45 protein-coding genes, 8 tRNA genes and 1 riboswitch (1 of these 54 running past the window's edge) are annotated in these 56,579 nt (G+C 72.5%); of the genes, 31 read left to right on the top strand and 22 right to left on the bottom strand.

Annotation, left to right across the window (positions count from 1 at the left end; genetic code table 11):
• The 4 genes from ACZ6RC_RS18860 to ACZ6RC_RS18845 form a co-directional block, all read right to left on the bottom strand.
• On the bottom strand, nt 1-75 hold the beginning of the coding sequence (locus ACZ6RC_RS18860; RefSeq protein WP_469584501.1) for an ABC transporter ATP-binding protein. 888 nt of this gene lie to the left of the window's left edge; the window shows 75 of its 963 coding nt (coding positions 1-75); the start codon lies at nt 73-75; its stop codon lies beyond the left edge, outside the window.
• 176 nt (nt 76-251) lie between these two features.
• A tRNA-Gly gene (locus ACZ6RC_RS18855) sits at nt 252-324 on the bottom strand.
• Nucleotides 325-403: 79 nt separating this feature from the next.
• A tRNA-Gly gene (locus ACZ6RC_RS18850) sits at nt 404-475 on the bottom strand.
• A 172-nt stretch (nt 476-647) separates the two neighbouring features.
• Nucleotides 648-1,001, bottom strand: coding sequence for a histone-like nucleoid-structuring protein Lsr2 (locus ACZ6RC_RS18845; protein ID WP_469584498.1), 354 nt, complete (start codon nt 999-1,001; stop codon nt 648-650).
• A 323-nt stretch (nt 1,002-1,324) separates the two neighbouring features.
• Here ACZ6RC_RS18845 and purS point away from each other — a divergent pair, with 323 nt between their 5' ends.
• The 5 genes from purS to ACZ6RC_RS18820 all read left to right on the top strand — a co-directional run bounded on the left by purS (nt 1,325) and on the right by ACZ6RC_RS18820 (nt 6,003).
• Nucleotides 1,325-1,594 carry a phosphoribosylformylglycinamidine synthase subunit PurS gene (gene purS / locus ACZ6RC_RS18840; protein ID WP_391139750.1) on the top strand — a complete coding sequence of 90 codons (270 nt, stop codon included), beginning with the start codon at nt 1,325-1,327 and terminating at the stop codon, nt 1,592-1,594.
• The gene (purQ, locus tag ACZ6RC_RS18835) at nt 1,591-2,271 is read left to right on the top strand and encodes a phosphoribosylformylglycinamidine synthase subunit PurQ (RefSeq protein WP_391139748.1); all 681 of its coding nucleotides are present in this window, start codon (nt 1,591-1,593) and stop codon (nt 2,269-2,271) included. Before purS ends, purQ begins: the two co-directional genes overlap by 4 nt.
• On the top strand, nt 2,271-4,520 hold the full coding sequence (purL, locus tag ACZ6RC_RS18830; RefSeq protein ID WP_469584493.1) for a phosphoribosylformylglycinamidine synthase subunit PurL: 2,250 nt from the start codon (nt 2,271-2,273) through the stop codon (nt 4,518-4,520). Before purQ ends, purL begins: the two co-directional genes overlap by 1 nt.
• Nucleotides 4,521-4,637: 117 nt before the next feature.
• Entirely contained in the window at nt 4,638-5,144 is a 507-nt protein-coding gene (locus ACZ6RC_RS18825) for an ArsR/SmtB family transcription factor (RefSeq protein ID WP_453616366.1), read from the top strand.
• A 25-nt stretch (nt 5,145-5,169) separates the two neighbouring features.
• On the top strand, nt 5,170-6,003 hold the full coding sequence (locus ACZ6RC_RS18820; RefSeq protein WP_469584489.1) for a M23 family metallopeptidase: 834 nt from the start codon (nt 5,170-5,172) through the stop codon (nt 6,001-6,003).
• On the opposite strand, the gene ACZ6RC_RS18815 is transcribed toward ACZ6RC_RS18820, so the two are convergent.
• A complete protein-coding gene (locus tag ACZ6RC_RS18815) occupies nt 5,991-6,395 on the bottom strand; it encodes a nuclear transport factor 2 family protein (protein WP_469584487.1) in 405 nt (134 codons plus the stop codon). The two genes, ACZ6RC_RS18820 and ACZ6RC_RS18815, sit on opposite strands and share 13 nt — an antisense overlap.
• Nucleotides 6,396-6,470: 75 nt before the next feature.
• On the opposite strand from ACZ6RC_RS18815, the gene ACZ6RC_RS18810 reads away from it, so the two are divergent.
• The 4 genes from ACZ6RC_RS18810 (at nt 6,471) to purM (ending at nt 11,199) form a co-directional block, all read left to right on the top strand.
• Nucleotides 6,471-7,259 (top strand): maleylpyruvate isomerase family mycothiol-dependent enzyme, encoded by a 789-nt coding sequence (locus ACZ6RC_RS18810; RefSeq protein ID WP_469584484.1) that lies wholly within the window; start codon nt 6,471-6,473, stop codon nt 7,257-7,259.
• A gap of 125 nt (nt 7,260-7,384) precedes the next feature.
• The gene (locus ACZ6RC_RS18805) at nt 7,385-8,212 is read left to right on the top strand and encodes an META domain-containing protein (protein ID WP_469584482.1); all 828 of its coding nucleotides are present in this window, start codon (nt 7,385-7,387) and stop codon (nt 8,210-8,212) included.
• A 335-nt stretch (nt 8,213-8,547) separates the two neighbouring features.
• On the top strand, nt 8,548-10,074 hold the full coding sequence (gene purF, locus ACZ6RC_RS18800; protein WP_453616376.1) for an amidophosphoribosyltransferase: 1,527 nt from the start codon (nt 8,548-8,550) through the stop codon (nt 10,072-10,074).
• A 45-nt stretch (nt 10,075-10,119) separates the two neighbouring features.
• Complete coding sequence (gene purM / locus ACZ6RC_RS18795) at nt 10,120-11,199, top strand: phosphoribosylformylglycinamidine cyclo-ligase (protein ID WP_469584477.1); 1,080 nt, start codon at nt 10,120-10,122, stop codon at nt 11,197-11,199.
• Between the two features lie 160 nt (nt 11,200-11,359).
• Here the strand turns inward: purM and ACZ6RC_RS18790 are convergent, their stop codons facing one another.
• Together ACZ6RC_RS18790 and ACZ6RC_RS18785 are read right to left on the bottom strand one after the other, a co-directional pair.
• Entirely contained in the window at nt 11,360-11,617 is a 258-nt protein-coding gene (locus tag ACZ6RC_RS18790; RefSeq protein ID WP_391139734.1) for a DUF3073 domain-containing protein, read from the bottom strand.
• 300 nt (nt 11,618-11,917) lie between these two features.
• Entirely contained in the window at nt 11,918-13,018 is a 1,101-nt protein-coding gene (locus tag ACZ6RC_RS18785) for a Leu/Phe/Val dehydrogenase (protein WP_391139733.1), read from the bottom strand.
• 155 nt (nt 13,019-13,173) lie between these two features.
• On the opposite strand from ACZ6RC_RS18785, the gene ACZ6RC_RS18780 reads away from it, so the two are divergent.
• Together ACZ6RC_RS18780 and bldC are read left to right on the top strand one after the other, a co-directional pair.
• The gene (locus ACZ6RC_RS18780; RefSeq protein ID WP_391139732.1) at nt 13,174-14,040 is read left to right on the top strand and encodes a DUF8083 family protein; all 867 of its coding nucleotides are present in this window, start codon (nt 13,174-13,176) and stop codon (nt 14,038-14,040) included.
• 514 nt (nt 14,041-14,554) lie between these two features.
• On the top strand, nt 14,555-14,761 hold the full coding sequence (bldC, locus tag ACZ6RC_RS18775) for a developmental transcriptional regulator BldC (protein WP_003949541.1): 207 nt from the start codon (nt 14,555-14,557) through the stop codon (nt 14,759-14,761).
• Nucleotides 14,762-15,083: 322 nt separating this feature from the next.
• On the opposite strand, the gene ACZ6RC_RS18770 is transcribed toward bldC, so the two are convergent.
• The 3 genes from ACZ6RC_RS18770 to hrpA all read right to left on the bottom strand — a co-directional run bounded on the left by ACZ6RC_RS18770 (nt 15,084) and on the right by hrpA (nt 19,544).
• The gene (locus tag ACZ6RC_RS18770; protein WP_391139731.1) at nt 15,084-15,314 is read right to left on the bottom strand and encodes a DUF6274 family protein; all 231 of its coding nucleotides are present in this window, start codon (nt 15,312-15,314) and stop codon (nt 15,084-15,086) included.
• A gap of 126 nt (nt 15,315-15,440) precedes the next feature.
• Nucleotides 15,441-15,515: transfer RNA gene (locus ACZ6RC_RS18765), tRNA-Asp, on the bottom strand.
• Between the two features lie 90 nt (nt 15,516-15,605).
• The gene (gene hrpA, locus ACZ6RC_RS18760) at nt 15,606-19,544 is read right to left on the bottom strand and encodes an ATP-dependent RNA helicase HrpA (RefSeq protein ID WP_469584471.1); all 3,939 of its coding nucleotides are present in this window, start codon (nt 19,542-19,544) and stop codon (nt 15,606-15,608) included.
• A gap of 163 nt (nt 19,545-19,707) precedes the next feature.
• On the opposite strand from hrpA, the gene ACZ6RC_RS18755 reads away from it, so the two are divergent.
• From ACZ6RC_RS18755 to ACZ6RC_RS18745, 3 genes are read left to right on the top strand one after another with little or no spacing between them, the layout of a single operon-like run.
• Nucleotides 19,708-20,124, top strand: a complete 417-nt coding sequence (locus ACZ6RC_RS18755) for a hypothetical protein (protein WP_469584468.1) — start codon at nt 19,708-19,710, stop codon at nt 20,122-20,124.
• Nucleotides 20,125-20,177: 53 nt separating this feature from the next.
• Entirely contained in the window at nt 20,178-21,044 is an 867-nt protein-coding gene (locus ACZ6RC_RS18750; RefSeq protein ID WP_469584465.1) for a DsbA family protein, read from the top strand.
• Nucleotides 21,041-21,889, top strand: coding sequence for a cytochrome c biogenesis CcdA family protein (locus ACZ6RC_RS18745; RefSeq protein ID WP_469584462.1), 849 nt, complete (start codon nt 21,041-21,043; stop codon nt 21,887-21,889). The genes ACZ6RC_RS18750 and ACZ6RC_RS18745 overlap by 4 nt, the downstream gene beginning before the upstream one ends.
• Nucleotides 21,890-22,011: 122 nt before the next feature.
• On the opposite strand, the gene ACZ6RC_RS18740 is transcribed toward ACZ6RC_RS18745, so the two are convergent.
• The 4 genes from ACZ6RC_RS18740 to ACZ6RC_RS18725 all read right to left on the bottom strand — a co-directional run bounded on the left by ACZ6RC_RS18740 (nt 22,012) and on the right by ACZ6RC_RS18725 (nt 22,768).
• Nucleotides 22,012-22,088, bottom strand: a tRNA-Phe gene (locus tag ACZ6RC_RS18740).
• 22 nt (nt 22,089-22,110) lie between these two features.
• A tRNA-Asp gene (locus ACZ6RC_RS18735) sits at nt 22,111-22,184 on the bottom strand.
• A 39-nt stretch (nt 22,185-22,223) separates the two neighbouring features.
• Nucleotides 22,224-22,296, bottom strand: a tRNA-Glu gene (locus tag ACZ6RC_RS18730).
• Nucleotides 22,297-22,417: 121 nt separating this feature from the next.
• Nucleotides 22,418-22,768 (bottom strand): metallopeptidase family protein, encoded by a 351-nt coding sequence (locus tag ACZ6RC_RS18725; RefSeq protein ID WP_391139726.1) that lies wholly within the window; start codon nt 22,766-22,768, stop codon nt 22,418-22,420.
• A 324-nt stretch (nt 22,769-23,092) separates the two neighbouring features.
• On the opposite strand from ACZ6RC_RS18725, the gene ACZ6RC_RS18720 reads away from it, so the two are divergent.
• From ACZ6RC_RS18720 to ACZ6RC_RS18700, 5 genes are all read left to right on the top strand, one after another.
• Nucleotides 23,093-23,623 carry a hypothetical protein gene (locus ACZ6RC_RS18720; protein ID WP_469584458.1) on the top strand — a complete coding sequence of 177 codons (531 nt, stop codon included), beginning with the start codon at nt 23,093-23,095 and terminating at the stop codon, nt 23,621-23,623.
• Between the two features lie 198 nt (nt 23,624-23,821).
• A complete protein-coding gene (locus ACZ6RC_RS18715) occupies nt 23,822-26,113 on the top strand; it encodes a DEAD/DEAH box helicase (protein ID WP_469584454.1) in 2,292 nt (763 codons plus the stop codon).
• Nucleotides 26,114-26,305: 192 nt separating this feature from the next.
• On the top strand, nt 26,306-29,683 hold the full coding sequence (locus ACZ6RC_RS18710; protein WP_469584451.1) for a FlgD immunoglobulin-like domain containing protein: 3,378 nt from the start codon (nt 26,306-26,308) through the stop codon (nt 29,681-29,683).
• A 106-nt stretch (nt 29,684-29,789) separates the two neighbouring features.
• Nucleotides 29,790-29,862, top strand: a tRNA-Lys gene (locus tag ACZ6RC_RS18705).
• A gap of 236 nt (nt 29,863-30,098) precedes the next feature.
• Nucleotides 30,099-30,677, top strand: a complete 579-nt coding sequence (locus ACZ6RC_RS18700) for a dienelactone hydrolase family protein (protein ID WP_469584448.1) — start codon at nt 30,099-30,101, stop codon at nt 30,675-30,677.
• 50 nt (nt 30,678-30,727) lie between these two features.
• Here ACZ6RC_RS18700 and sigJ read toward each other — a convergent pair whose 3' ends face one another.
• A complete protein-coding gene (gene sigJ / locus ACZ6RC_RS18695; protein WP_469584445.1) occupies nt 30,728-31,618 on the bottom strand; it encodes an RNA polymerase sigma factor SigJ in 891 nt (296 codons plus the stop codon).
• 243 nt (nt 31,619-31,861) lie between these two features.
• On the opposite strand from sigJ, the gene ACZ6RC_RS18690 reads away from it, so the two are divergent.
• The 8 genes from ACZ6RC_RS18690 (at nt 31,862) to ACZ6RC_RS18655 (ending at nt 39,345) form a co-directional block, all read left to right on the top strand.
• Nucleotides 31,862-32,341: a rhodanese-like domain-containing protein gene (locus ACZ6RC_RS18690; RefSeq protein WP_391139719.1), complete on the top strand. Its 480-nt coding sequence runs from the start codon at nt 31,862-31,864 to the stop codon at nt 32,339-32,341.
• A gap of 51 nt (nt 32,342-32,392) precedes the next feature.
• Nucleotides 32,393-32,466 (top strand) — tRNA-Met (locus tag ACZ6RC_RS18685).
• 137 nt (nt 32,467-32,603) lie between these two features.
• On the top strand, nt 32,604-33,344 hold the full coding sequence (locus ACZ6RC_RS18680) for a MerR family transcriptional regulator (RefSeq protein WP_391139718.1): 741 nt from the start codon (nt 32,604-32,606) through the stop codon (nt 33,342-33,344).
• A 126-nt stretch (nt 33,345-33,470) separates the two neighbouring features.
• Complete coding sequence (locus ACZ6RC_RS18675) at nt 33,471-33,869, top strand: hypothetical protein (protein WP_469584440.1); 399 nt, start codon at nt 33,471-33,473, stop codon at nt 33,867-33,869.
• Between the two features lie 233 nt (nt 33,870-34,102).
• Nucleotides 34,103-35,077: a PLP-dependent cysteine synthase family protein gene (locus tag ACZ6RC_RS18670; RefSeq protein ID WP_469585697.1), complete on the top strand. Its 975-nt coding sequence runs from the start codon at nt 34,103-34,105 to the stop codon at nt 35,075-35,077.
• Nucleotides 35,074-36,294: an MFS transporter gene (locus ACZ6RC_RS18665; protein ID WP_469584437.1), complete on the top strand. Its 1,221-nt coding sequence runs from the start codon at nt 35,074-35,076 to the stop codon at nt 36,292-36,294. The genes ACZ6RC_RS18670 and ACZ6RC_RS18665 overlap by 4 nt, the downstream gene beginning before the upstream one ends.
• A gap of 374 nt (nt 36,295-36,668) precedes the next feature.
• Complete coding sequence (locus ACZ6RC_RS18660; protein ID WP_453616465.1) at nt 36,669-37,814, top strand: PP2C family protein-serine/threonine phosphatase; 1,146 nt, start codon at nt 36,669-36,671, stop codon at nt 37,812-37,814.
• A 256-nt stretch (nt 37,815-38,070) separates the two neighbouring features.
• A riboswitch (cyclic di-AMP (ydaO/yuaA leader) is annotated at nt 38,071-38,218 on the top strand.
• An 11-nt stretch (nt 38,219-38,229) separates the two neighbouring features.
• Nucleotides 38,230-39,345 carry a M23 family metallopeptidase gene (locus tag ACZ6RC_RS18655; protein ID WP_469584434.1) on the top strand — a complete coding sequence of 372 codons (1,116 nt, stop codon included), beginning with the start codon at nt 38,230-38,232 and terminating at the stop codon, nt 39,343-39,345.
• Between the two features lie 150 nt (nt 39,346-39,495).
• Here ACZ6RC_RS18655 and ACZ6RC_RS18650 read toward each other — a convergent pair whose 3' ends face one another.
• From ACZ6RC_RS18650 to ACZ6RC_RS18635, 4 genes are all read right to left on the bottom strand, one after another.
• Nucleotides 39,496-40,782 (bottom strand): PrsW family intramembrane metalloprotease, encoded by a 1,287-nt coding sequence (locus ACZ6RC_RS18650; RefSeq protein WP_469585694.1) that lies wholly within the window; start codon nt 40,780-40,782, stop codon nt 39,496-39,498.
• 145 nt (nt 40,783-40,927) lie between these two features.
• Nucleotides 40,928-41,647 (bottom strand): tRNA (guanosine(46)-N7)-methyltransferase TrmB, encoded by a 720-nt coding sequence (gene trmB / locus ACZ6RC_RS18645; protein ID WP_469585691.1) that lies wholly within the window; start codon nt 41,645-41,647, stop codon nt 40,928-40,930.
• A gap of 141 nt (nt 41,648-41,788) precedes the next feature.
• Nucleotides 41,789-43,009 (bottom strand): L-2-hydroxyglutarate oxidase, encoded by a 1,221-nt coding sequence (gene lhgO, locus ACZ6RC_RS18640; RefSeq protein ID WP_469584431.1) that lies wholly within the window; start codon nt 43,007-43,009, stop codon nt 41,789-41,791.
• Between the two features lie 60 nt (nt 43,010-43,069).
• Nucleotides 43,070-44,572: an MFS transporter gene (locus ACZ6RC_RS18635; protein WP_469584428.1), complete on the bottom strand. Its 1,503-nt coding sequence runs from the start codon at nt 44,570-44,572 to the stop codon at nt 43,070-43,072.
• Between the two features lie 542 nt (nt 44,573-45,114).
• Here ACZ6RC_RS18635 and ACZ6RC_RS18630 point away from each other — a divergent pair.
• Nucleotides 45,115-47,451, top strand: a complete 2,337-nt coding sequence (locus ACZ6RC_RS18630; RefSeq protein WP_469584425.1) for an asparagine synthase-related protein — start codon at nt 45,115-45,117, stop codon at nt 47,449-47,451.
• A gap of 133 nt (nt 47,452-47,584) precedes the next feature.
• On the opposite strand, the gene ACZ6RC_RS18625 is transcribed toward ACZ6RC_RS18630, so the two are convergent.
• Together ACZ6RC_RS18625 and ACZ6RC_RS18620 are read right to left on the bottom strand one after the other, a co-directional pair.
• Complete coding sequence (locus ACZ6RC_RS18625) at nt 47,585-49,564, bottom strand: sigma-70 family RNA polymerase sigma factor (RefSeq protein WP_469584422.1); 1,980 nt, start codon at nt 49,562-49,564, stop codon at nt 47,585-47,587.
• 274 nt (nt 49,565-49,838) lie between these two features.
• Nucleotides 49,839-50,663: a TetR/AcrR family transcriptional regulator gene (locus ACZ6RC_RS18620; protein WP_391139709.1), complete on the bottom strand. Its 825-nt coding sequence runs from the start codon at nt 50,661-50,663 to the stop codon at nt 49,839-49,841.
• 405 nt (nt 50,664-51,068) lie between these two features.
• On the opposite strand from ACZ6RC_RS18620, the gene ACZ6RC_RS18615 reads away from it, so the two are divergent.
• Both ACZ6RC_RS18615 and ACZ6RC_RS18610 read left to right on the top strand, forming a co-directional pair.
• Nucleotides 51,069-52,385: an NAD(P)/FAD-dependent oxidoreductase gene (locus ACZ6RC_RS18615; RefSeq protein WP_469585689.1), complete on the top strand. Its 1,317-nt coding sequence runs from the start codon at nt 51,069-51,071 to the stop codon at nt 52,383-52,385.
• A gap of 108 nt (nt 52,386-52,493) precedes the next feature.
• Entirely contained in the window at nt 52,494-54,128 is a 1,635-nt protein-coding gene (locus tag ACZ6RC_RS18610) for an ATP-binding SpoIIE family protein phosphatase (protein ID WP_391139707.1), read from the top strand.
• A gap of 40 nt (nt 54,129-54,168) precedes the next feature.
• Here ACZ6RC_RS18610 and ACZ6RC_RS18605 read toward each other — a convergent pair whose 3' ends face one another.
• On the bottom strand, nt 54,169-55,446 hold the full coding sequence (locus ACZ6RC_RS18605) for an MFS transporter (RefSeq protein WP_469585686.1): 1,278 nt from the start codon (nt 55,444-55,446) through the stop codon (nt 54,169-54,171).
• Between the two features lie 142 nt (nt 55,447-55,588).
• Here ACZ6RC_RS18605 and ACZ6RC_RS18600 point away from each other — a divergent pair, with 142 nt between their 5' ends.
• Entirely contained in the window at nt 55,589-56,155 is a 567-nt protein-coding gene (locus tag ACZ6RC_RS18600; RefSeq protein WP_391139706.1) for a MarR family winged helix-turn-helix transcriptional regulator, read from the top strand.
• Nucleotides 56,156-56,579 lie beyond the last annotated feature (424 nt).

Below are 56,579 nucleotides of genomic sequence, written 5' to 3'. Positions count from 1 at the left end.
GGTGATGCCGTTGACGGCGTCGTAGCCGCCGGAGTAGGTCCGGCGGAGGTCCTCGGCCTCGATCACGTGGGTCATGGCTCCAGCCTTCCGCCGGGCGGGGGCGGTCGGCAGTGCGCGCTGTCATCAGCGAGCATGACAAATGTCAGAAGGGAGGCCGGGGCGTGGGCGGGTGCCGGCGCCGGGTACGACGGGGCCGCGGTCCGGGTACGACAAAGGCCCCGGTTCCTGAGAACCGGGGCCTTCGCTTCCTGAGCGGACGACGAGATTCGAACTCGCGACCCTCACCTTGGCAAGGTGATGCTCTACCAACTGAGCCACGTCCGCATGCCTCCGACCAGCTTTCACTGGGCGGCGCGAGCACCACTCTACCTGATCCACAAGAGTGGTCGGTAATGCGATGCAGAGCGGGTGACAGGAATTGCACACTGCGCCTTCCCCCTGGAAGGGGGATGTTCTACTACTGAACTACACCCGCACGCTGCGTGAGGTTCGGCCCTGCGGCCTCGCCCCTCGGCGTGCTCCAGACTCTAGCCGATCACCGGGGGTGCCGTGCAACTCGGTTCCTGGCGGCGCGTCAGGGGTGTCGCGGTCCGGGGCGCGGGCGGAGTCGACGGAGGGGTCGCGGGCGGGGTGCCGCGCGTGGTCGCTCAACTGGCCTCGCGGAAGGCTTCGTAGACCCGCTTCGGGATCCGGCCGCGGGCCGGCACGTCCATCTTGTGGGACTGGGCCCAGGCGCGGACCGCCGCCGCGTCGGGCTCCAGCGCCGTGTGCTTGTAGGAAGCGACGGCCGGGGTGCCCGAGCCGCCGGCCCGTCCGCCGGCGCGGCCCGTCCGCTTCCGGCCGGCCGCGAGGTACGGAGCCAGCGCCTTGCGCAGTTTCTTTGCATTGGCGGGATTCAGGTCGATCTCGTACATCTTCCCGTCCAGGCCGAACGCAACCGTTTCCGCCGCTTCTCCGCCGTCGATGTCATCGGAGAGAGTGACCACTACTCGCTGAGCCACGGATATCGGTCCTTTCCTGCGGTCCGCCGTGTCATGGGGGTGTCGAGGACACCTTCTGACGTGCGGCGATACCGGCTTAACGGCTACCCCGGGGCAATGCTGCTTTCTTCTGTATTCCTTTGTACAGCGCGGGGGCTCGCATTGTGAAGCCCAGCCAATTGCATCAGCGTGTCCCGCCGCAATGGGTGGGGTGGTATTTCCCTTGAATTTTTGGTGTGGGTCTTCGGTGGCGTTTGTAGGGTCCTCCAGTCTTCTACCCGCGTAGAATTTGGAGGCAGGTACGCTGAGGGAACCGCCCACGCAACACACCACCGGGAGTGCCAGTGGCACGCGTCGTAGTCGACGTCATGCTCAAGCCGGAGATCCTCGACCCCCAGGGACAGGCGGTGCAGCGTGCGCTGCCCCGCCTCGGGTTCACCGGGATCGCCGACATCCGCCAGGGGAAGCGCTTCGAGCTGGAGGTGGAGGGGCCGGTCGATGACGCCGCCCTCGCCCGCATCCATGAGATGGCCGAAACCTTCCTTGCCAACACCGTGATCGAGGACTTCGTCGTCACGGTCGAGTCCGAAGCGTCCGCCGAGGTCCCGTCGTGACCACACGCATCGGCGTCGTCACGTTCCCCGGAACGCTCGACGACCAGGACGCGCTGCGGGCCGCCCGCCTGGCGGGCGCCGAGCCCGTCTCGCTCTGGCACCGCGACAAGGACCTCAAGCAGGTCGACGCCGTGGTCCTGGCCGGCGGCTTCTCCTACGGTGACTATCTGCGGGCCGGAGCCATCTCCCGCTTCTCGCCGGTCATGGAGACGATCATCGAGCAGGCGAAGGCGGGCATGCCCGTCCTCGGCATCTGCAACGGCTTCCAGATCCTCACCGAGGCCCATCTGCTGCCGGGCGCGATGCTGCGCAACAACCACCTGCACTTCATCTGCCGCGACCAGAAGCTGCGGGTGGAGAACGCGGACACCGCCTGGACCGCGGACTACGAACAGGGCCAGGAGATCCGGGTCCCGCTCAAGAACATGGACGGCCGGTACGTCGCCGACGAGCGGGTGCTCGACGAGCTGGAGGCCGAGGGACGGGTCGCCTTCCGCTACCTCGACGTCAACCCCAACGGCTCGCTCCGCGACATCGCCGGCATCACCAACGCCGCGGGCAATGTGGTCGGCCTCATGCCGCACCCCGAGCACGCCGTCGAGCCGCTGATCGGTACGGGCCGTACCGACGGCCTCGGTTTCTTCACCTCGATCCTCAAGAAGCTGGTCAACGCCTGATGAGCCTCGACACCGTCAAGCACGCGGGCGAGACGCCCGACAGCGAGCAGCCGTGGAAGGAGCTCGGCCTCAAGGAGGACGAGTACGCGCGCATCCGCGAGATCCTCGGCCGCCGTCCCACCGGTGCCGAGCTGGCCATGTACTCCGTCATGTGGTCCGAGCACTGCTCGTACAAGAGCAGCAAGGTCCACCTGAAGCAGTTCGGCGAGAAGATCCCCGAGAACGACGCCATGCTCGTCGGCATCGGCGAGAACGCGGGCGTCGTCGACGTCGGCCAGGGGTACGCGGTCACCTTCAAGGTCGAGTCGCACAACCACCCCTCGTACATCGAGCCCTACCAGGGCGCGGCCACCGGCGTGGGCGGCATCGTCCGCGACATCCTCGCCATGGGCGCCCGCCCGGTGGCGGTCGTGGACCCGCTGCGCTTCGGCGCGGCCGACCACCCCGACACCAAGCGCGTGCTGCCCGGTGTCGTCGCCGGCATCGGCGGCTACGGCAACTGCCTGGGCCTGCCGAACATCGGCGGCGAGGTCGTCTTCGACGCCTGCTACCAGGGCAACCCGCTGGTCAACGCCGGGTGCATCGGCGTCATGAAGCACGAGGACATCCACCTCGCCCAGGCGTCGGGCCCCGGCAACAAGGTGATCCTCTACGGCGCCCGTACCGGCGGCGACGGCATCGGCGGCGTCTCGGTCCTCGCGTCGGAGACCTTCGACGACACGAAGCCCACCAAGCGCCCCGCGGTCCAGGTCGGCGACCCGTTCCAGGAGAAGCTCCTCATCGAGTGCACCCTGGAGATCTTCAAGGAGAAGCTGGTCGCCGGCATCCAGGACCTGGGTGGCGCCGGTCTCTCCTGCGCGACCTCCGAGCTGGCCTCCGCCGGCTCCGGCGGCATGCGCGTCGAGCTCGACCGGGTCCACCTGCGCGACGCGACGCTCTCGCCCGAGGAGATCCTCATGAGCGAGTCGCAGGAGCGCATGTGCGCGATCGTCGAGCCCGAGCACGTCGACCGCTTCCTGGAGATCTGCGAGAAGTGGGACGTCATCGCCACCGTCATCGGTGAGGTGACCGAGGGCGAGCGCCTGGAGATCTTCTGGCACGGCGAGCAGATCATCGACGTGCCGCCGCGCACGGTCGCGCACGAGGGCCCGGTCTACCACCGGCCGTTCGCCCGCCCCGCGTGGCAGGACGCGCTGCAGGCCGACGGCGCGGGCACGCTGCCCCGGCCGCAGACCGGCGAGGAGCTGAAGGACCAGGTCCTGAAGCTGGTCTCGTCCCCGAACCAGGCGTCGAAGTCCTGGATCACCGACCAGTACGACCGGTTCGTGCAGGGCAACACCGTCCTCGCGCAGCCCGAGGACGCGGGCATGGTCCGCATCGACGCCGAGACCAACCTCGGTGTGGCCATGGCGACCGACGGCAACGGCCGGTACGCCAAGCTCGACCCGTACGCGGGTGCGCAGCTCGCGCTGGCGGAGTCGTACCGCAACGTCGCCGCCTCCGGTGCCAAGCCGCTGGCGATCTCGAACTGCCTGAACTTCGGTTCCCCCGAGGACCCGGACGTCATGTGGCAGTTCGCCGAGGCCACCCGCGGTCTCGCGGACGGCTGTCTGCGGCTCGGCACGCCGGTCACCGGCGGCAACGTCTCGCTGTACAACCAGACCGGCGAGACGGCGATCCACCCGACGCCGGTCGTGGCCGTGCTCGGCGTGATCGACGACGTCAACCGCCGCACGCCGATCGCCTTCGCGGAAGAGGGCCAGCTCCTCTACCTGCTGGGCGACACGCGTGAGGAGTTCGACGGCTCGGCCTGGTCCGAGGTCATCCACCGGCACCTCGGCGGCGTGCCGCCGGTCGTGGACCTCGACCGGGAGAAGCTGCTCGGCGAGATCCTGATCTCCGCCTCCCGCGACGGCATGATCGACGCGGCGCACGACCTGTCCGACGGCGGTCTGGTCCAGGCGGTCGTCGAGTCCTGCCTGCGCGGCGGCACCGGCGCGCGCCTGGTCGTCCCGGACGGCCTGGACGCCTTCACCTTCCTCTTCAGCGAGTCGGCCGGCCGCGCGGTCGTCGCCGTCCCGCGCAGCGAGGAGCTCCGCTTCACCGACATGTGCGGCGCGCGGGGTCTCCCCGCGACCCGGATCGGTGTCGTGGACGGCGAAGAGGTCGACGTGCAGGGCGCGTTCAGCATCTCCCTGGAGGAGCTGCGCACGGCCCACGAGGCGACCATCCCGGGCCTGCTGGCCTGATCCGGCACCACGGGAGCCCCCGTCCGGACCTTCGGGTCCGGGCGGGGGCTCTCTCGTTCCCCGGACCCGCCGCAACCCCCCTTGCGCGAGATTACGTAATTACGTAATCTCGAAGGCATGGAGCTGGAAGAGCGGGTCGCCGCGCTGGAACGGCGGATGGCGGCCCTGGAAGGCGGGGAACGCCCCGCACCCGAGGTCGTCGACAGCACGTTCTGGGCGCTGGAAGGACTGAAGGCCCAGCTCGCCGAGGCCGGCGCGCCCGGCGAGGACGGCGCGGTGCTCTTCACGGGCACGGTCCGGCTGCCGACCCGGGAGCGGTACGAGTGGCAGTTCGGCGCCTTCGCCGAGCGGCTGCTCGACCAGGACTGGGCCGAGACCGCCGAGTCGTTCGCCGCGCTCGGCCATCCCGTACGGCTCCGGCTGCTGCGGGAGATCCTCGGCGGCCGGCGCACGGCGGCCGAGCTGGCGGAGTCGGAGGAGGTCGGCACGACCGGCCAGATCTACCACCACCTGCGCCAGCTGACCGGCGCCGGCTGGCTCCACACCACGGGCCGCGGCCGCTACGAGGTGCCGGGAGCCCGGGTGGTCCCGCTCCTGGTGGCCCTCACCGCCGCCCGTCCCTGACCGCGATCGTTCCAGGGGGAACCCCATGTCCGCACGCAAGACCGCGGTGGTCGTCCACCGCACGCTCTGGCTGGTGTTCATCGTCCAGGCCGTCGCCTCGCCCTTCGTCGACCTGCCGTATCCGTACTGGGCGGGCTGGCTTCCGGCGATCGCCGCCGTGGCGCTCGGGCTCGCCCTCGCCAGGACCGCCCGCCGGGAGCGCGCGGAGGCGCACCGGGACCCGGTGGAAGTGGATCCGCCGGTGGCCGGCCGCTGGTCGGCGCTGAACAGCCCGGCGGACCGGACGCCCAGCCACGGCACGCACCAGTACGGCCAGACGTACGCCATCGACATCGTGGCGGAGGACGAGGCCCGCCCCCGGCCGCGCTTCGCCTGGCTGTGGCCGCTCGCCCGCCGCACCACGGACTTCCCCGCCTTCGGCGCCGCGCTGCTCGCGGTCGCCGACGCGACGGTCGTGCACGCCGAGGACGGCCAGCGCGACCACCTCAGCCGCAACTCGCTGCCGGCCGTGGTCTATCTGATGCTGGTCGAGTCGGTCGTCCGCGTGCTCGCCGGTGCCCGCCGCGTCACCGGCAACCACATTGTCCTGGACCTGGGCGACGGGACGTACGCGATGTACGCGCACCTGCGGCGCGGCTCGCTCACCGTCGCGGCGGGCGACCGGGTGACCGCGGGCCAGGAGCTGGCCCGGTGCGGCAACTCCGGCAACTCCACCGAGCCGCACGTCCACTTCCAGCTGATGGACGGCCCCGACCTGGACACGGCGCGCGGCGTGCCGTTCACCTGGCGCGGGGTGGGCGTACCGAGGAACAAGGAGACGTTCGAGGCGGCGGCGGGGCGGGGCGCCTACCCGGCCTGATCCCAGAAGGCGTCGGACTCGTCGATGTCCTCGACGCACTCGTCGATGTCGCTGATCTTCCCGCCGATGATGGTGAAGATCAGCGCGCCCTTGAGCTCGATGCCCCGGTTGCCGCGCTCGGCGTAGAAGGTGTTCGCCGCGACGGCGTGACCGCGGCCGTCGACGGAGATGGCGTGCATCTCCACCCGCATCTTCCCGCCGGTGAGCTCGAACATCTTCCGGTACATGTCGAGGACGTTGTCCCGGCCCTTGTGGTGCCCGGAGATCTGGCTCCCGCCGGGCGTGTGGTGCGTGCAGTCCGAGGTCATCAGGGAGCCGACGGTCTCCATGTCTCCTCGGGACCACGCCTCGAATCCCCGGCGGACCAGGGCGCTGTCAGGGTGCTCGGCCATGGCTGTTCGACCCCTCTCCCTACGCGAAGGTGTGCGGAAACCCTCCCTTCCAAGTCTCCGACTACGCTCCCTCCCATGCCACCGGCCAAGAAGCGCCCCCGTCGCTACGACTCCGCCAAGACCCGGGCCGCCGTGCTCGCGCAGTTCGGGCACGTGCGGGAGGCGGTGACGGCCCTCCCGCCCGAGCGGCTGGACGGGCCGACCCGGCTGGGGGAGTGGACCGTACGGGACCTGGCCGGACACCTGACGATGGTGCTCGGCTCGGTCTCCCGCTACCTCGGCGAACCCGAGCCGGCCGCGCAGGAGCTCGCCCTGGTCGACTGGCCGGCGGCCACGGCGTCGGCCGCCGCGCGGATCGACGAGGACACCCGGGCGATCGACACCGCCGACCTCCCGGGTCTGTACGCGCGGACGCAGGAGCTGTACGAGGAGCGGATCGCCGGGGCCGACGACGAGCGGCTCGTGCCGACGCGGTTCGGGGGGATGCGGCTGGCCGACTTCCTGGTCACCCGGGCCGTCGAACTCGTCGTCCACACCGACGACCTGAACGAGGCGACCGGGCTCTCCGTGCCGTACGACCGGCAGGCGCTCGCCGCCTGTGCGCGTCTGCTCGCCGACGCCCTCGCCGTGAAGGCGCCGGGCGGCGCGGTCGAGGTGCGCGTCCCGCCCCACGCCGTCGTCCAGTGCGGGACGGGTCCCCGGCACACCCGGGGCACCCCGCCCAACGTGGTGGAGACGGACGCCCTGACCTGGATCCGGCTCGCCACCGGCCGCACCACCTGGGCGCGGGCCCGGGACGAGGGGAAGGTCGCCGCGAGCGGCGAACGGGCGGACCTCTCCGGCCTGCTGCCGGTCCTGGGCTGAGCCGGCTCCTCCCGGGGCGGCCCGCCCGGGCCCGGCCGGGCGGGCGGACCGGCCCCGTGCACCCGAACGGCCGACGGGTGGGAGGCCGAGCGGAACCGTTCGTACCGCCCGTCCGTCACATCCCCATGCTGAAGACACGTACCACCGCAGCCACCGCCGTTCTGGCCTCGCTCGTCGTGCTCTCGGCGTGCGGCACCGAGAAGTCCGGATCGGACCCGGGCGCCGGCACGGTCGCCCCCGACGTCCCGGTCGCCGGCGTCCACTGGGCCTTCGACTCCATGACCGTGGAGGGCAAGGAGACCCGTGCCCCGGACGGCGCCCACGTCGAGATCGGCAAGGACGGCCAGGCCAAGGGGAACAGCGGGTGCAACGGGTTCGGCGCCACCGTGAAGGTCGAGGGCGACACGGTCACCGTGAAGCAGGGCGTCGGCACCGAGATGGCCTGTCCCGGTGAGCAGGGCGCCTTCGAGGCCGGACTCCAGAAGGCGTTCGCCGGCCCGCTGAAGGCGAAGCTCGACGGCGACCGGCTCACCCTCCGCTCCTCCGACGGCCGGACCGTCCTCGCGCTGACCTCCGAACCGCCCGCCCCGCTCAACGGCACCACCTGGACCGTCGACTCCCTCCTCACCGGCCAGACCGCCTCGTCGGTGCCGAAGGGCACCGAGGGCAAGGCGCACTTCGTGATCGACAAGGACGGCAAGGTCCGGGGCAGCCTGGGCTGCAACCGGTTCTCCACGACCGCGAAGGTCTCCGGGAAGACGGTCACCTTCGGGGACGTCACGACCACCCGCATGATGTGCGCCGGTCCGCAGATGAAGCTGGAGACCGAGCTGTACGAGGTGTTCGGCGGGACGGCGACGTACGAGCTGCGCCACCGGGGTCTGACCTTCACCACCGCCGACGGCACGGGCTTCGCGGCGACCGCGAAGCCGGCAGCCGACGCGACGTCCTGACCGCCGCACCCGCCGCCGGTGCGCGGACCGGACCTCGGCGCCCCCGGGGCCCGCGCGAATCCCTTCCCCGCGCGGTCCCCGGGGCGCCGGCTCCGGGGGCCGCATTGCGAACTGCGTCACATCCGGGGCGCCCCGGCAACCGTATTACCGGTGAGTAGCACCCTCCCGGACCGCCTCTGCGCAAGGGCGTCCCGCCCGTCTCCCCCTTGGCCCCCGACCCTGCCGGGGTGCGTCCCGCACGGGCCTGTGGATCAGCTCGTACGATCACACCAAAAACGGACCCTGCGGTTTTCGCCAATTCGGACCAGTGGTCGACCTCCCCTACACTCGGAGACGTGCCACGTGGTGACGGTCGACTCAATCACGATCTGCTTCCCGGCGAGAAGGGCCCCCAGGACGCTTGCGGCGTCTTCGGTGTCTGGGCTCCGGGTGAAGAGGTCGCAAAGCTCACGTACTTCGGGCTGTACGCCCTCCAGCATCGGGGCCAGGAATCCGCGGGAATCGCGGTCAGCAACGGCTCCCAGATCCTCGTCTTCAAGGACATGGGCCTCGTGTCCCAGGTCTTCGACGAGACCTCTCTCGGTTCCCTCCAAGGTCATATCGCGGTCGGTCACGCCCGCTACTCGACCACCGGTGCCTCCGTGTGGGAGAACGCGCAGCCGACCTTCCGGGCAACCGCCCACGGCTCGATCGCGCTCGGCCACAACGGCAACCTGGTCAACACGGCGCAGCTCGCCGAGATGGTCGCCGAGCTGCCCAAGCAGGAGGGCCGCACCACCCGGGTGGCGGCCACCAACGACACCGACCTGCTCACGGCGCTCCTCGCCGCCCAGGTCGACGAGGACGGCAAGCCGCTCACCATCGAGCAGGCCGCCGCGAAGGTCCTGCCCGACGTCCGGGGCGCCTTCTCCCTCGTCTTCATGGACGAGCACACCCTCTACGCCGCCCGTGACCCGCAGGGCATCCGCCCGCTGGTCCTCGGCCGCCTCGAGCGCGGCTGGGTCGTCGCCTCCGAATCCGCCGCCCTCGACATCTGCGGCGCCAGCTACGTCCGCGAGGTCGAGCCGGGCGAGATGATCGCGATCGACGAGAACGGCATCCGCACCTCACGATTCGCGGAAGCGAAGCCCAAGGGCTGTGTCTTCGAGTACGTGTACCTCGCCCGCCCGGACACCGACATCGCCGGACGGAACGTCTACCTCTCCCGCGTGGAGATGGGCCGGCGCCTCGCCAAGGAGGCCCCGGTCGAGGCGGATCTCGTCATAGCGACGCCGGAGTCCGGCACCCCGGCCGCGATCGGCTACGCCGAGGCGAGCGGCATCCCCTTCGGCGCGGGCCTGGTGAAGAACGCCTATGTCGGCCGCACCTTCATCCAGCCCTCCCAGACCATCCGCCAGCTGGGCATCCGGCTGAAGCTGAACCCCCTCAAGGAAGTCATCAAGGGGAAGAAGCTCGTGGTCGTCGACGACTCGATCGTCCGCGGCAACACCCAGCGCGCCCTCGTCCGGATGCTCCGCGAGGCGGGCGCCGCCGAGGTCCACATCCGGATCTCCTCCCCGCCCGTGAAGTGGCCGTGCTTCTTCGGCATCGACTTCGCGACCCGCGCGGAGCTGATCGCCAACGGCATGACGGTCGAGGAGATCGGCACGTCGCTCGGCGCGGACTCCCTCTCGTACATCTCCCTCGACGGGATGATCGAGGCGACCACCATCCAGAAGCCGAATCTCTGCCGTGCCTGCTTCGACGGCGAGTACCCGATGGAGCTTCCGGACCCGGAGCTGCTCGGAAAGCAGCTGCTGGAGACCGAACTGGCCGCGGGACCCGCCGCCACCGCGGCCGCCGACGCGCTGCGTCGCCCGTAGGACCCCGCCGCACACCCCGCAGTACGACACGAAAGCTCTGAACCCATGTCTCAGAACCCCAGTGCCGAAGGCGGCGCCAGCTACGCGAGCGCGGGCGTCGACATCGAAGCGGGCGACCGCGCCGTCGAGCTCATGAAGGAGTGGGTGAAGAAGACCCGGCGCCCCGAGGTCCTCGGTGGCCTGGGCGGCTTCGCCGGCCTCTTCGACGCCTCCGCCCTCAAGCGCTACGAGCGTCCGCTGCTCGCCTCCGCCACCGACGGCGTCGGCACGAAGGTCGACATCGCCCGCCAGATGGGCGTGTTCGACACGATCGGACACGACCTGGTCGCGATGGTCATGGACGACATCGTCGTCTGCGGCGCCGAACCGCTCTTCATGACCGACTACATCTGCGTCGGCAAGGTCCACCCCGAGCGGGTCGCCGCCATCGTCAAGGGCATCGCCGAGGGCTGTGTCCTGGCCGGCTGCGCCCTGGTCGGCGGGGAGACCGCCGAGCACCCCGGCCTGCTCGGCCCGGACGACTTCGACGTCGCCGGCGCCGGTACCGGCGTCGTCGAGGCGGACCGGCTGCTCGGTCCCGATCGCATCCGTACGGGTGACGCCGTGATCGCCATGGAGTCCTCCGGCCTTCACTCCAACGGGTACTCGCTCGTCCGCCACGTGGTCTTCGACCGCGCCGGCATGACCCTGGACCAGCGGGTCGACGAGCTCGGCCGGACCCTGGGCGAGGAACTGCTGGAGCCCACGAAGATCTACTCCCTGGACTGTCTGGCGCTCACCCGGACCGCCGAGGTGCACGCCTTCAGCCACATCACGGGCGGCGGCCTGGCCGCCAACCTGGCGCGGGTGATCCCGGACGGCCTGCACGCCACGGTGGACCGCTCGACCTGGGCCCCGGGCGCGATCTTCGACCTGGTCGGCACGGCCGGCCGGGTGGAGCGCCTGGAGCTGGAGAAGACGCTGAACATGGGCGTCGGCATGATGGCCGTCGTCCCGGCCGAGTCCGTGGACGTGGCCCTGGCCACGCTCGAGGACCGCGGGGTCGAGGCCTGGGTCGCGGGCGAGATCACCGAGCGCGGCGACCGCTCCACCGGCGCCGAGCTGGTCGGGGACTACACGAAGTAGAACGGCCGCGGGCGGTCCGGAGTCGTCTCCGGGCCGCCCGCTGCGCTGTCCGGCCCCGGACCGTTGCCCGTCCCGCGGCGACGGGTCCGAGCAGCACAGAAACCCGGTCCGTGTTCCCCGGACCGGGTTTCTGTCGAGAGCAGCGCTCTTTGTTAAGAGGTCAAGCGCGACGCCGGGACGACGCGCCGGGACCGGACTCGTCGTCCTCGTCCTCGTCGTCCGTGTTGTAGAGATCCGCGTACTGCGCGTACGGGTCGTCTTCCTCGTCGTCGTCCTCGAACGGCTCGCCATTAGGCGGCTGGCTCGAAGTCGAAGCGCCCAGCTCGCTGGCCAGACGCGACAGGTCAGTCCCGCCGCTGCTGTACTTCAGCTGGCGGGCGACCTTCGTCTGCTTGGCCTTTGCCCGGCCGCGCCCCATGGCTCGACCCCCTCGGTGACGGGGCTCGACGGCCCCAGAGTCTTGACACGCGTTCATGGTTCGGATCGGACTCTCCAGGGAGAGACCGGTCCGTAGGGGTTCAACGGTACCTGCTTCCGTGGCCATACGGTACGCCGCACGCATCACATGCCCCGGTACAGAACCATCAAGGTGCCCTGTCCTCGCTGGTCAGTCGCGATTTTAACCTCTTCTGCACGGCCGACCCGCCGACTGGGGTGAGTCATGTCTCGCTCTGGACGAACGTCCAAAGAGCGCTTGGCGGGCCGGCCCTGTCAAGATTCAGCCGCGGCGAGCCTCGGCCATGCGCTGCTCGGCGATGCGGTCGGCGGCCGCGGCCGGCGGAATGCCGTCCGCCTTCGCACGTGCGAATATGGCCAGCGTGGTGTCGAAGATCTTCGTCGCCTTGGCCTTGCACCGGTCGAAGTCGAAGCCGTGCAGCTCGTCGGCGACCTGGATGACGCCGCCGGCGTTGACGACGTAGTCGGGCGCGTAGAGGATCCCGCGGTCCGAGACGTCCTTCTCCACGCCGGGGTGCGCGAGCTGGTTGTTGGCCGCGCCGCAGACGATCTTCGCGGTCAGGACCGGCACGGTCTCGTCGTTCAGGGCGCCGCCCAGCGCGCACGGGGCGTAGACGTCCAGGCCCTCGACGCGGATCAGCGCGTCCGTGTCGGCGACGACGGTGACCTGCGGGAACTTGTCGGTGATCCGGCGCACGGACTCCTCGCGGACGTCCGTGACGACGACCTCGGCGCCGTCCTTCAGGAGGTGCTCGACGAGGTAGTGCCCGACCTTGCCGACGCCCGCGACGCCGACCTTGCGGCCGTGCAGGGTGGGGTCGCCCCAGAGGGTCTGCGCGGAGGCGCGCATGCCCTGGAAGACGCCGTAGGCCGTGAGGACCGAGGAGTCCCCGGCGCCGCCGTTCTCGGGCGAACGGCCGGTGGTCCACTCGTTGGCGCGCGCCACGACGTCCATGTCCGCGACGTAGGTGCCGACGTCGCAGGCGGTGACGTACCGGCCGCCGAGGGAGGCCACGAACCGCCCGTAGGCGAGCAGCAGCTCCTCCGTCTTGATCTTCTCCGGGTCGCCGATGATCACGGCCTTGCCGCCGCCGTGGTCGAGGCCGGCCATGGCGTTCTTGTACGACATGCCCCGGGAGAGGTTGAGCGCGTCGGCGATCGCCTCCGCCTCGGTGGCGTACGGGTAGAACCGGGTGCCGCCGAGGGCCGGGCCCAGGGCGGTGGAGTGGAGGGCGATGACGGCCTTGAGGCCGGAGGCGCGGTCCTGGCAGAGCACGACTTGCTCGTGGCCTCCCTGCTCCGACTGGAACAGGGTGTGCAGCACGTCAGCAGGAACGTCAGGAACGCCGGTCACATCGGTCACGGTGGTGACTCCCAAGTAAGAAGCGGCGAGGGGGTGGTCCTCCTGCGGGTGGGGAGGACCGGTTGGGCAAGAGAGTAAGTCCTCCGCGCGGGTGGATCGGCCGTCGTGCGCAGGATCACCCCCTCCCGGAGTACCTCCGTGGAAGGATTTGCGACATGTCGGTCGCTTCCTCGGTCCTCGTCCCCTACGCCTCCTATCTGCGGGTGTACGAGCCGCTGGCGGCCTTTCCCGAACCGGAGCGGGGGGAGTGGGCGCGGTACGCGCGCCGGGCGGACCTCCCCACGGCCCAGGACGAGCTGCGCCGGTCGCTGGCGGATCTGGTGCCGGTCCCGCCGGTGCCCGTGCCGGTCCACGAGAGCGGGGACGCGTTCGTGGCGCTGCTGGACGGGGTGGTCGTCGTCTGCCCCTGGCTGACCCGGCTGCGGGGCTGGCTGGCGCTGACGGAGCTGGCGGAGGGCTGGGAGGTCCCGGGGCCGGTGCTGGACGCGATGGTGCCGCCGGTGGTGCGCGAGCAGGTGGCGGCGGACCACGAGCGGTGGCGGGAGCTGAACCCGGACGCGCGGCCGTGGATCCGTACGGCGGTCTGGCAGGTGCCGGTGCGCTGGTTCACCCTCTTCGGTGACGAGGAGCGGGAGTACGTGCCGGGGAGGGCGGGGGTGGCCGGCGTGGGGGCCGCGCCGCCGGTCCTGCGCTACCGGACGCCGATGGTGCAGGCGCGGCGGCGTCTCGCGCGGGCGCTGCGGGCCCTGCGGGAGTCGGCCGAGGAGGGGCCGCTGGCCGAGGGCCTGGTCGAGGTGGGCCGGTGGCTGGAGGAGTTCCATCCGCGCTCGCTGGTGGAGCTGGACTACGGCGGCCTGGTGCACGCGGTGCCGGCGGAGCGGCTCGCGGGCGACCGGTCGGCGGCGGACGTGGCCGAGGGGATCGCGGCGCTGCGGAACGGCGACGGGGAGGCGGCGGGAGAGGCGTACGCGCGGCTTGCGGAGCGGTGGCGGGAGATCCGGAACCTGCGGTTCGCGAACTGATCATCGACAAGACGCCCCCGTCTGATGTAAATGATCTTCAGACGGTACGGAGGGCCGTCCGGCGCGCGACGGGACGTAGGTCCCGATCCGGGCCTTTGGCTCAAGCGTGACGGACAGCACTTACCGCGCCCTTGCGCCCATCGCCCACCCTCGTGCCAAAATAGGACAAGGAGTCCGGGGAGGGTTCCTTCCGTCCATCTTTGGGCGGAACGCTCAGCATTGCACTCTATGGGGGGTCTGAGGACTCCTGATCGCTCTGTGACTGATCGTCACAGTGGCGTGACTGTCCGTTATGGCATGGTCCATCGACTTCCGCCGCTGATGAACACCTGCGAGGGCAATTCCATCGGTTTGGCCGACGTGGCTGGACGGATGGTGTAGTTGTAGTGCCGAGGACAAGCCGTTCGTCCTATAACCGACTCGGCTCGCGTCCGCCATTTCGGGCAACGCGGGTCAAGGTGCAGAATTTAGAGGAAAGAACCGAGAAGGTTCGGTTCTCCCGAGGAGGCCGCTCATGACCGCTCGCACCCCTGATGCCGAGCCGCTGCTGACCCCCGCCGAGGTTGCCACGATGTTCCGTGTGGACCCGAAGACGGTTACCCGTTGGGCGAAGGCCGGCAAGCTCACGTCCATCCGCACGCTGGGTGGACACCGCCGGTACCGCGAGGCTGAGGTCCGCGCACTGCTGGCGGGTATTCCGCAGCAGCGCAGCGAGGCCTGAGGTACCTGCAACACCCCGCTTCACCGGGCATTTCCGGGTCCCCCAACCCGGTCCGCCCACCCCTAGCTCTGCCGACCGGCGCCTGCCCCAACAGGCTTTTGGTCATCGATCGCGCTGGACTCCGCCGGGTCCAGCGCGATCTTTTTTGTGCCCGCGCCGGACATGGGAGGGGTGGTGCAATTGCACATATTAAATCGGGTGCGTGTAGGGAGGGTGTAAGTGAAGGGGTTTCGAAAACTCATGCAGTGACACCCGTCACACAGGCGAAGTCTTGCCAAGGAACAGCCTGCCACTCCCTGAGGGAGGCTCAACCCGCCGTAGGTCACGGGGCGGTGGGACTTTCGTCCTCGACGGCCGGCTCGGGCTCCCGGGCCTCCAGGCCCTCCAGGGCCACCTCCACGGGCTCCTGGGCGTCCATGGCGAGCCTCAGGAGGCGATGGCAGACGGGGCAGTGGCGCGTGATGTGGCCGTAGCGCGACGCGGCCGCCAGATGGGCGCGCAGCAGCGCGCGTGTCTCGTGTCTCGACTGACGTGCTGCGGACGCCGCGGCCATGAGCGACCACCTCCGGTGTGGGCCCCCGATTCCCTGATGTCCGGGGTACCCGCGCGGACCCGGCGCCGTCAATACGCCGGACGCACGACTGAGGCCCGAGTCTGACGACTCGGGCCTCGAATACGGCGGTCCTGACGGGATTTGAACCCGCGGCCTCCACCTTGACAGGGTGGCGAGCACTCCAAACTGCTCCACAGGACCTTGCTCGCAGCTCCGTACTGCCTGGGCTGCGAGAGAGACTGTACAGCAGGTCAGAGGGTCAGGTCGAACTGGCGCCGGGCGAGGGTCCCGTCACGGCGCCGCCGCGTCGATCGCCTTCACGATCCGCTTGTCGGAGACGGGGTACGCCGTCCCCAGGGCGTGCGCGAAGTAGCTGACCCGGAGCTCCTCGATCATCCAGCGGATGTCGGTGACCTCCTTCGGCGCCGGCCGTCCCCGCGGGAGCTGTTCGAGCAGCCAGGCGTACTCGTCCTGCATCTCGTGGACCTTCTCCATGCGGGTGGTGTCCCGCTGGACGCCCGTGGGCATCTGCTGGAGCCGCCGGTCCACCGCCACCAGATAGCGCATCAGGTCCGGCAGCCGCCGCAGGCCCGTCTTGGTGACGAAGCCCGCCGGCACCAGCCACGCCAGTTGCTCGCGCACGTCGGCCAGGTTCTTCATCAGGGCGAGGCTGTTCGTCGCCTTCAGGCGCCGCTCGCAGGCCTGCCAGGCCGCCAGGATCTGCTGGACCTGGTCCACCGTCCGTACGGTCGTGTCGACGAGGTCCGCGCGGACCTTGTCGTACAGCTTCCGGAAGGACTCCTCGTCCCAGGCCGGACCGCCGTGGTCCGCGATCAGCTTGTCGGCCGCCGCGGTCGCGCAGTCCTCGAAGAGGGCCTGGATCGAGCCGTGCGGGTTCCGGGAGAGGGCCAGCTTCTGCTGGTTGGTCAGCTTGTCCGAGGCGAACTTCGCCGGGTTCACCGGGATGTTCAGCAGGATCAGCCGGCGCGTGCCCCGCCACATCGCGGGCGCCCGCTCGGCCTCGGTGTCGAAGAGGCGTACGGCGACGGTCGCGCCCTCGTCCACCAGCGCCGGGTACGCCTTGACGGGCTGGCCGGCCCGCCGGGTCTCGAAGACCTGGGTGAGCGTCCCGATCGTCCAGTCCGTGAGCCCCGTGCGCTCCAGGGACGGCCCGGAGCCGTCCGGGCCGCCGGTCGCCGCCGCGGCGGCCTTGGAGAGCGCCTGGCGGGCCTTCGGGCGCAGCTGGAGCTTGAGCGACTCCAGGTCCTTGCTCTCGGCCAGCTTGCGGCGCCGCTCGTCGACGATCCGGAAAGTGATCTTCAGATGGTCGGGGATCCGGGTGAGGTCGAAGTCCTCCGCCGTGACGGGGACGCCGACCATCCGCTGCAGCTCCCGCGCGAGGGTGACCTCCAGCGGCTCCTGGCGGGGGACGGCGGTGTCCAGGAAGCGGGTCGCGAAGTTCGGCGCCGGGACGTAGTTGCGGCGGATCGGCTTCGGGAGGGACCGGATCAGCTCCGTGACGACCTCGGCCCGCAGGCCCGGGATCTGCCAGTCGAAGCCCTCGTCCGTCACCTGGTTGAGGACCTGGAGCGGGATGTGGACGGTGACGCCGTCGGCGTCCGCGCCCGGCTCGAACTGGTACGTCACCCGGAACTTCAGCGGCCCCTGCCGCCAGGAGTCCGGATAGTCGTCCTTGGTGACCCCGGCGGCCTTCTCGTTGATGAGCATCTCGCGCTCGAAGTCGAGGTACTCCGGCTCCTCGTGGCGCTTGTGCTTCCACCAGGAGTCGAAGTGCGCGCCGGACACCACGTGGGCGGGGACCCGCTGGTCGTAGAAGTCGAACAGCGTCTCGTCGTCGACGAGGATGTCCCGGCGCCGGGCCCGGTGTTCCAGCTCCTCGACCTCGGTGAGGAGCCGGCGGTTGTCGGAGAAGAACTTGTGGTGCGTGCGCCAGTCGCCCTCGACGAGGGCGTTGCGGATGAACAGGTCGCGGCTCGCCTCGGGGTCGATCCGGCCGTAGTTCACCTTGCGGTCGGTGACGATCGGCACGCCGTAGAGCGTCACCTTCTCGATCGCCATGACGGCCGCCTGGTCCTTCTCCCAGTGCGGTTCGCTGTACGTCTTCTTGATCAGGTGCTGGGCGAGCGGCTCGATCCACTCCGGTTCGATCTTCGCGTTGACCCGGGCCCACAGGCGGGAGGTCTCCACCAGCTCCGCGGACATGATGAAGCGCGGGGGCTTCTTGAAGAGCGCCGAACCGGGGAAGACCGCGAACTTGGCGCTGCGGGCGCCCAGGTACTCGTTCTTCGCGCCCTCCTTCACGTCCTTCATCCCGATGTGGGACAGCAGGCCCGCGAGGAGCGAGGTGTGCACGGACTGCTCGGGCGCGTCCTCCTCGTTGAGGTGGATCCCCATCTGCTTGGCGACCGTGCGGAGCTGGGCGTAGATGTCCTGCCACTCGCGGATGCGCAGGAAGTTGAGGTACTCCTGCTTGCACATCCGGCGGAAGGAGCTGGAGCCGCGCTCCTTCTGCTGCTCGCGGACGTACCGCCAGAGGTTGAGGTAGGCCAGGAAGTCGCTGGTCTCGTCCTTGAAGCGGGCGTGCTGCTGGTCGGCCTGGGCCTGCTTCTCGGCCGGGCGCTCGCGCGGGTCCTGGATGGAGAGCGCGGCCGCGATCACCATGACCTCGCGGGCGCAGCCGTTCCTCTCGGCCTCCAGGACCATCCGGGCCAGGCGGGGGTCGACGGGGAGCTGGGAGAGCTTGCGGCCCGATGGCGTCAGCCGCTTCTTCGGATCCTTCTCCGCCGGGTCGATCGCGCCCAGCTCCTGGAGGAGCTGCACGCCGTCGCGGATGTTGCGGTGGTCCGGCGGGTCGATGAAGGGGAACTTCTCGATCTCGCCGAGGCCGGCCGCGGTCATCTGCAGGATGACGGACGCCAGGTTCGTACGCAGGATCTCGGCGTCCGTGAACTCCGGGCGGGACAGGAAGTCGTCCTCGCTGTAGAGCCGGATGCAGATGCCGTCGGACGTACGGCCGCAGCGGCCCTTGCGCTGGTTGGCGCTGGCCTGGCTGACCGGCTCGATCGGCAGCCGCTGGACCTTGGTGCGGTGGGAGTAGCGCGAGATGCGGGCGGTGCCCGGGTCGATCACGTACTTGATGCCGGGGACGGTCAGGGAGGTCTCGGCGACGTTGGTGGCGAGGACGATCCGGCGGCCGGAGTGGGCCTGGAAGACGCGGTGCTGCTCGGCGTGGCTCAGGCGGGCGTAGAGCGGGAGGACCTCGGTGCCGCGGAGCTGCTTCTTCAGCAGCGCGTCGGCGGTGTCGCGGATCTCGCGCTCGCCGGAGAGGAAGACGAGGACGTCCCCCGGCCCCTCGGCCTGGAGTTCGTCGACGGCGTCGCAGATCGCCGTGATCTGGTCCCGGTCCGACTCCTCGGAGTCCTCCTCCAGGAGGGGGCGGTAGCGGACCTCGACGGGATACGTCCGCCCGCTGACCTCCACGATCGGCGCGTCGCCGAAGTGACGGGAGAAGCGCTCGGGGTCGATGGTCGCGGAGGTGATCACGACCTTCAGGTCGGGGCGTTTGGGCAGCAGCTGGGCCAGATAGCCGAGCAGGAAGTCGATGTTGAGGGACCGCTCGTGGGCCTCGTCGATGATGATCGTGTCGTAGGCGCGCAGCTCGCGGTCCGTCTGGATCTCGGCGAGCAGGATGCCGTCCGTCATCAGCTTCACGAAGGTCGCCTCGGGGTTCACCTGGTCGGTGAACCGGACCTTCCAGCCGACCGCCTCGCCCAGCGGCGTCCTCAGCTCCTCCGCGACCCGCTCGGCGACCGTGCGGGCGGCGATCCGGCGCGGCTGCGTGTGGCCGATCATCCCGCGCACGCCCCGGCCCAGTTCCAGACAGATCTTCGGGATCTGCGTGGTCTTGCCGGAGCCCGTCTCACCGGCGACGATCACGACCTGGTGGTCGCGTATCGCCTCCAGGATCGCGTCCTTCTTCTGCGAGACCGGGAGCTGTTCGGGGTAGGTGACGGCGGGCACGCGGGCGGCCCGTCCGTCGACGCGCTCCTTGGCCTTGCCGGCCTCGGCGGCGATCTCGTCCAGGACGGCCTCGCGGGCCTCGGGCTTGCGGATGCGGCGGGCGCCCTCGAGGCGGCGGCCGAGCCGGTGGGCGTCCCGCAGCGAGACCTCGGCCAGGAGGGACTGGAGGGCGGCGAAGGAAGTAGACATACGGCCTCCAGGATCGCACCTGTGGCCGAGAACCGGCGAACCGATTTCCCGGGCGGGGCGGGCGGCCCGGGGACCGCACGTTCCCCGGGCGGGCGGGCCCGTCACCGGCCGGGCCGTAATATTTCGGGCACGTCGCCCCCGAGCCGAGATCCGAGAGGCCCCCATGGTCCGCACCGTTCGCGCGTCGGCCGCGTGCGCCGTGCTGCCGGTGCTCGTGCTGGGGCTGCTGCTGTGCGCGGCCGGGGTGGTGACGGGCGGGGGTACGGCCCCGGGCCCGGACGTGGCTTCGGCCGCGGCCTCCGTTCCGGGCGGCGGGAGCGCGGCCGGTCCCGTGGTGGCCGTGAGCGCCGGGGCCACCGTGCCCGGCTGCGACCAGGGGCACACGGCCGACGGCGCCGCCCGCCCGGGCACCCCGCCGCGCCCGTCCGGGTTCGGCGAGCTGCTGCCCGCCCTGACCCGCGCCCGGGAGACCGACGGGGCCTGGGGCGGGGACCAGGACATACGGGACCTCCCGTCGGGGCCGGCACCGCCGGAGCGCGTACCGCCGTCGCCCATGGAGCTGTCGATCCTGCGGGTCTAGACGGGCCGGTCACCTCCGCCGCCCGTCCTACTTCCGTCCAGGAGCGTTTCCGCATGCCCAAGTCCACGCCCGAGCCCGGCTCCACGCCCCCTCCCTCGTCGAAGTCGACGTCGAAGTCCACCTCCGGGTCCAAGCCCGGGTCCACGTCCAAGTCCCGGTCCCGGTCCGGGTCGTCGGGGCGTTCGTCCCGGACCACGCCGGTCCTGATCGTCTCCGGGGTCGCGGTCGCCGCGGCCCTGCTCGGGGTCGTCTCGTACACCGCGACCAAGCCCTCGTCGCCCGGATCCGGCGGCGCCTCGTCGGTCGCGGAGGTCTCCGCCGACCCGAGCGCGGGCGTCTACCCGGAGCTGGAGGCGTACGCCCGGCGCGACGCCGCCGACAAGCTGGCCCTCGGCCGGCCCGACGCGCCCGTGGTGCTGATCGAGTACGCCGACTTCAAGTGCGGGTACTGCGGCAAGTTCGCCCGGGACACCGAGCCCGAGCTGATCCGGAAGTACGTCGAGAAGGGCGTTCTGCGCATCGAGTGGCGGAACTTCCCGATCTTCGGCGAGGAGTCGGAGGCCGCGGCCCGCGCCTCGTGGGCGGCCGGGCAGCAGGGCAGGTTCTGGGAGTTCCACCGGGCCGCCTACGCCGAGGGCGCGAAGGAGAAGGGCTTCGGCGCGGACCGGCTCGCCGCCCTGGCGAAGGAGGCCGGCGTCCCGGACCTGACGCGGTTCACCCGGGACACGGACAGCGCGGCGGCCCGGGCGGCGGTGACCAAGGACCAGGAGCAGGGGTACACGCTCGGCGCGACCTCGACCCCGTCCTTCCTGATCAACGGGCGGCCGATCGCCGGCGCCCAGCCGATGGAGGCCTTCACGGACGCCGTCGACGCGGCCGCGAAGGCGGCGAAGGCCAAGCGCGGGGCGGCGGGGGAGTGACCTCCGACATCGGCTATCTGGCGGCGCTCCTCGGGGGCCTCCTCGCCCTGCTGAGCCCGTGCAGCGCCCTGCTGCTGCCGGCCTTCTTCGCGTACTCGATCGATTCGCCGCGGCGGCTGCTGGCCCGGACGGGTGTCTTCTACGCCGGGCTGGCCACCACCCTCGTCCCGCTGGGCGCGGCCGGCTCCTTCGCCGGGCGGCTCTTCTACGGCCACCGGGACCTGCTGGTGGCCGTCGGCGGCTGGCTGATCATCGCCCTCGGGGTGCTGCAGCTCCTCGGCATGGGCTTCGCCTCCCGCCGTCTCGCCGAGGTGAGCGGCCGGATCCGCCCGATGACGGCGGTCTCCGTCTACGCCCTCGGCCTGGTCTACGGCCTCGCCGGGTTCTGCGCGGGCCCGATCCTCGGCAGCGTCCTGACGGTGGCGGCGCTGAGCGGCAGTCCGGCCTACGGCGGGCTGCTGCTCGCGGTGTACGCGCTGGGCATGGCGGTGCCGCTGTTCCTGCTCGCGCTGTGCTGGGAGCGGTACGAGCTGGGCCGCAGGCGCTGGCTGCGCGGCCGACCGGTCCGGCTGGGGCGGTTCGAGACGCACTCGACGTCGCTGCTGTCGGGGCTGTTCTTCGTGCTCCTCGGCACGCTCTTCCTGGTGTTCGACGGCACGACGGCCCTGCCGGGGCTGCTGTCGGTGGACGACTCGTTCGCGGTGGAGGAGCGGGTGGCGGCGGTGGGCCGGGCGGTGCCGGACTGGGCGCTGCTGGCGGCGGTCGTCGCGGCGGCGGCGGCGGTCGCGCTCGCGGTCCGGGGCCGGCGCGGGGCGGCGCGCGAGGGGGAGCGCGAGGAGGCCTGACGCACGCGGGGCGCGCCCGGTCCGCACGGGGCCGGGCGCGCTCTCTAGTCCGTACGTACGGGACGTACGGGAGGGGTGTCCGGACACGCGAAAGGCCCCGTTCTCTCGAACGGGGCCTTCTCTGGTGGCTGGGGCCGGGGTCGAACCGGCGACCTATCGCTTTTCAGGCGATCGCTCGTACCAACTGAGCTACCCAGCCACGAGGCCGTTTCCAGCCTCAGCGATCCTGACGGGACTTGAACCCGCGACCTCCACCTTGACAGGGTGGCGAGCTAACCAACTGCTCCACAGGACCTTGCAATGTGCGAGAACAAGTCTCGCACACGTTGTTGCGTGCCCCCAACGGGATTCGAACCCGTGCTACCGCCTTGAAAGGGCGGCGTCCTGGGCCACTAGACGATGAGGGCTAAGGGCCCACCTGGGCGCTTCGCAGCGCGTCGGGGACGTGAGAAGCATATGGGATGGCGGCGGCTATCGCCAAAACGGTTTCCCGGCGGGGCTCCGGCCGGTCGGGCGGCCGGTTCCGGGTCAGCCCCAGCCGAGGGCGTGGAGGCGTTCGTCGTCGATGCCGAAGTGGTGGGCGATCTCGTGGACGACGGTCACCGCGACCTCGTGGACCACGTCCTCCTGGGTCGCGCAGTAGCGCAGGGTGGGGCCCATGTAGATGGAGATGCGGTCCGGCAGGACGCCGGCGTACCACTCCCCGCGTTCGGTGAGGGGCGTTCCTTCGTAGAGCCCGAGGAGCTCGGGGTCGGACGGGTCGGGTTCGTCCTCGACGAACACGGCCACGTTGTCCATGACCCGCGTGAGCTCCGGCGGGATCGTGTCCAGGGCCTGGGCCACCAGTTCTTCGAACGTGTCGCGCGTCATCTCCAGCACACCGTCCATTGTCGGTGACGGGGGGCCGGTCGCGGGCTGTCCGGCGGAAGTGGTTTCGGCGGATGCGCCGATCCTCGCCGATCTTCAGCGGTCTCGGCCGGTCTCGGCCGGTCTCCGGGGGCGGTGCCGTGTCCGGACGGGCCGGGGCGGTCGGGGGCGTGTCCCTTGTGGCGCGGAGGGAGTTGGGCAGCGAAACGCTTTCCCCGTCCTGCCTGTCCTGCCCGTTGTGTCCTGGAGGTGCCGTCCGTGCGCCATTTGCCCACCCGTGTGAGATGGGCCGCCACCGCGTTGGCGGTCGCCGCCTGCGCCGGTCTGAGCGGCTGTATGAGTGTCGGTGACGAGGGCGCGAAGCCGGCGCCCGGCAAGTCCGCGGGGAAGCAGGGCGTGGCGGCCGAGGCGGACGCCGGTGCCGGCGGGTCGGGCGGGCGCGGCGGGGAGGCGCACGCGGAGTCGGGCGGGGGCGGGCCGGACGCGGACGGCGCGGGCGAGGAGTCGCCGGTGCCGAGCGGTTCGCCGTCGGCGTCGGGCAGGCCTCCGGCGGGGGCGCCCGCGGGGCCGGGCGGGAAGCCGCAGCCGACCCAGGAGCCCGGTGGTGCGGGTGGTGCGGGCGGGGCCGGTGGTGCCGGTGGGCCGAGCGCGCCCGGTGAGGAGACCCCGCCCCCGGTCGACCCCTCGGCGTCCGAGACGCAGGAGCCGCAGCCGACCACGGAGCCCACTCCCGAGCCGACGGCGGAACCGACGGATCCGCCGACCTCGACGCCCGGGGCGGACACCCACATGGGTGCCATGCGGGCCGCGGACGCGCCCGGCGGACCGAGGGAACCGGAGGCATCGCCGCAGGTCGGGCCGGTGTGACGGACCCCGGTTTGCATTGAGGCGGGGAGGGTGCGTATGGTTATAGATCGTTTGATCCCATTGCCCGGCGCCGAAACAGAAGAGCGCCGTGTGGCGCGTACTCTCCCTAGCCGTGGCTGACCGCATTGAGGCGGTCGATTTGCGAATTCACGGAGTTGACGGGCGCGTGCCGAGACTCCGGAAGGTTTCGCATTTCGCATGTCCATTTTCAGTTCTGACCACGCCGTCATGCCCGAGAACGACGAGATCGTCGAGGTCCTCGAGGCCGCCGACACCGTCGTGACCGAGGCCGAGCTCGAGTCCCTCGAGACCGAGTCCACCGAGGCCGAGTCCTCCGAGCCCACCGTCACGTTCGCCGACCTCGGCCTGCCCGAGGGCGTCGTGCGCAAGCTCGCCCAGAACGGTGTGACCAGCCCCTTCCCGATCCAGGCGGCGACCATCCCGGACGCCCTGGCCGGCAAGGACATCCTCGGCCGCGGCCGCACCGGCTCCGGCAAGACCCTCTCCTTCGGTCTGCCGACCCTGGCGCAGCTGGCCGGCGGCCACACCGAGAAGAAGAAGCCCCGCGCGATCATCCTCACGCCGACGCGTGAGCTCGCGATGCAGGTCGCGGACGCGCTCCAGCCGTACGGCGACGTGCTCGGCCTGAAGATGAAGGTCGTCTGCGGCGGTACGTCGATGAGCAACCAGATCTACGCCCTGGAGCGCGGCGTCGACGTCCTCGTCGCCACCCCGGGCCGCCTGCGTGACCTCATCAACCGCGGCGCCTGCTCGCTCGCCAACGTCCAGGTCGCCGTGCTCGACGAGGCCGACCAGATGTCCGACCTGGGCTTCCTGCCCGAGGTCACCGAGCTGCTCGACCAGATCCCCGGCGGCGGCCAGCGCATGCTCTTCTCCGCCACCATGGAGAACGAGATCAGCACCCTGGTCAAGCGCTACCTGACGAACCCCGTCACGCACGAGGTCGACAGCGCGCAGGGCAACGTCTCGACGATGACCCACCACGTCCTGGTCGTGAAGCCGAAGGACAAGGCGCCGGTCACGGCCGCCATCGCCGCCCGCGACGGCCGCACGATCATCTTCGTCCGCACCCAGCTGGGCGCGGACCGCATCGCCGAGCAGCTGTGCGAGTCGGGCGTGAAGGCCGACGCGCTGCACGGCGGCATGACCCAGGGCGCGCGTACCCGAGTCCTCGAGGACTTCAAGAAGGGCTACGTCAACGCGCTCGTCGCCACCGACGTGGCCGCCCGCGGCATCCACGTCGACGGCATCGACCTGGTCCTGAACGTGGACCCGGCCGGCGACCACAAGGACTACCTGCACCGCTCGGGCCGTACCGCCCGTGCCGGCAAGTCCGGCGTCGTCGTGTCGCTGTCCCTGCCGCACCAGCGTCGCCAGATCTTCCGGCTGATGGAGGACGCGGGCGTCGACGCCTCGCGCCACATCATCCAGAGCGCCGGCGCCTTCGACCCGGAGGTCGCCGAGATCACCGGCGCCCGTTCGCTGACCGAGGTCCAGGCCGACTCGGCGAACAACGCCGCCAAGCAGGCCGAGCGCGAGGTCGCCGAGCTCACCGCGCAGCTGGAGCGTCTGACGCGCCGGGCCGCCGAGCTCCGCGAGGAGGCCGACCGCCTGGTCGCCCGTTCCGCGCGCGAGCGGGGCGAGGACCCGGAGGCCGCCGTGGCCGAGGTGACGGAGGCCGCCGAGGCCGAGGTCGCCGCGGTGGCGGCCGCTCAGGTCGCCGAGGAGCGCCGCGAGGAGCGTCGCGAGGAGCGCCCGGCGTTCCGCGACGAGCGGGGCAACTACGAGCGCCGTGACCGTGGCGGCGACCGCGGTGGCGACCGTGGCGGCTTCCGTCGCGACGACCGTCGTGACGACCGCGGTGGCGACCGTGGCGGCTTCCGCCGTGACAACGACCGTCCCTCGGGCGGCTTCCGTCGCGACAACGACCGTCCGTCCGGTGGCTTCCGCCGTGACAACGACCGTCCGTCCGGTGGCTTCCGCCGTGACGACCGTCCGTCGGGCGGCTTCAATCGCGACGACCGCGGCGGCCGTTCCTTCGAGCGCCGCGACGACCGTCGTGACGACCGCGGTGGTGACCGTGGCGGCTTCCGCCGTGACAACGACCGTCCCTCGGGCGGCTTCCGTCGCGACAACGACCGTCCCTCGGGCGGCTTCCGCCGTGACAACGACCGTCCGTCCGGTGGCTTCCGCCGTGACGACCGTCCGTCGGGCGGCTTCAACCGCGACGACCGCGGCGGCCGTTCCTTCGAGCGCCGCGACGACCGCCCCTCGGGCGGCCACCGTGGCAGCGACCGCCCGTTCAACCGCGACCGCCGCGACGACCGCCCCGCCGGCGGCTTCCGCTCGGGCGGCGACCGCCCGCACGGCCGTCGTGACGACCGCGGCGGCGACCACCGCGGCACCGGCCCGAGCACCGGCTCCTTCGGCCGCCGCGACGACAAGCCGCGCTGGAAGCGCAACGGCTGATCCAGTCACCGGGTGAAGGCCCCCTTCCCTCCGCACTGCGGAGGGAAGGGGGCCTTCCTCTTTTTTGAACTCGTTTAAAAGAATGCCGGTTGATCGTTTCATCTTGTTAAGGTCGAGCCATTCGCGCAGGGGCGTGCCGCGTTCCGCCGCCTTTCCGCTGCGCCGACCAGCTGTTTCGGGGAGAAGCTGATCTTGAGACGTCTCGTACTGGCACGCGCCGCTGTCGCGGCCGTCACCGTCGCCGGCATCACGGCGGGGCTCGCACCCGTCACCACGGCCGTCGCGGCCGAAGCACCGGAACCCGGGCTGACCATCCCGGCCGCCGTGGAGGGCGATCCCACCGCGGCCGTACTCCAACAGGCGGGCGAGACCGGCTATCTGACCGGCACGGTCAAGACCGGGTACCACTGGACCTCGTACGCGGACAAGGCCACCGAGCCCGTCCCCGTGCCGGCCGGCTACACCACCGTCTACGGCACCGACTCCGACACCCTCGCCTTCGTCGGCGACGGCCGTAGCGTCCTGCTGCGCGACATGCGGGACGGCGGCGAACGGACCTTCCCGGTGCCCGCCGGGGAATCCCTCCGGCTGGTGATCGGCGACGCCGTCGTCACCGAGGCCGACGGTCCGAAGCCGACGCGCTGGACCGTCCACACCTGGCAGGACGGCCGGATCAGCAGCCGCACCGTCCCGGTGGCCGGGGCGGACTCCACGGACCTCCTCGCCTGGGACCGGGACGGCTTCTACCTCACCACGACCTACGGCACCTTGCTGGACGACTGGCGGTACACCGACATCCAGCGCGTCGACGTCTCGGGCACCACCACCCGGACCCGGCTCGCGGACCTGCCGTACGACACCGCGTCGAACGGCGACACCGTGACCCAGTGGCACGAGGACGGCCGGCTGACGGTCTGGAACCACAAGACGACCGACCTGCAGAAACCGGTACGGGAACTCACCGTCCCCTACGACAAGCGCGCCAGTCTGCTCGGCACCGTCGGCGACCATGTCCTCATCGCACGGCCCCTCTCCGCGAAAGAGGTCACCCCCTACGCCGACCTCATGTGGCGCGTCGTCGCGGTGCCCTTCGACGGCGGCCCGGAGCGGACCCTCTTCGAGCGGGCCACCGCCATGCCGCGGTACAAGGCCGACGGCACCCTGCTCGTCGGGGCCGCGACGGCCCGTGGGACGGGCGGGGAGACCGGGCCGGGCGTCTACACGGTCCGGCCCGGCGCCGACGGCGGACTCGTCACCGGGAAGCTCCTCGACGCACCGCCCGCCCGCGGCTCCGTCGCCGGGCTCTCCCTGGCGCAGGGCCGGCTGACCACGGTCGACCGGGTGCCCCTCCTCGACGGCCCCGAGGCCCTGCTGCGCTCCACCGACCTCACGGTCGCCGGGACCCCGCGGGCCGGCGTACGCACCGAAAGGGGCGCCGACGCCGCCCAGTTCCCCGGCGGCTGCCTCACGGCGGCCGACTGCCCGGAGACCTTCGCCACCGGTGACGGCCGGGTCGTCTTCCGCACGAAGGACGGCAAGAGGCTCGGCGTGATCGACGCGGGCGGCTCGCTGCCCGCCCGTACCGTCACCACCGAGCAGCCGATCGCCGCGTCGCCGGACTCCCTGCGGGTCTCCGGCCGGTACGCCGCCGCCCGCAGCACGGACGACCGACTGCGGGTCTACGACGTGGAGACGGGGAAGAACGTCCGGACCGAGACCGGAGGCACGCCGTTCGCCCTCTCGGGCAGCACCCTGTGGAAGCAGCAGGGCGGCACCGCCGAGGTGCGCGCCGTGGACGTGTCGACGGGCCGGTCCGCCGGCACCGCCGCCCTGCCCGCCGACTGCCGTACGCCGGGGCTCCAGGCCGCCGGAACGTTCCTGTACTGGCGGTGCGCCACCGGCGAGTCCGCGGTGTACGACACCGCCTCCCGGACGTCCGTACCGCTGCCCGCCCACACGGCCGCCCTCCTCTCCGACGGCTACGTCGCCTGGCTGAAGGACGGGCAGCTGCACACCACCGACGTGCGCGGCACCGCGGGCTCCCGCCTGATCGGCACCCCCAAGGGCGGTGCCCCCGGCCGTGACTGGACCGTGGACCGCTTCGGCGGGCCCGTCGCGTACGTCGACGCCGACGAGGCGGTCCGGGTCGTCCCGGCCGGGGCGGAGGCCCCCGGGCTCGCCGCACTCGACGCCGACGTCCCGCCCACCGCCCCCGGCTCCTGGAAGCCCCGCTGGTGGGTGTCCAAGCCCGCCGCCTCCTGGGCCCTGACGCTGACGCACAAGGCCACCGGCACCGTCGTGCGGACGCTGACCGGCGGGGAGGCGCGCGGGGTGGTCGCCGCCGACTGGGACGGCAAGGACGCCGACGGGAAGCCCGTCACGAACGGCGCGTACACCTGGACGATGACGGCGGAGCCCGCCGACGGCGCCGGGCCGCGGCTGGAGCGGCGCGGCGCGCTGCTGGTGAGCGGGGGCCTGGCCTCCGCGTACGGCACGTACAAGCCGGTCACGCCCACCCGGCTGATGGACACCCGCAGCGGACTGGGCGTCCCGAAGGCCAAGGTCGGCCCGGCCGGGACGGTGACGCTGCGGGTGGCGGGCGTCGGCGGGGTGCCGGCGACCGGGGTCACGGCCGTCGTCCTGAACGTGACGGCGACCGGTCCGACCTCCGCCGGGTTCGTGTCGGTGTACCCGTCGGGTACGCAGCGCACGAGCGCGTCGAACCTCAACTTCACGGCCGGTCAGACGGTGCCGAACCTGGTGGTCGTGCCCGTGGTGGACGGCAAGGTGTCGTTCTACAACCACGCCGGTTCGGTGGACCTGCTGGCCGACGTCGCGGGCTACTCCACGGGCGACGGCACCGGCAGCACGTACGAACCGGTGACGCCGACCCGTCTGATGGACACCCGGTCCGGCCTCGGCGTGCCCAAGGCGAAGGTCGGCCCGGGCGGGACGGTGACGCTCCCGATCGCCCGGCCGGGCGTCAGCGCCGTCGTCCTGAACGTGACGGCGACCGGTCCGACCTCCGCCGGGTTCGTGTCGGTGTACCCGTCGGGTACGCAGCGCACGAGCGCGTCGAACCTCAACTTCACGGCGGGGCAGACGGTGCCGAACCTGGTGGTCGTGCCGGTGGTGGACGGCAAGGTGTCGTTCTACAACCACGCCGGTTCGGTGGACCTGCTGGCCGACGTCGCCGGCTACTACCTCCCGGGCGGCGCCGGATCCGAGTACCGCCCGGTGACCCCGACGCGCCTGATGGACACCCGCAGCGGCCTGGGCGTCCCCCAGGAGCCGGTGGGCCCCGGCCGGACGGTGACGCTGGCCATCACCGAACCCGGCGTCTCCGCGGTCGTGCTCAACGTGACGGCCACCGGCGCGACGGCGACGAGCTACGTCTCCGTCCACCCCTCGGGCACCCCGCGCACCAGCGCGACGAACCTCAACTTCACGGCGGGCCAGACGGTTCCCAACCTGGTCGTCGTGCCGGTGGTGGACGGCAAGGTGTCCTTCTACAACCACGCCGGCTCGGTGAACCTGATCGCCGACGTCGCCGGCTACTACACGGGCTGACACCCCGGGTCCCGACCCACTCCGGTGGGCCGGGACCCGCCCGTACCGATACCCGATCGGCTGCGGGGCGTGATCCGGCTATGCTGCGGGGGTGCCCTTGTGGTGAGGGCCGTTAGCTCAATTGGCAGAGCAGCGGACTTTTAATCCGTTGGTTGTGGGTTCGAGTCCCACACGGCCTACCGATCGGCCCCGGGTCAGGGACATCTGACCCGGGGCCGCTGTCGTGTGCGGGCGGTCGGCGGGGACGCCGGCCGCCCGCACACGGAAGCCCCGCCTGCCCCCGTACCGAGGACGGACGCCAAGTCCCCCGGCCGTACTGCCGATTCGGCGGCCCCCGGGACGGACGATTCGCGGCCGAGGGGGAGAGAATCGGGGTGCCCGGGCCGTGGGGCCCGGGGCGGGAGGAGTGTGGCGAGTGGCCGAGGTGTTGTTGTTCCACCATGCGCAGGGTCTGACCGAGGGCGTCCGCGCCTTCGCCGAGGAGCTGCGGCGGGCCGGGCACCGGGTGCGGGTGCCGGATGCGTACGACGGGCGGACGTTCGACAGCCTGGAGGCCGGGATCGGCTACGCCCAGGAGATCGGCTTCGGGGAGATCCTGGAGCGCGGGGTGCGCGCCGCCGAGGGGATGCCCGACGCGGTGGTGTACGCCGGGTTCTCGCTCGGGGTGCTGCCCGCCCAGAAGCTGGCCCAGACCCGGCCCGGCGCGGCCGGAGCCCTGCTGTTCGACGCCTGCGTGCCCGTCACCGAGTTCGGGGCGGGCTGGCCCGACGGCGTACCCGTCCAGGTGCACGGCATGGACGCGGACGAGGTGTTCGTCGCCGAGGGGGACCTCGACGCCGCCCGCGCCCTGGTGGCGGGCGCCGAGGACGCGGAGCTGTTCCTCTATCCCGGCGACCGTCATCTGTTCGCGGACAGCAGCCTTCCGTCGTATGAGGAGAAGGCGACGGCACTGCTCCTCGAACGGGTGCTCGGCTTCCTCGCGAGGGTGGGGTAGGGGCAAAGCCCTAGGGGGCGGCTGAGTCCCCGTCCGCGGGCGCCGGGCCGTCAGGCCTCCCCGAGGTCCAGACGTTCCAGACGCGCCGGGTCCGCCAGGATGTGGATCTCCACGATCCGGTCGTCAGCGACGGTGAACGCCATGAGCGCCTGCGGGCGGCCGTCCGCCAGCGAGACGACGCCGGCGGCGCCGTTGACGAGGACCGGCCGGGCCGCGTGGCGGAAGCGGGAGAAGGTGAGGGCCTGGTCGACGACCGCCGCCGCGCCCCGGACGAGCTTCGAGGCCGCCGCGCGGAGCGTGCCGCCGTCCGCGCGCAGGACCACGTCCGGGTCGAGGACCGCGAGCAGGCCCTCGAAGTCGCCGTCGGCGGAGGCCGCGAGGAACGCGTCGACGACCTCGCGCTGCCGCGCCGGGTCAGGGCCCGGCGCCGGAGTCGCAGACCGGACCCGGCGGCGGGCGCGGCTGGCGAGCTGCCGGGTGGCGGCCGGGGTGCGGTCCACGATCGGGGCGATCTCGTCGAAGGACACCGCGAACATGTCGTGCAGGACGAACGCCAGCCGCTCGGCCGGGGCCAGCGTGTCCAGGACCACCAGCAGGGCCAGCCCCACCGAGTCGGCGAGCAGCGCCGCCTGCTCCGGGTCGGTGGGCCCGCCCTCGGCCCGTCCGACGACCGGGTCGGGGACGTGGTACTCCAGCGGGTCCTCGCGGCGCGAGGCGCGTGCGCGCAGCATGTCGAGGCAGACCCGGCCCACGACGGTGGTCAGCCAGCCGCTGAGGTTCTCCACCCCGGTGGTGTCGGTGCGGTGGAGCTTGAACCACGTCTCCTGGACCGCGTCCTCCGCCTCGCTCAGCGACCCGAGCATGCGGTACGCGACCGCCCGCAGATGGGCGCGGTCGGCCTCGAATCGCCCGGCCGCTGCGAGGAGTGCGTCGTCGTCCACCGGTGTCCCTCCCTCGTCGGGCCCCTGAGGTGCGGCACGGTGCCCCGGGCCCCTTCGCGCCGTCCTGGGGCCTTCGCCCGCCCCGGGGGGAGGCGCCCCGGCCGCCCCTTCGCGTCCCGCTGCGTCCCGCTGCGTGAGATCCCCGCCGTCCTCCGGTGAACGCCCCGATTTCCCCGGCGGATCGCCGCCGCTCCCGGGAATCGCCACTTCAGCCCGTTGATCTTCGGCCGTAGTTTTTCACGTATGACGACAACGACGCAGGTCAATTCGGTTCTTCGCACGCCGCCGGCCTCTCCCGCCGCCGCGGCCGCCTACTTCGGCGCCTCCCTCGCCTTCCACGCCGACGTCTCCGATGTCGCCGCCGCGCTCGCCGCCGGCGGTGACCCCGGCTTCGTGGTCGTCGACTCGCGCTCCACCGCCTCCTGGGACCAGGGCCACATCCCCGGCGCGGTCCACCTGCCGACCGCCCTCGTCCCCGAGCAGGCCGGCCGCCTGCTCGACGTGTCCGTCCCGGTCGTCACGTACTGCTGGGGCCCCGGCTGCAACGGCGCCACCCGCGCGGCGCTCGCCCTCGCCGAGCTGGGCTACCAGGTCAAGGAGATGCTCGGCGGTTTCGAGTACTGGGTGCGCGAGGGCTTCGCGTACGAGACCTGGGAGGGCGCCGGGAAGAAGGACGCGGACCCGCTGACCGCCCCCGTCGACGCCGAGGACTGCGGCTGCTGAGGAAACGGATTTCCGGATCCGCCACCCATGCCGTAAGGTCATATTCACCGACGCGGGGTGGAGCAGCTCGGTAGCTCGCTGGGCTCATAACCCAGAGGTCGCAGGTTCAAATCCTGTCCCCGCTACTCAGTAGCAACGAAGGCCCGGATCCAGTCACTGGATCCGGGCCTTCGTCGTGGTCCTCCCCCCTCTTTCCCTTCGCGGGCCGTCGCGACTTTTCCCGCTTGACCTTTACGCAGCGTCAAGATTTAGCGTTCTCGGCATGGAGTGGTCGATCCAAGAGATCGCCAGGAAGGCCGGCACCACCAGCCGCACGCTCAGGCACTACGGCGAGCGCGGACTGCTGGAGCCCAGCCGGATCGGCGCCAACGGTTACCGGTACTACGACCAGGCGGCGCTCGTGCGGCTGCAGCGCATTCTGCTGCTGCGCGAGCTGGGGCTCTCGCTCCCCGCCATCGCCGAGGTCCTCGAAGGGCAGCGGGACACGTCCGCGGCCCTGCGGACCCATCTCGCCCTGCTGGAGCAGGAGCGAGAACGCATCGGGCGGCAGATCGCCTCGGTGCGGACCACTCTCCACAAGACCGAGAACGGAGAAGAACTCATGGCCGAGGAAGTGTTCGACGGGTTCGATCACACCCAGTACGAGGCGGAGGTCGGCGAACGCTGGGGCCGCGAGGCGTACGAGAAGGGCGACCGCTGGTGGCGCTCGCTGAGCGCCGAGGGGAGGCAGGCGTTCCTGGACGAACAGGCAGGCATCGCCCGCGACTTCGGGCAGGCGGCCCGGGACGGCCTCGCCGCCGACAGCGACGCGGTGCAGGAGCTGGCGCGGCGGCAGGTCGAGTGGCTGTCGCACACCACGACGCCGGCGAAGGAGTACGTGATCGGCCTGGGCCGGATGTACGTCGACGACCCGCGCTTCACCGTCCACTACGACAAGCACGGCGAGGGCACGGCGGTCCTCGTCCGCGACGCGATGGAGATCTACGCCGAGCGGAACCTGTAGCGGTACCCGTAAGGGGCGCAGGGGGGGGCGACGGGGCGGGGTCCGCCCGACGGGGACGGCAGGTGGCCGAATTCCCGCCCGTCCCTTTGCCCGCCGACGAGTGCGGGCCGTAGTGTCACGCGCACCATGAGTGACCGAAGCGTGGTCGACGCGCGACAGGCAGGACGGCGGGCGCCCGCCGTCCTCCTTCTGCTCGCCCTCGTCGCGTTGCTCGTCAGCGTCTGCCACGGCGCGCACGGGCACACGCTGCCGCCCACCGGCGGCGGGGCCGCCGCGGCCGTCGTCTCCGCCCCCGCGCTGCCGCACGGCTGCGAGCGGACCGGGGAGGCCTGGTCCTTCGACGTGCACCTGCCCGCGCAGGGCGCGGCCCCGCAGCTCGCCGCGCCGGACGCCGGGGAAGCCGTACGCCTCGCCGACGACGAGGTCTTCCCCGCCGATCCGCGCGCCCGGTGCGTCCGCGACCGGGCGGGGCCGGGGCCCGAGCCCGGCCGCCTGCTGATCGCCCTCGGAGTGGACCGGAACTGAGCCGGGTCGCCGCACACGACCAGGCTCCCTTCCGGCACACCACCTCGAGGACAAACCCCCTGATGAACGACCTGCTCTCCGGCACAGCCCTGCCCGGCACCGCCTTGCCCGGCACCGCTTTGCCCGGCACCGCTTTGCCCAGCGCCTCCCTGTCCGGTACATCTCTGCCCGGTACATCCCTGCCGGATCCCGCCCTCGCCGCGCAGACCGTCGGCAACACCCCCGTCCTCCGGATGGACGACGGTTACTGGGCCAAGCTCGAAGGCTTCAACTTCGGCGGCATCAAGGACCGCGCCGCCCTCCACATGGTCGGCGAGGCCCGACGTCGCGGTGTGCTGCGGCCCGGGGCACCGATCGTCGAATCCACCTCAGGCACCCTCGGCCTGGGCCTCGCGCTCGCGGGCGTGCTGCACGGCCACCCCGTGCACGTCGTCACCGACCCCGGCCTCGAACCGATCGTCGAGCGGATGCTCGTCGCCCACGGCGCCCGGGTCCACGTCGTCCCCGAGCCCCGGCCGGACGGTGGCTGGCAGCAGGCCCGCATGGACCGGGTCGGCGAACTGCTGGCGCGCCTGCGCGGCGCCGACGGCGCCCCGGCCTGGTGGCCCGACCAGTACGGCAACCCCGACAACCCGGAGTCGTACGCCGGACTCGCCGCCGAACTCTCCGCCCAGCTCGACCGGATCGACGTCCTCGTCTGCGCCGTCGGCACCGGCGGGCACTCGGCCGGCATCTCCCGCGCGCTGCGCGCCACCAGCAGCCCGGCCCTCGAACTGGTCGGCGTGGACTCCGTCCGCTCCACCGTCTTCGGACTCCCGGCGGGCGAACGGCTGATGCGCGGTCTCGGCTCGTCCATCCATCCGGGCAACGTCGACCACGGCGCTTTCGACGAGGTCCACTGGGTGGGCCCCGAGGACGCGGTCCGCGCGGCCCGGCGGCTGGCGGCCCGGCAGTTCGCCACGGGCGGCTGGAGCGTGGGCGCCGTCGCCCTCGTCGCGGGCTGGCTGGCCCGCACCCGGCCGCGCGGCACGCGGATCGCGGCCGTCTTCCCCGACGGGCCGCAGCGGTACTTCGACTCGGTGTTCAGCGACGAGTTCTGCGCGGCGCACGGGCTGCTGGAGGCGCCGGTACGGGAGGAACCGGCGGCGTACGAGAGCGGCGTGCCGGTCACCGGCTGGACCCGGCGCGTGCTGGAGCGGGTCCGATGAGCGCCCCGACCGCGGTCCCCGCCGAGGGCGGGATCTGGAAGCGGAGCCGTACGTTCGACCCGGCCGTGCGGCTGCTCCTGGTCAACCAGCTGACCATCAACCTCGGCTTCTACATGCTGATGCCGTACCTCGCCGCGCATCTCGCCGACGGGCTCGGCATGGCGGCCTGGTCGGTCGGGCTCGTCCTCGGTGCCCGCAACCTCTCTCAGCAGGGCATGTTCCTGATCGGCGGCGCCCTCGCCGACCGGCTCGGCTTCAAGCCGCTGATCGTCGCCGGCTGCGCGCTGCGGACGGCCGGCTTCGGGGCGCTCGCCTTCGCCCAGTCGCTGCCGGTGCTGATCGCCGCCTCGGTGGCGACCGGACTGGCGGGGGCGCTGTTCAACCCCGCCGTCCGCGCGTACCTGGCGGCGGAGGCGGGGAAGCGGCGCGTGGAGGCGTTCGCCCTCTTCAACATCCACTACCAGGCGGGGATCCTGCTCGGGCCGCTGGTGGGGGTGGCGTTGACCGGGGTCTCCTTCCGGCTGACGTGCGTGGTGGCGGCGGCGCTCTTCGCCGTCCTGACGGTGGTGCAGCTCCGGCACCTGCCGGTACGGGCCGGGGCCCGGGGGGACGCGGCTCCGGACGCCGGGGGCGGGCGGGGCCAGTTCCGTACCGTGCTCGCGAACCGGACCTTCTGGCTCTTCTCGCTCGCGATGACCGGCTCGTACGTCCTGTCCTTCCAGGTCTATCTCGCGCTGCCGCTCGCGGCGGACGGCACGGCGCCGACCACCGCCCTGTTCGTCGTCTCGGCGCTCGTCGCCCTGGCGGGCCAGCTCCGGATCACGGCCTGGTGCGGGCGCCGGCTGACCCGGGAGCGCTGCCTGGTGCTCGGCCTCGCGCTGATGGGCGCCGCCTTCCTGCTCCCGGCCGGGGTGCCGGGGGTGGTGGGGCTGCTGCTGTGCGCGGCGGTCCTGGCGCTCGGGAACGCGGTCCTCTACCCGTACGAGATGGACACGGTCGTCGCCCTCTCGGGCGGCCGGTGGGTCGCCACGCACTACGGCCTGTACAACACCGTCTGCGGGATCGGCATCACCCTCGGGAACCTGGGGACGGGGGCGCTGCTCGACGTGGCCGGCGGCTCCGCCACCCCGTGGCTGGTCCTGGCCGCGGTCGGTCTCGGCTGCGCGGTGGCGATCGGGGCCCTGGCCCGGCGCGGCCGGCTGGCGGCGACGGGCTGAGCCGTACGCCCCGACGGGGGGCCGGCGCTCTCCGGACGCTGTCCGGAGGCCGCCGGGGCGGCCGGGGCCACCGGGGCCGCCGGGGCCACCGGGGCCACCGGGGATACCGGGGCTACCGGGGCGGCCGCGTGCCGTACTCCACTCGGCGGCGCGGGGTCGCCGCCCGGGGCGGCGACCGGCACGCTGGGAAGGGCACGGTACCGTCCGGCGCCGTGCACGGATCCGGCAGGAGAGCACAGGTGGGGCAGCGAGCGGCGGGGAACGGGGCTTCCGGGCATCCGCGCCCGGGCCCGCACGAACGCCCGCGTCAGGCCTCGAACACCCCCTCGCACGGCCGCTCACGTCCGCACCCGGGCCCGCACGGCCTTCCCCACCTGCGCCCGGACCCCCGCCCGCGTCCGCCCTCACGGGCCGAGCGCGCCCGCCGGTTCGTCCGGGCCCTGCCCCCGCTGATCATCGCCGGAGGGGTCGTCTTCGACCTGGCGACCCCGCCCGCCTACACCGCCGCCCCGCTGTTCTCCGCGGCCCCGCTCATCGCGGCGCCGCTCTTCTCGATGCTGACGACCCTGCTCACCGGCATCGCCGCCGTCCTCGCCTCCGTCGGACTGCACCTCTACAACAGGACCGTCACCGACGTCCCCGCCCTCACCGAGACCCTCACCGTCATCACGGTCGCCGCGCTCGCCCTGCTGATCAACCGGGTCGTCCGCCGCAGCGGCGAACGCCTGGCGTCGGCGCGGGTGATCGCCGAAGCGGCGCAGAAGGCCGTGCTCCCGACGCCCGCAGAGCGGATCGGCGGGCTGCAGGTCGCCGCCCGCTACGAGGCGGCGCAGGCCGACGCGTTCATCGGCGGTGACCTGTTCGCCGTCCAGGACACCCCCTACGGCGTACGGGTCGTGGTCGGCGACGTACGGGGCAAGGGGATGGACGCGGTCGAGGCCGTCGCCGTCGTCATCGGCGCCTTCCGGGAGGCCGCCGAGCAGGAGTCGACGCTGGAGGGCGTGGCCCAGCGCCTGGAGCGGGCCCTGGCCCGCGAGGGCACCCGGCGGACCGGCCTGGACGCCGCCGAGGGGTTCACCACCGCCGTCCTCGCGGAGATCCCGCGCGGCGCCGGTCTCGTACGGGTGGTGAACCGCGGGCACCCGGAGCCGCTGATGCTCTACACCGACGGCGGCCTGACCATGCTGGCGCCGAGCCAGTCCGCGCTGCCGCTCGGCATGGGCGATCTGGCCGCCTGGCCGGACCGGGCCGACGAGACGCCGTACCCGCCGGGCGCCACGCTGCTCCTCTACACCGACGGCCTCTCCGAGGCGCGCGACGCCCACGGCACCTTCTACGATCCCGCCGAGCGGCTGGCCGGCCGGATCTTCCCCGGACCGGAGGAGCTCCTGGACGCGCTCGTCGACGACGTGCGGCGGTACACGGGCGGCGGGACGACGGACGACATGGCGCTGCTGGCGGTGAGCCGCCCGGCACGCGGGCAGCCGGAGCGGCGCCGGACCATGCCGGTGGTGCCGTGACGGCCTGCGGTGCCATGACGACCGACTGTGGTGACCATCCGTGATCGAAAGGTCCCGCTCCGATAACAATTGACGAAACATCAGATTCGGTTTCGTCGGCGCCTTTTCACTGAAACAGGGTCATGTGGGGGGCAAGTCGGGCCATTACCCCGCAATCCCATGAACGATCAGTAGGAACAGCTTGGAATACAGACCCCCTGTCTATTAACGTTCGATAACGCAGCGCGGTCGTCCCAGCCGTCGTTAGAGACGGCACCGTGCGCACGCGCCGAATCCTGAAAAGGAACCGGGGAACCACTACTTGGGGTGAATCGGGCGCTTTCGCACCTGTGCGGCAGTGCTCGTAGGAGACCTTCCTGCTCCGAACCCGTCAGCTAACCCGGTAGGCGAGAAGGAAGGAAAGGAGCACGCCTCCGTGGCGTCCAACACCCCTGCCCCCGAAGCCCCCTTCGACGCGTTCGGTGCCTCGGGTGCCGCCGGGACGGACAACGACACCGGCGCGTGGGAGGAGTGGAATCCCACCGAGGACTCCCTCCGCCAGCAGGCCCGCTCCGGTGGCCGCCACCGCGTGGTCAAGCAGCGCTCCGGCTTCGCCCGCTCCTCCACCGTCCTCGGCGTCGGTGTCATCGCCGCCGTCGGCGCCGGCGGCCTGGCCACCGCCCAGGAGAAGCCGGCCGTCTCCATCTCCCTTCCCGACCTCGACCTCCCCGACGCCTCCGAACTGCCCGGCGTCGGCGAACTGATCGCGGACGGCACCGGCGGAACCGAGGGCGTCGACGGCGCCGGTACGGACAACCTCCAGCCGCTCACCGCCACCCTCGCCCTGCCCACCGAGACGACCGGGACGGCCGGCTCCGCGAACGGATCCGCCTCCGCCGCTTCCGCCTCCGCGTCCACCGCCGACGCCGGCGAGGCGCTGCGCGCCCGCATCCTCCAGCAGGCCGAGCAGCAGCAGGCCTCCGCCGACGCCGCCGAGAAGGCCGCGGCGGAGAAGGCGGCCGCCGAGAAGGCCGCCGCCGAAGCGGCAGCCAAGGCGAGCGCCGCGGAGAAGGCCGCCGCAGAGGCGAAGAAGAAGGCCGAGGCGGAGGCGGCGGCCAAGGCCGAGGCGGAGCGCCTGGCCAAGCTCGCCGCGAGCTACGCCCTGCCCACCTCCTCGTACGTCATCACCTCCACGTTCGGCGAGTCCGGCTCGATGTGGTCCTCCGGCTACCACACGGGCCTCGACCTCGCCGCCCCCACCGGCACCCCGGTCAAGGCCGTCCACGGCGGCACCATCAAGTCGGCAGGCTGGTCCGGCTCGTACGGCTACCGCATCGTCCTGGAGCTCGCGGACGGTACCGAGGTCTGGTACTGCCACCTGTCCTCCATGACCGCCTCCGCGGGCCAGTCGGTGGGCACCGGCGAGACGATCGGCCGCGTCGGCGCCACCGGCAACGTCACCGGCCCGCACCTCCACCTGGAGGTCAAGACCCCGGGCGGCTCCGGCGTGGACCCGGCCGCCTGGCTGCGCGACAAGGGCCTGAACCTCTGACCATCGCCCGCGGGCCTGAAGTCCGCGGGCCTGAACGACCGCGGCCAGGGCCTGAAGTCCGCGGCGAGGGCATGAGCTCCGCGACGGGGGCCTGACCGTCCGACCGCTCGGCTGCGCGCGAGGGGGCTGAGCGTCCCGCCGTCGAACGCGTCAGCTCCGATAGGGGTTGTAGCCGCTGTAGTCGAGGTACTGCGGCGGCGCCCATACCTGCCCGGTCGCCCGCGCCGCGTACGTGAGCGCGGGCGAGGCGACCGCCTTGCGGTGCCAGAGGTGGTGCAGCAGCTCCTGCTCGCGGGCGGCGAAGTCCGGTTCCGCCGCGCCCCGCTCGGCCCGGTGGCGCAGGAAGGCGAGGGTCGTCGCGAACGCCTCGTACTCCCCGACCGCCCGCGCCGCCGTCTTGCCGTACGTCCGTGCGGCGAAGGCGCGGGCCACCGAGCGGGCCCTCATGGAGGAGAGCGCGAGGGGTTCGGCGGGCGAGAGCCAGCCGGCCGCCGCGTACGCCGGGAGCTGCCCGGATATGGTCCGCAGCTCCCGCTGCCGGCTCCATATCGCCAGCCAGGTCAGCAGCGCGAACGCCGGCACCATGAAGGCGCCGTACACCACGAGGAACCACCAGCCGCCGAAGACGGCCGAGCCGTTCCACAGGGCGTGCATGCCCATGGCGAGTATCAGGCCGGCGAGGGGGAGCAGGACGCGGCGGACGCGCCGGCGGCGGGCGGCGAGGGCGGCGAATCCGAAGCCGATGCCGGTGAGCACCGTGAAGAGCGGATGCGCGAACGGCGACATCACGATCCGTACGAAGAAGGTCCCGGCCGTCACCGAGCCGAACCCCGAGTCGCCGAACTCCTGGTCCTCCCCGAAGGCCCTGCCGAGATAGAGGATGTTCTCGGTGAAGGCGAAGCCGGTGGCGGTGAACCCGGCGACGACCACGCCGTCGACCACTCCGGTGAAGTCCCGTCGGCGGAAGAGGAAGAGCAGCAGGACCGCGGCGGCCTTGGCGCTCTCCTCGACGACCGGGGCGACGACGGTGGCGCCGAGGGTGTCCGCCGAGGCGGGGTCGGCGGTCGCGGTCGCGATCCAGCGGACCGCGAACGTGTTGGCCGTCAGCGCCACCAGCGCGGCCGCGAAGGCGCCCCAGGCGAAGGCGAAGAGCTGGTTCTTCCAGGGGCTCGGCTCCACCCGGTCGAGCCAGCGGAACGCGGCCATCAGGAGCGGCACGGGCAGCACGGCCAGACCGAGCCCGACGAGGAACCCCTCCGTGCCCGTCTCGTGCCGCACCAACCCGAGGATCACCAGGGCGCAGAGCGCGAGCACCGTGACCACGGCGACGGCCCGGACCACCTTGCTGCGCCAGAAGGCGCGGCGGGGCCGGTAGCGCCACTGGGCACGGCCGGGGACGCCGGGGAAGGCCGGCTCCTCGGTGTCCCGGGCGGGCACGGGGGAGAGAAACGGATTCGACACGTGAACGACCCTAACGAGCCGCACCGACAGAGTGCGCGCGAGTTCCGCGACCTGTGGACAAGCCGGCCCCGGGCGTTAGCCAGGAGCACCGGAACGGGCCCCACCTGTGGAAAAGCCGGGGCTACCTACGCCGGAAGAGCAGGTCGTGCACCACATGGCCCTTGTCGAGGCCCTGCCCCTCGAAACGGGTGCGGGGGCGGAACTCCGGGCGGGGGGCGTAGCCGCCGTCGGGCTGTGTGTTCGCGAAGTCGGGATGCGCGGAGAGGACGTCCAGCATCTGCTCGGCGTACTCCTCCCAGTCCGTGGCGCAGTGCAGGATCGCACCGGGCTTCATCCGGGTCGCGAGGAGAGTGAGGAACTCGGGCTGGATGAGGCGCCGCTTGTGGTGGCGCTTCTTGGGCCAGGGGTCCGGGAAGTAGACGCGGCAGCCGTCGAGGGCGTCGGCGGTGAGCATCTCGCGCAGCAGGATGATCGCGTCGCCGTTGGCGACCCGTACGTTCTCGAGCCCGCCCCGGTCGGCGAGACCGAGGAGGTTGCCCTGGCCGGGGGTGTGGACGTCCACGGCGAGGATGCCGGTGCCGGGGTCGGCGGCGGCCATCTTCGCGGTGGCCTCGCCCATGCCGAAGCCGATCTCCAGGACGACAGGGAGGCCGCCGAACATCGCGTTCAGGTCGAGGACCCGCTTGCCGTCGATGTCCAGGCCCCAGTCCGGCCAGCGCTTGAGCATGGCCTCGGCCTGACCTGCGGTGACGCGGCTGCGCCGGGGCTGGAAGCTGCGGATCCGCCGCTCGTGGTGCGATCCGGCGGGGTCGGGCAGCGGCCCTTCCCCGGCGGCGAACATCCGGCTGCCCCGCCGGGCGACGACGGGCTCGGCGGCGGCAACAGGCTCGGCGAGGACGGGCTCGGCGGCCGGGCGCGGAAGGGTTTCACGGGACTCAGACACAATGCGGCAATTCTACGGGGCGCCCCGCGAAGCCCACGTCTACAGCAGCGCCAGCGCCCGCAGGGCGACCTCCCGGCCGATCGGAAGCGAGGCCGTGGCCGCCGGGGACGGGGCGTTCAGCACGTGCACCGTCCTCGCCGACTCGCGGATCAGGAAGTCGTCGACCAGGGTCCCGTCCCGGAGGACGGCCTGGGCGCGGACGCCCGCGTCGGCCCGCCGCAGATCCCGCTCCTCCACGACCGGCAGCAGCCTGCGCACCGCTTCCGTGAAGGCCCGCTTCGACAGCGATCGCCGCAGCTCGCCCGCGCCGTACCGCCAGTGTTCCCGCGCGATGGCCCAGGATCCCGGCCATGCCAGCGTCCCGGCGAGGTCGCCCGGGCGCACGACCGACCAGCCGTACCCCTCCCGGGCCAGCGCCGGCACCGCGTTCGGGCCGACATGGACACCGCCGTCGATGCCCCGGGTCAGGTGGACCCCGAGGAAGGGGAAGGCGGGGTCGGGCACCGGATACACCAAGCCACGCACGAGCGAGGGGTCGGCCAGTTCGTAGTACTCACCGCGGAAGGGGACGATCCGCATCTCGGGGTCGTCGCCCGCGAGGCGTGCGACCCGGTCGCAGTGGAGCCCGGCGCAGTTGACCAGGACCCGGCCGCGCACGATGGTGCCGGACGCGGTGCGGACGGCCACACCCCACGGCCGCCGGTCGATCGCGGTGACCTCCGAGCCGTACAGGATCCGGGCCCCGGATGCCTCGGCGAGCTGCGCCGCCACCGCGCCGTAGTCGCAGATCCCCGTCGTGCCGACGTGGATCGCCGCGAGACCCCGCACCCTCGGCTCGTACGCGCTGATCTGCGCGGGTCCCAGCTCCCGCACCGGAATGCCGTTCTCCCGGCCGCGCTGCACGAGCGCGTGCAGCCGGGGCAGCTCCTCGCGCGCGGTGGCGACGATCAGCTTGCCCGTGACCTCGTACGGCAGGTCGTACTCGGCGCAGAACTTGACCATCTCGGCCGCGCCCGCGACCGCGAAGCGGGCCTTCAGCGATCCCGGGCGGTAATAGATCCCGCTGTGGATCACACCGCTGTTGCGTCCCGTCTGGTGGCGGGCCGGGGCGTGCTCCTTCTCCAGGACGGTGACGCGTGTGCCGGGCGCGGCACGGGTCAGGGCGTACGCCGTCGACAGGCCGACGATCCCGCCGCCGATCACGAGCACGTCGCTGTCCACGTCCCGTACGGACGCCTGCGCCCCGGACACCTGCACCACCTCCCACCCCGATAGTGCACTGGCCCACTGACAATCCCGTTAAACCCGGTGGGACACGCGTCACGCCGGAGTCATGAGCAGCGGCCGGGCCCGCTCGCGCAGCTCCATGACCCTCGGCTCGTCGCCGTACGGTTCGAGCCGGTGCAGCAGATCGCGGACGTACTCCGTGGTCCGGGCGGACGAGATCCGTCCGGCCACCTCCACCGCGCGCGTGCCGGCGGCGCAGGCCGCGTCCAGATTGCCCGACTCCAGTTCGGCGACGGCCGACACCACGAGCCGCAGCCCGTGCGAGCGGACGTACTCCTCCGTCGGCCGGGACAGCGCCTGCTCGGTGAAGCGGCGCACCTGGCGCGGGGCCTTGAGGTCGCGGTAGCACTCGGCGGCGTCGGCGCAGAACCGGTCGTACGAGTAGAAGCCCAGCCAGGACGGGTCGGCGTCGCCCTCCCGGGAGCGCTCCAGCCACCCCTCGGCGGCCTTGAGCGCCGCGGCGGCGGCCGCCCCGTCGTTGGCCTTGGCGTGCGCCCGGGCCTCGACGAGCCGGAAGAAGGAGAGCGTGCGGGCGGTGGCGAGCCCGCGGTTGCGCTCCAGGGCGGCCTGGGCGAGGTCCACGCCCTCGTCGGCGAAGCCGCGGTAGGTGGCCTGGAGCGACATCGAGGCGAGGACATAGCCGCCGAGGGGGACATCGGCGGCGGCGCGCGCGAGGCGCAGCGCCTGGATGTAGTAGCGCTGGGCGGCTTCCTGCTGGCCGGTGTCGAAGGCCATCCAGCCGGCCAGCCGGGTCAGCTCCGCCGTCGCGCCGAACAGCGCCCGGCCGACCTCGTCGGAGTAGGAGCCGAGCAGCAGTGGGGCCGCGTCGACGCGTAAGCACTCCGGGACCATGGAGGAACGCCAGTCGCCGCCGCCGTACTTGGAGTCCCAGCGGCGCGCGTCCTCGGCGGCCTCCCGCAGCTTGGCGACATCGCTGTGCCCCACGCGCGCGTGGAGGCCGGTCTCCGGCGCTTCCGCCGTCTCCTCGATCCCGCCCGGCGCGCCGATCCCGCCGACCCCGTCCGTACCACCGGCTCCGGCCGCCCCGGAGCGTCGCAGCAGCCGCTCCACGGAGGAGTCGGCGGGGGTTATCAGCCATCGGGAGGCGGGGGTGGCGTAGGCGCTGACCGCGAAGGATCCGGCCAGCGACTGCCAGATCCCGCCCCCGCCGGCCCGCCGACCGGCCAGATCCAGCCGGTAGAGATCGGTGGCGGAACGGACCGCCTCGCCCACGTCACGGGGGAAGGCGAGCCCCACTTCGGGCGCCGGGTCGGCGTCCGCGAGGCCGATCTCGTGGAGCGGCACGGGACGGCCGAGCTTCTGGCCGATCGCGGCGGCGATCAGATGCGGGGCGGCGCCCTGCGGCACCATCCCCTTCGACACCCACCGGGCCACCGACGTCTTGTCGTAGCGGAGCGTCAGCCCCCGCTGCGCCCCGAGGTCGTTGACCCGCCGGGCGAGGCCGGCGTTGCTGATTCCCGCGAGGGCGAGAACCGTGCCGAGCTTTTCGTTCGGCCCGCGTTGCTCCCTGGACATGACGCCACCCCTCGACCACCCAGACGGCCGCCGCGACACCGGGCATAAGCGTGCGGCATTCGTAAACACAGCGTAGTTCGCCGCATCCCTACCGTTAAGGGGCGGTGTGCCGTATGGCGGGATTGTTGTGTGGACCGGCCCGGGACGGCCGGACGGCGCACGGGGTCACCGCCGCGGATGCCGGGGGCGGCGCCGGGGAGCGCGCTCCGGGTGTGTGGCCGTGCGCCCGGCCGTGCGCTCTCGCCCGGCCGGAGGGGGAGCGCTTCCATGAGTGCTGCGTGGGTCGGCCCACCCGGCTGAGAACCGGTGGGCTGGGGGATACCGTCGCCCCCTCCCCGCGGGCGGCGGACGGCTCCGGGAGGCGATCAGCGCCTCCCGGACTGCCGACGGCCGATGAGCCCCCGAGAATGGCCGAATGACGACGGTGGGCAACTGGCCAATGCCAGAGGCCCATTCGCCTTTCGCGCACCCGGCCACGCGGCCCGTCCCGCGCGCTGTTGTCGTGGCAGCATGTCCTCCACCGAACGGACGTGGAGGCGCCGATGCGATGGCTGGTGGGCTGGAGCAGTGTCGCCGCGAGCTTCGGAACGGCGGGGACGTCCGGCTTCCCGGGCACGGCGGGAGCCTCCGGAACGGCGGGTTCCCCGGGCCCGTACGGTTCCCCGAGCTCGTACGGTTCCCATGGCCCGGACGGCTTCGCGGGCCCGTACGGCTCCGCGGGCGCGCACGTCCACGGCTCCTCCGTCCACGGCTCGAACGGCTTCGCGGGCGCCGCGGGTTCCCCGGGTACGGCGGGAGCCGTGGGAGGCGCCGGCGGCATGGGCGGCGAGACGGCGGCCGAGGGGCGCACGCTGCACCCGGTGGGCGCACAACTCCTGTGGGGTGACCCCGATCCCCTGTGGGCGGTGGGCGATTGGCGCCCCGACGAGGTACGGATCGTCGGTGTCGACCCGCACAGCCGCCTCGCCGTCTTCGGCTGCTGCGCCGCGAGCGACGAGGAGCTGAGGAGCGGCCTGTTCGCCGCCCGCGGCGGCGCGTTGCGGCATCTCACCGCCTGGGCGGGCAGCTACACCGTCGTCGTCCAGGTCGGCCGCCGGATCACCGTCACCGGCGACCTGGCCGGCGCCCGGCCGGTGTTCCACACCCCCTGGGCGAACGGCACCGCGTACGCCACCGCGGCCCTGCCGCTCGCCGACCTCATCGAGGCCCAGCTCGACATCGGCCATCTCGCCGCACTGCTCGCCTGCCCCGAGACCCCGGAGGCGCTGCGCGACTCCACACCGTACGAGGGCGTGAAGCGGGTGCCGCCCGGCCACGCCCTGATCCTGCGCGAGGGCTCGCGCGAGATCACCGGCTACGAACCGGTGGCCTCCCTCGCCGTCGCCGCGGCGGAGACCGAGCCGCGACGGGCGGTGGAAGGGGTACGGGACGCGCTGGTCGAGGGGGTACGGGCCCGGCTCACCGCGCCCCGGCACGCCCCCGAGACACCGCTTCCGGACCCGGGGCCCGTCCCCGGCATGGGACCCGCGGAACGGCGGGCCGCCCGGGGCGGCGGGCCGGCGCCCGGGATCGGCGCCGACCTGTCCGGAGGCAGCGCCTCCGGCACGCTCGCCCTGCTGGCTGCCGGGCTTCCCGGGGTGCCCGGCACGATCCTGGGCCACGGCACCGGCGCCGGCGAACGGCTGCTCGCGGTCACCTTCAACGACCTGGCCACCCGCGCCGGCATCCACCGCGAGGAGGAGCTGGAGCGGGCCCGGGCGATCGCCGCCAACCCCCGGCTGCACCACGTCGTCGTCGCGGCCGGCGAGGAGGCGCTGCCCTACGCGGAGCTGGACGGACCGCTGACGGACGAGCCGGGCCCGTCCCTGGTCGTGGCCGGCCGGCACCGGCGGCGCCTCGCGGGCGGCAGCGCGGACCACTTCACCGGCCTTGGCGCCCGGCAGGTCCTCGACGCCCATCCGGCGCGCCTCGCCGACCTGTTGATGGACCGGCGCCGCAGATCGCTCGTACGCCCGGTGACGGCGCTCGCCAAGGCGACGGGCACCTCGGCCGGTTCGCTCCTCGTCCCGCTGACCGTCTACCGCGCGGCCCGCCGCCTGGCCCGTACGCCGTACCGCACCGGTCTGGAGGCCGCCGCGGCCACCCTCCTGGAGGCGAACCGGGCCCCGTCGGGCGCTTTCGGGCCCCTGGAGGCGTCCCTCTCCGCGCTGACCTGGTCGCGGCCGGGTCCGGCGGCACGGTGGCTGACGGGGGAGGCCCTCGCCGAAGTATCGGTTCGCCTGCAGCGGGCGGCGATCCTGCCGGCGTCGGTGCAGCGCCCGGGGGAGGCACGCGCGCGTGCGGCGCTCGCGCGGGCCGCGGCCGACCACCGGGTCCTGGAGCAGGCGGCCGAGATCCGCGGCCAGCGGCTGCACGCGCCGTTCCTGGACAACCAGGTGGTGCGCGCCTGCCGCGCCCTGCCCGAATCGCTCCGGGTCCAGCCGGGCGCCCGGGCGAACGTCCTGCGCACGGTCCTGACCGGGGCGGGCGTCCAGGACCTGCCGCCCGGCTGGGGTGCGCCGAACCCGGCGGTCCCGGCCGCCGCCGCCCGCGCGGGACTGCGCGCCGCCCTCCCCGACCTCCTCGCCGTCTTCGACGCCCCGCTCCTCGCGGACGCGGGCCTGATCGAGGCCCGCGTGGTCCGTGAGGCGCTGCGCGCGGCCGCCGACGGCGCACCGGTCCCCCTGGACGGCCTCGCCGACCTGGTCTCCACCGAACTCTGGCTCCGCCGCCTCCTGGCCCGCCGCGGCTCCTGCTGGACGGGCTCCGCCGCCCCGGCCCCCCGCCAACGCGCGGTCCCGGGGCCCCTGGTGCCGTCGTCCAGGTCGCTCATGGCGTAGGCCGTGCGGAAAGCCCCGCCCGGCCCGCGACGGGGGCGTCCCGCGACGGAGGCGTCCCGCGACGGGGGCGTCCCGCGACGGGGGCGTCCGGCTCGGGGGAACGTGTCCGTCGGGCGACGGGGGAGGGGCCTGCTCAGGCGCAGGTGATCTGCGAGTGCGCCCAGTCCGCGACGGCGACCCGGCCGAACGGCGTCTGGGGCTCCACCACCAGGCGGAGCGTCCGGTGGCCGGCGATGCCGACGTGCACCGGAACCGCCGGATCGCCCGGCCGGACCACGGCGGAGCGCCACAGCCGTCGGCCGTCGCCGTGGACGGAGAAGCGGATGCCGCCGACTCCGAGGGGGGCGCTCATGTCGTCGATGCCGACGACCGCGTCGTAGCCGGTGCACTGCCGGTTGAGGTCGATGGTGAGCGAGGAGGGCGCCTGCACGGTCACGCCGTGCGCGTACCGCGTGCCGCTCATCGAGAGGCCGCGGCGCTGCCACAGGGGGCTGCTGTCACCGAGCCGCACCTCGGGCTTGGTGCCGTCGCCGACGATGCCGTACTCCAACCTGCTGACCTGGTAGAACGTCGGCGGAGCGGGCGGTGGCGGGGGCTTCGGCAGGGTCGGTGCGGGTGTCGGAGCCGGCGTGGGCGTGGGTTTCGGCTGCGGCTTCGGCACCGGGCGGGGCGCCACCGGCCGGGTGGCGGCGGGCGTCGGCTCCGGCGCGGGGGCGGCGGCGCTCCGGGCAGGCGCGGGCGGCCGGGTGGGCGAGGGCTTCGGCTTCGGCGGGGAGACGGGCGTCGAGGGGACGACGGGGGCGACGGTCTGCGGCGTGGGTGCGGGCCCGGCGACCGGCCGCGGGTCGCCGGAGAGCGCCCACACCAGTCCGGCGGTCGCGGCGACGGCCACCGCGGCCGCGATCCCCGCCTTCACCGGTGCGCCGAGCCCTTCGGCGACGGCGGCGGACGAGGCGCCGGCCGTGCCGGACGAACCGGCGCCCGTGGCGGCGGCCGCCGCACCGGCCCCGGCGGCCCCGGCGGCGCCACCGGCCACGGCGCCCGCGGCCTTGAGCGAGAACCCGGCGGCGAACCAGCCGACGACGGCGACCGGCAGCAGCGCGGGGATACCGGCGTTGACGTGTGCCAGCTCCCCTGCGGCGAGCCGGCACTTGGCGCACTCCTCCAGGTGCTTGCGCAGCCCGCGCTCGGCCCGCATCCGCAGCCCGCCGCGCGCGTGGGCGCCGAGCCGGTCGGCGTAGCGGGCGCAGTCCCCGCCCGCGGTGAGGGACTGACTGACGTGTGCCTGGAGATAGGCCTGCTTCAGACCCTCCCGGGCCCGGCTGGCCAGGACTGCGGTGGCGTTGGCGGTCAGCCCGAACAGCGGGGCGACCTCGCTGGGTGATTCCTCCTCGACGGTGGTGTGCCAGAGCACGGCCTGCCAGCGCTCGGGCAGCGACCTGAACGCCTGCATGGCGAGGGACTGTTCGGCCTCGTGCATGGCCCGGACGTCGGCGCCGAGGTCCAGGGTGTCCTGGTCGGACACCTCCGAGCCGTGGGCGGCGTGCGCCGCGAACACCGCGAAGTCCTCGACCAGGTGCTCCCGCTTCCGGGTCCTGGTCCAGTTCGCCGCGACCCGCCGGACGGTGGTCAGGAGGTAGGCGCGTACCGCCTGCTCGGGTCCGGCCCCGCCCCGTACGGCCTGGAGGGTGCGGGCGAACACCTCCGCCGTCAGGTCGTCGGCGGTGTGCGCGTCCCGGCAGCAGGTCCGGGCGTAGCGCCGCACGGCGTCGGAGTGGCGTCGGAACAGCTCTTCGTACGCGCTGTCGTCGCCGCCCCGCATGAGCTGGATCAACTCGCCGTCGGAGGGCGGCAGCTCGACCGGCGGCGGCAGCACCCCGCCGTCGTCCGCGCCGTCCCGGTAGAACGTCCCGCCGTCGCCCTGCCCCGGCCCGCCGCGTTCGCGCTGCTGGGGGACGCTCGGCTCGGAACCCACGGGCGCGGCCGCCGCGCCCCTCGGGGCGCCGGAGGAGCCTCCCGGGCCGCCCTGGCTCGGCACCTGCCGCACGGCCGGCCGGTCGGTCCCCGTGGCACCGCCCTGGCCCAGCGGCTCGTCCCGTCCGTCACCGCTCATCGCGGAAGCCCCCGTACGCACGCCCTAGACCAGAACACCGGCCAAGCGTGACACAGGGCGCGGGCATGCCGAGCCCTCAACTCCACTTACCACTCGTCCGGGGCGACTCCCCCGGACGGGGCGTAACCGAGCGCCCGTTCCCATGAGTTCGCACGAGCAGTCGCACGCCGACCCGCGCGTTCACGATCAGCAGGCACGAGCACGGGCCCAGACGCGTTCCCACCCGGATCCCCGCCGCCGGACGCCCGTCGGCACGGCCCGGCGGGCGACCCCGCTACCGCGACCGCAGGCCCTCCAGCAGGATGTCCAGGAGCCGGGCCGAGGCCGCCGCCTGCTGGACCGCGTCCGGCAGGGCGGGCGCCGCCGTGGCGATGACGAGGAGGACGTCCGCCACGGTCACGTCGGCCCGCAGCTCACCCGCCTCGCGCGCCCGGTCGACCAGCCGCCCGACGACCTCCAGGAGCTCCGCCGCACCGGCGTCGTCCTGCTCGGCCACCGGCACCGCGCGCGGCGCGATGACCCGGGCCGAGGCCTGGTCGCCGACGTTCCGCTGGTGCGGCACCCGCACCGCGTCCTCCGAGGAGCGCCCCTCGCCGACGGGCGGCTCGCCCTCGCCGGCCGTACCCTCGTCCACGCCGACCCTCAGCACCTGCGGCGGCAGCAGCCGCCCCGCGCCCGAGGCCACCGACGTCCGCAGGAACCGGGAGAGGGCCGACCACGGCTCCTCCTCCTGCCCCAGCGCCGTCCGCGCCTGATCGGTCAGCCGGGCGGTCTCCTCCTCGGCTATCCGGCGCACCAGCACGTCCTTGCTGGGGAAGCGGCGGTAGACCGTGCCCACGCCGACCCGGGCGCGACGCGCCACGTCCTCCATCGGCGCGCCGTATCCCAGCTCGCCGAAGACCTCGCGCGCCGCGCGCAGGACGTGCTCGAGATTGCGCTGCGCGTCCACGCGCAGCGGGGCCGCCCGGCCGATGCCCGAAGGCGCCGCCGGTATCCCGGCCGAGACACCCGACATCCCCGTCGGCGTGCCCGTACGTCCGTTGACATGGCCGTCCGTCGCCGCGACGACGGTCTGGCCATACGCATCCTGCATGTGCATAAGCGTTCCCCCGCTCATGATGTCTCCCCCCGGAGACTTCCCCGCCCTGACACGGGATCCCGGACCCCTGCCCCGCGCTCTGGTCCGCGCACGGCCGTCCGATACCCCGACGAGGTACGAACATAGTTGAGTCGGGGTCAATTCAGAAGGGGGAGTTCCGTACGGTGCGCCCCCCGATCGGAGCAAGGACCGGAACTCTCCCGATTCCCGCCCTCCACTTCGCCCCGCGCGCCCGGCCTGACCTGCGTACTTCCCCCGGTACCCACCCCACGCGCCACCCCACGCCCCCGCACATCCGCGGTCACACAATTTGCCGGGCCTGTGGACAAACCCCGAACGGCGGTGCGTCATGGGACAGTGACCGAACCTGCGCGCATTCTCGTTGTCGGCGGTGGCTACGTCGGGATGTACACCGCGCTGCGCCTGCAGCGGCAGCTCAAGGCCGAGCTGAGAAGCGGTGCCGTCGAGATCGTGGTGGTCACGCCCGACCCGTACATGACGTACCAGCCCTTCCTCCCCGAGGCGGCCGCCGGTTCGATCTCCCCGCGCCACGTCGTCGTCCCGCTCCGTCGCGTCCTCGACAAGTGCGGGATCGTCATCGGCGAGGTCCACTCCGTCGACCACGCCAAGCGGACCGCGACCCTCTCCACCCTCGCCACCGAGGAGGAGGGCACCGGCACCGTCCAGCTCACCTACGACGAGCTCGTCATCGCGCCCGGCTCGGTCTCCCGCACCCTGCCCGTCCCCGGCCTCGCCGAGTACGCCATCGGCTTCAAGACCGTCGAAGAGGCCATCGGGCTGCGCAACCACGTCATCGAGCAGATGGACATCGCCTCCTCCACCCGCGACCCGGGCCTGCGCGACGCCGCCCTCACCTTCGTCTTCGTCGGCGGCGGCTACGCCGGGGTCGAGGCGCTCGCCGAGCTGGAGGACATGGCCCGCTACACCGCGCGGTACTACCACAACATCAAGCCCGAGGACCTGCGCTGGGTGCTCGTGGAGGCCACCCACCGGATCCTCCCCGAAGTGGGCGCGGAGATGGGCACGTACGCGATCCGCGAACTGCGCGCCCGCAACATCGACGTACGCCTCGACACCCGGCTCGAATCCTGCGAGGACCGCGTGGCCGCCCTCAGCGACGGCACCCGGATCCCCACCCGTACCGTCGTGTGGACGGCCGGCGTCAAACCCGCGCCCGTCCTCGCCGCCACCGACCTGCCACTGAACGAACGCGGGCGGCTGAAGTGCACGGCGAACCTCACCGTCGAGGGCGTCGAACACGCCTGGGCCGCCGGCGACGCGGCCTCCGTCCCCGACGTCACCGCCGACGAACCCGGCCGGGAGTGCGCCCCCAACGCCCAGCACGCGGTGCGCCAGACCAAGGTCCTCGCCGAGAACATCGCCGCCTCCCTGCGCGGGCAGCCCCTCAAGGAGTACGCCCACGCCTACGCCGGTTCGGTAGCCTCCCTCGGACTCCACAAGGGCGTCGCCCACGTCTACGGACGTAAGCTCAAGGGCTACCCCGCGTGGTTCATGCACCGCGCCTACCACCTCAGCCGCGTCCCGACCTTCAACCGCAAGGCCCGCGTCCTGGCCGAATGGACCCTCTCGGGCCTGTTCAAACGCGAGATCGTCTCCCTCGGCTCCCTCGAACACCCTCGCGCCGAATTCGAACTCGCCGCCGCACCCCCGCCCCCGAAGAACGGCCCGAGGCCCGGCTGACACCGATGTCAGTGCGGTCGGTCACACTGGACGTGTGACCATAGGTGGGCTCACACCTGCACAGAGTGACTCAAGCACGGCCAACGACACCACGAGGCATACAGATCCGTGAACTTCACCCGTTGGAGCGCCCGGCTCCCCGGCACGCAGCGCCGCACGGCGGCGCGGGGGACCGAAGGCTCCGTGCCCGCGGCCCGCGGTGAGTACGGGCCGCAGCTGGAGCACCTCGCCGACGAGGCTGCCGACGTCCCCGCCCTGGACGACTTCTCCGTACGGGAGGTCATCGGCCGGCTCCCCGGCCTGCTCGCACTCGCGCACGGCCCGGAGCACCGCATCGCGTACGTCAACGACGCCTATGCCGCCGCCTTCGGCCCCCGGCCCGCCGGCGCGACCGTCGCCGACGCCTGCCCCGAGGCCCACGAGCTCGGCCTGCTGCCGCTGATGGACCAGGTCCTGCGCAGCGGCAAGCCCCGCACGGTCAAGTCCCGCAAGACCCGCGACGGCGGCTCGTACACCGTCACCTGCCTGCCGGTGGAGTCCTCGCGCTTCGCCGGCGGCGGTGTCCTCGTACACGCCGCCGACGTCACCGACCACGCCGAGGCCGCCGAGCGGCTGCGCACCAGCGAGCGCCGCCACCGCGAGACCGCCGTCACCCTCCAGCGCTCCCTGCTCCCTCAGGAGCTGGAGCAGCCCGACGACCTGCGCATCGCCGCCACGTACCAGCCCGGCGGCACCGACGCGGCCGTCGGCGGCGACTGGTACGACGTCATCACCCTCGGCGCGGGGCGGACCGCGCTCGTCATCGGGGACGTGATGGGCCGCGGCGTGCGCGCCGCCGCCGTCATGGGCCAGCTCCGCACCGCCGTGCGGGCCTACGCCCGGCTCGACCTGCCCCCGCACGAAGTGCTCCAGCTCCTCGACGGCCTCGCCGCCGAGATCGACGCCAGCCAGATCGCCACCTGCGTCTACGCCGTGCACGACCCGAACGAAGGCAAGCTCGTCTACGCCTCCGCCGGCCACCTGCCGATCCTCGTCAGGGACGCGGACGGCTCCGTCCGGCGCGCCGCGGACCCCACCGGGCCCCCGCTCGGCACCGGAGGCTGGCTGCACACCTCCGGCAGCATCGCCCTGCCCCCCGGCTCCAGCGCCGTCCTCTACACCGACGGCCTGGTCGAGCGCCGCCGCGAGGACATCGACGAAGGGGTCGCCGCCCTGGAGCGGGCGCTCTCCGGCGCCACCGGCACCCCGCAGGTCGTCTGCGACCGGCTGCTGCGCTCGCTCGGCGTCACCGCCGAGCACGACGACGACGTCGCCGTCCTCGTCGTCCAGCACCCTGCCCGCAAGGGATCCGACGCCGAGCTGTTCCACAACGCCGCCCTGGAACTCCTCGGCGGTGTCGAGGCCGCTCCCCGCGCGCGTGCCTTCGCGTCGGGCGTCCTCTCCAGCTGGCGCTTCCCCGTCGAACTGCGCGATCTGGGCGTCCTCGCCACCAGCGAGCTGGTGGCGAACTCCCTCCAGCACGGCACCCCGCCGATGCGCCTGCGGCTGCGCCGCACCGACCGGCGGCTGATCATCGAGGTCACCGACGGCGACGACCATCTGCCGCGCCGCCGCAGGGCGGAGACGGAGGACGAGGCGGGCCGCGGAATCTCGATCATCGCGACGATCGCCTCGTCCTGGGGGAGCCGCCGCACACCCGGCGGCGGCAAGGCGGTCTGGTGCGAGTTCGCCCTGCCGGACTGAGCCGGTCCGCTCGGGCCCGCGGGCCCACCGGCCCCGGGCCTCAGGCGGCCAGGGTCTCCTTCTCGGGCTGGTGGCGTGCCACCACCCGGGACGGCCGGGCGACGAGCGACGGCTGGTCCTGCTCGGGCGTGAGCTGCCTGCCGAGCCGCAGCGCCAGGAAGGTGATCCCGAGCGAGAAGAGCACGAAGGTCACGATGTACGGCCCGTGCAGCGCGGCCCCCATGGGGCCGCCCACGGCCGGTCCGACCGCCAGCGCGAGCTGCTTCACCAGGGCGAACGCCGAGTTGTACTGCCCGACCATCGCCTCCGGCGCCAGGTCGGCCACCAGCGGCGCCACCGTCGGCGACAGCATCGCCTCACCGAGCCCGAAGAGGGCGTACGTGGAGACGAACGCCGCCGTCGCCATGGCCTGGCTGCCGTGGCCGAGCCCCGCGTACCCGGCGAAGACCCACGCCACGGTCCAGATCAGACCGACGGCCGCGATCACCCGGCTCCGCCTGCGGCGCTCGACGAACCGCAGCACCACGAACTGGGCGACGACGATGACCGCCGTATTGGCGGCGAGCGCGATCCCGAGCGTCGACGGCTGGATGCCAGCGGCCTCGGTCCCGTACGCCGCGAGACCCGACTCGAACTGCCCGTAGCAGGCGAAGAACAGGACGAAGCCAAGGACGCACAGCTGCACCATGGCCTTGTGTCCCAGCAGCGCCCGGACACCGCCGCCCTTCGAACCGGCCGGCCGGCTGCCCTGGAGGGCCGGGGATCCCGGAATCCGCACGGTCAGCACGATCGCGGCGAGAACGAGGAACATCGCCGACTCGATCGAGAAGAGAAGGAGGAAGCTGCCGGGCCGGCTCTCGTCGACGAGCTGGCCGCCGATCAGGCCGCCGACGCCGAGCCCGAGGTTCTGCAGGAAGAACTGCATCGCGAAGGAGCGGGTCCGGCCGGCCGGGTCCGAGCACCAGACGATCATCGTCGCCAGCGCCGGCTGCATCACGGCCGTACCGGCACCGAGCAGCGCCGCGGACCCCACGACCGAGGCCACGCTGCCGGACAGCCCCATGCCCAGGGCGCCGAGCGAGGCCAGCACGGCGGCGACCAGAAGGACGGGGACGGGCCCGCGCCGGTCGATGGCGCGCCCGCTGAACGGAAGGACGACCAGCGCGGCCATGGCGAAGGCGGCGAGCACGATGCCCGCCGTGGTCGCGCCCAGATCCCGCACCTGGGCGACGTACACATAGAGGTACGGAACGGTGAAGCCGAGTCCGAACGCGCTCAGCGCGCTCCCCGCCTGGATCCGGCGCATCGCTGCACCCATCGCCTTGGTCACACTCACCCACTTCGATCGCGGGTTCAGGCTTGTACCCCTGAGCCCTGAAGACTTCAATCCTAAAGTTCGATCCTTAACTGTACACATCGAAGGACTTCAACGCCAACGTGGGCCGTGGAATACTCGGCGCATGTCCGACACACCCGAGCAGTCCGGCCCGCAGTCCCTGCAGGAGCCGAGCCTCGACGAGCAGATCGCCGCCTATCAGCGCGAGTACCGCGACCTCGACCCCCAGGTCGAGAAGGTGGTCTCGGCCCTCGGCCGCCTGAACCGCCGGATGAACGTCGCGTACGGCCGCCAGGTCGCCGATCTCGGCATCAGCAACGCCGAGTGGGAGGTCCTGAAGACCCTGGTCCTCTCGGGCGCCCCTTACCGCCTGGGCCCCGGTGAGCTGGCCAAGCGCCTCGGCCTCACCCCGGCCGCGATGACCCACCGCATCGACCGCATGGCGGGCGAGGGCCTGGTGACGCGCGACCGCGACGAGAACAACCGGGTCCGCGTGATCGTGGAGCTGACCGACGAGGGCCGCTCGAAGTGGCTCGAGGCGATGCGGATGGCGACGGACTTCGAGGAGGAGCTCCTCCAGGACCTGTCGAGCGACGAGCGCGGTGTCCTCGGCGAGATGCTGATCCGCCTGCTCCGCCGCGTGGAACACACCCAGCCGGACGCGGGCGGCCGGCTCACCGACCTGGACTGACGCCCTCTGTGGAGGGGGTGTCCGGCCCTCACCGGGCGGGGGTTGACACGCCCCGTCCGTATCCGTAGTGTTCTCCGAGTTGTCACGGGGCCGGAACGGTTCTGCGGCAGCCACTCCCGCCGCTGATGCGGCAACTCAACCCAGCACGATCTCCCGACCGGGACGAATTTCGGCATGCCGAAATTCATTTCGAAAACCTCGATTATGAGGGACCCGGGAAATCCGCTAGAGTTTGAGCGTCGGAACGGCCCAACAGCCGCGAAGACAACTCCCGCTGACTGGGAATCAGGCCCGAAAGGATCTGATAGAGTCGGAAACGCAGGAAGGCTGAAACGGGAAACCGAAGAAGCCGGAAAGCACCGAGGAAATCGGATCGGAAAGATCTGATAGAGTCGGAAACGCAAGACCGAAGGGAAAAGCCCGG

The sequence above is a fragment of the Streptomyces sp. NPDC048353 genome (genome assembly GCF_055587165.1).
The sequence above is the reverse complement of the archived record's forward strand: the minus strand, read 5'-3'. Positions and strand labels throughout refer to the sequence as shown.

What these genes read in the sequence shown, in the direction of transcription:
- purM (WP_469584477.1), top strand. Translation starts at nt 10,120, where the DNA reads ATGTCTCAGAACCCCAGTGCCGAAGGCGGCGCCAGCTACGCGAGCGCG.
- ACZ6RC_RS18770 (WP_391139731.1), bottom strand. Translation starts at nt 15,314, where the DNA reads ATGGCCGCGGCGTCCGCAGCACGTCAGTCGAGACACGAGACACGCGCG.
- ACZ6RC_RS18790 (WP_391139734.1), bottom strand. Translation starts at nt 11,617, where the DNA reads ATGGGGCGCGGCCGGGCAAAGGCCAAGCAGACGAAGGTCGCCCGCCAG.
- ACZ6RC_RS18605 (WP_469585686.1), bottom strand. Translation starts at nt 55,446, where the DNA reads ATGGGTGCAGCGATGCGCCGGATCCAGGCGGGGAGCGCGCTGAGCGCG.
- ACZ6RC_RS18620 (WP_391139709.1), bottom strand. Translation starts at nt 50,663, where the DNA reads ATGCACATGCAGGATGCGTATGGCCAGACCGTCGTCGCGGCGACGGAC.
- ACZ6RC_RS18670 (WP_469585697.1), top strand. Translation starts at nt 34,103, where the DNA reads ATGGACGACGGTTACTGGGCCAAGCTCGAAGGCTTCAACTTCGGCGGC.
- hrpA (WP_469584471.1), bottom strand. Translation starts at nt 19,544, where the DNA reads ATGTCTACTTCCTTCGCCGCCCTCCAGTCCCTCCTGGCCGAGGTCTCG.
- ACZ6RC_RS18750 (WP_469584465.1), top strand. Translation starts at nt 20,178, where the DNA reads ATGCCCAAGTCCACGCCCGAGCCCGGCTCCACGCCCCCTCCCTCGTCG.
- purL (WP_469584493.1), top strand. Translation starts at nt 2,271, where the DNA reads ATGAGCCTCGACACCGTCAAGCACGCGGGCGAGACGCCCGACAGCGAG.
- ACZ6RC_RS18720 (WP_469584458.1), top strand. Translation starts at nt 23,093, where the DNA reads ATGAGTGTCGGTGACGAGGGCGCGAAGCCGGCGCCCGGCAAGTCCGCG.
- ACZ6RC_RS18815 (WP_469584487.1), bottom strand. Translation starts at nt 6,395, where the DNA reads ATGGCCGAGCACCCTGACAGCGCCCTGGTCCGCCGGGGATTCGAGGCG.
- ACZ6RC_RS18665 (WP_469584437.1), top strand. Translation starts at nt 35,074, where the DNA reads ATGAGCGCCCCGACCGCGGTCCCCGCCGAGGGCGGGATCTGGAAGCGG.
- ACZ6RC_RS18810 (WP_469584484.1), top strand. Translation starts at nt 6,471, where the DNA reads ATGCCACCGGCCAAGAAGCGCCCCCGTCGCTACGACTCCGCCAAGACC.
- ACZ6RC_RS18690 (WP_391139719.1), top strand. Translation starts at nt 31,862, where the DNA reads ATGACGACAACGACGCAGGTCAATTCGGTTCTTCGCACGCCGCCGGCC.
- ACZ6RC_RS18755 (WP_469584468.1), top strand. Translation starts at nt 19,708, where the DNA reads ATGGTCCGCACCGTTCGCGCGTCGGCCGCGTGCGCCGTGCTGCCGGTG.
- ACZ6RC_RS18820 (WP_469584489.1), top strand. Translation starts at nt 5,170, where the DNA reads ATGTCCGCACGCAAGACCGCGGTGGTCGTCCACCGCACGCTCTGGCTG.
- ACZ6RC_RS18805 (WP_469584482.1), top strand. Translation starts at nt 7,385, where the DNA reads ATGCTGAAGACACGTACCACCGCAGCCACCGCCGTTCTGGCCTCGCTC.
- ACZ6RC_RS18630 (WP_469584425.1), top strand. Translation starts at nt 45,115, where the DNA reads ATGCGATGGCTGGTGGGCTGGAGCAGTGTCGCCGCGAGCTTCGGAACG.
- bldC (WP_003949541.1), top strand. Translation starts at nt 14,555, where the DNA reads ATGACCGCTCGCACCCCTGATGCCGAGCCGCTGCTGACCCCCGCCGAG.
- ACZ6RC_RS18675 (WP_469584440.1), top strand. Translation starts at nt 33,471, where the DNA reads ATGAGTGACCGAAGCGTGGTCGACGCGCGACAGGCAGGACGGCGGGCG.
- ACZ6RC_RS18615 (WP_469585689.1), top strand. Translation starts at nt 51,069, where the DNA reads ATGTACACCGCGCTGCGCCTGCAGCGGCAGCTCAAGGCCGAGCTGAGA.
- ACZ6RC_RS18600 (WP_391139706.1), top strand. Translation starts at nt 55,589, where the DNA reads ATGTCCGACACACCCGAGCAGTCCGGCCCGCAGTCCCTGCAGGAGCCG.
- ACZ6RC_RS18635 (WP_469584428.1), bottom strand. Translation starts at nt 44,572, where the DNA reads ATGTCCAGGGAGCAACGCGGGCCGAACGAAAAGCTCGGCACGGTTCTC.
- ACZ6RC_RS18825 (WP_453616366.1), top strand. Translation starts at nt 4,638, where the DNA reads ATGGAGCTGGAAGAGCGGGTCGCCGCGCTGGAACGGCGGATGGCGGCC.
- ACZ6RC_RS18780 (WP_391139732.1), top strand. Translation starts at nt 13,174, where the DNA reads ATGTCGGTCGCTTCCTCGGTCCTCGTCCCCTACGCCTCCTATCTGCGG.
- ACZ6RC_RS18715 (WP_469584454.1), top strand. Translation starts at nt 23,822, where the DNA reads ATGTCCATTTTCAGTTCTGACCACGCCGTCATGCCCGAGAACGACGAG.
- ACZ6RC_RS18680 (WP_391139718.1), top strand. Translation starts at nt 32,604, where the DNA reads ATGGAGTGGTCGATCCAAGAGATCGCCAGGAAGGCCGGCACCACCAGC.
- ACZ6RC_RS18625 (WP_469584422.1), bottom strand. Translation starts at nt 49,564, where the DNA reads ATGAGCGGTGACGGACGGGACGAGCCGCTGGGCCAGGGCGGTGCCACG.
- trmB (WP_469585691.1), bottom strand. Translation starts at nt 41,647, where the DNA reads ATGTTCGCCGCCGGGGAAGGGCCGCTGCCCGACCCCGCCGGATCGCAC.